This window comes from Acinetobacter sp. YH12208, from assembly GCF_013418055.1.
Taxonomy (GTDB): domain Bacteria; phylum Pseudomonadota; class Gammaproteobacteria; order Pseudomonadales; family Moraxellaceae; genus Acinetobacter; species Acinetobacter pseudolwoffii.
On the sequence record NZ_VPCT01000017.1, the window covers coordinates 1 to 50018 of the forward strand.

Consider the following 50018-nt stretch of genomic DNA (forward strand, 5'->3'; position numbering starts at 1 on the left):
GTGACAACGTTGAGATGTCAGTAGAGCTAATCCACCCAATCGCAATGGACCCAGGTCTACGTTTTGCGATCCGTGAAGGTGGTCGTACAGTGGGTGCTGGTGTAGTTGCTAAAGTAACTGCATAATCATAGAATAAGATAAACGGGTTGGGGTTTCGGCTCCAACTTGTTATTTTGCAGGTCAGTAGTTCAATTGGTAGAGCGTCGGTCTCCAAAACCGAATGTTGGGGGTTCGAGTCCCTCCTGACCTGCCAAGTTTTGAAAAAGACGCTTGATGTCGGCAAAATTGGTCATATAATAAGTCGCGAAACCTACGACGAGTACAAAAATGTCGAATGAAAAATCACGCGACGCATTAGGCGAAGCGGCAATTCCTCAAAGAAATAATCCTGCAGTAGATGTAAGTTCTGGTTCTCCATTAGACATGGTTCTATGGATTATCGCCTTGATTTTATTGGTTGGTGCAATGATGGTAAACCAATATTTACCAGCATACTGGGCCCCTGCGAATGATATTTGGGTGCGTGTTGGGGTGATTTTGGCTTGTATCGTTGCAGCATTCGGTTTATTATACGCCACCCATCAAGGCAAAGGCTTTATTCGTCTGCTGAAAGATGCACGAATCGAGCTCCGTCGAGTGACCTGGCCTACCAAGCAAGAGACTGTGTCCACATCTTGGCAAGTTCTTGTTGTAGTCGTAATTACCTCCATTGTTTTATGGTGTTTCGATTATATTTTAGGCTGGTTAATCAAGTTTATTATCGGGTAAGAGAGCTATGAAACGTTGGTACATTATTCATGCCTATTCAGGTTATGAAAAACAAGTAATGCGTTCGCTTAATGATCGAATCCAGCGTAGCGCTGTTGCCGATAGCTTTGGTGAAGTCCTGGTTCCTACCGAAGAAGTGGTAGAAATGAAGGATGGCAAGAAACGTAAATCAGAGCGCAAGTTCTTTCCTGGCTATGTTCTAGTCGAAATGGAAATGAATGACGACACTTGGCACATTGTTAAAGAATGTCCGAAAGTTTTAGGCTTTATTGGTGGTACGGCGGAAAAACCGGCGCCAATTACGCAAAAAGAAGCCGATGCGATTCTTGCGCGTGTACGCAATACTGGTGAAGCACCTCGTCCTAAGACGATGTTTGAACCAGGCGAAGAATTACTCGTAGTTGACGGTCCATTCACAGACTTTAAAGGTGTGGTGGAAGAAGTTCAGTACGAAAAGTCACGTTTGACGTTGACCATTAATGTATTTAACCGTCCAACTCAAGTTGAACTGGAATTTCGTCAAGTCGAAAAATCAGTTTAATTGGTTTGGGTTGAAAACGCCTGATTTGCGTGCAAATCAGGCATTGTTGTTGTAACGGTATCGTTACTTGAAATCATTGGGGAGCCTTCACCGGCGTTTGCACCCAGAGGTAATTTGAAATGGCTAAGAAGATTGACGGCTATATCAAGCTGCAAGTTCCAGCTGGTAAAGCGAATCCATCTCCACCGATTGGTCCTGCACTAGGTCAACGTGGTGTGAACATCATGGCATTCTGTAAAGAATTCAATGCTGCGACACAAAAAGTTGAAGCTGGTCTACCAATTCCAGTCGTGATCACTGTGTACAACGACAAGTCGTTCACATTCATCATGAAAACTCCACCTGCTGCTGTTCTTCTTAAGAAAGCTGCTGGTATCCAGAAGGGTTCAGCTGTACCTAACAAAACTAAAGTTGGTAAGTTGACTCGTGCTCAAATCGAAGAAATCGCGACTACTAAAGAACCAGATTTGACTGGTGCTGATTTAGACGCACGTGTACGTACCATTGCTGGTTCTGCGCGTTCTATGGGCTTGGAAGTGGAGCTTTAAGACATGGCTAAATTAACTAAACGTCAAAAAGCGATCGTAGCTGCTGTAGAAGCGCACAAAGTTTACACGCTAGAAGAAGCTGTTGCAGTTTTAGAGAGCCTTCCAGCTCCTAAATTCAAAGAATCTTTGGATATCGCGGTAAACCTAGGTGTTGATCCTCGTAAATCTGACCAAGTTGTTCGTGGCGCGACTACACTTCCTGCAGGTACGGGTAAAACTGTACGTGTAGCTGTATTCGCTCAAGGCGCTGCTGCTGAAGCTGCTAAAGCTGAAGGCGCAGACGTTGTTGGTTTCGATGATCTTGCTGAAAGCATCCAAGCGGGTAACCTTGACTTTGACGTTGTAATTGCTGCTCCAGATGCAATGCGCGTTGTAGGTAAACTTGGTACGATCCTTGGTCCACGTGGCTTAATGCCAAACCCTAAAGTGGGTACGGTAACTCCTGATGTAGCAACTGCAGTTAAAAATGCAAAAGCTGGTCAAGCACGTTATCGCGTAGACAAAGCGGGTATTATCCACGCTGCGATCGGTCAAGTAGGTTTCACTGCTGAAGCTGTTCGTTCAAACGTTGAAGCACTCGTTGCTGACTTGAAACGTTTGAAACCTGCGACTTCTAAAGGCGTATACATTCAAAAGATCACTTTGAGCTCAACTATGGGTCCTGGTTTGATCGTTGATGTAGCAAACGTTTCTAAATAAGTCTCGACTTATACAGAATTTTAAAGCCCTGAGTAAGTTTTAAAGCACTGCTTTAAAACTTACGCAAGAAACGCTCCGTCGTATTTTGCAAACTTAGGCAAACTTTGAATTGATAAATGAAAATTTATCAGCGTCAAAGACCGCGGGCGAGGGGAGTTTTATGCTTCGCTCTTAATCGTCCAGCCTGCGTAGACGCGGTGGTGTGATTTGTTCATCCTCCGCGTGTTAGTCCAGTGATGGATTAACGAATTGGGAGTGTACTTCGCGTAAGTACATAAATCACCGTTAGGAGGTTTTACAATGGCTCTTCTTATCGAAGGCAAAAAACAGATCGTAGCTGAAGTAACTGAAGTTGCTTCTACTGCATTTGCTGCTGTTGTTGCTGACTATCAAGGTTTAACTGTTGAGCAATTAACTGCTCTTCGCGTTGAAGCTCGTAAACTAGGTGTTCACACACGTATCGTGCGTAACACTTTGGCTAAACGCGCTCTTCAAGATACTCAATTCAATATCTTGAACGACAACCTTGTTGGCCCAACAATCTTAGCTTTCTCGACTTCTGAAGACGACATGGGTGCTGCTGCACGTTTGTTCGAAGAATTCGCTAAAACTAATAAAGCATTTGAACTTAAAGCTGCTGCATTTGATGGCAAACTTTATCAAGGCGAAGAAGTTAGCGTTATCGCGAATCTTCCGAACCAAGAAAAAGCGCTTACTATGCTTGCAAACGTTCTTCAAGCTCCTATTTCGAAATTGGGCCGCTTACTTACAGCGCTTCAAGAGAAAAACGAGTCAGAAGCTGCTTAAGCTCAAACTTACACACACATCATTCAATACCCATTTGGAGTTAATCTCATGGCTTTAACAAACGAAGAAATCCTAAACGCAGTTGCTGAAAAAACTGTTCTTGAACTTGTTGAACTTATTTCTGCTTTCGAAGAGAAATTCAACGTTTCTGCTGCTGCTGTAGCTGTTGCTGCTGGTCCTGCTGCTGCTGCTGCTGAAGAGCAATCTGAATTCAATGTTGAATTGACTTCTTTTGGCGCAAACAAAGTTGCTGTAATTAAAGCAGTTCGTGAAGCAACTGGCCTTGGCTTGAAAGAAGCTAAAGACATGGTTGAAAGCGCTCCTACAGTTCTTAAAGAAGGCGTTTCTAAAGAAGAAGGCGAAGAACTTAAGAAGAAACTTGAAGAAGCTGGTGCTACAGTTACTCTTAAGTAATAGCTTAAGGGAGCCGGTTTTTTTATAATCAGCTCCAAAAATTGGCTGATGGCTCTTGGGTCATCAGCCTTTTTGCGTTACAATAATCGGCTCGATTTTTGTTTGCATGATATAAAAATCATACAAATTAAAAATAAACATAATGAACAAACGTTTACCAATATTTTTCAGTAAAAAAATATTGATAAGCGTTTTAATACCACTAAAAATTGCAGCATTTGTAAAGAGTGGTGGCCATATCGGCCAGCGTAATTCCTTCTGAGCCCGTTCTGCAGGCGGGCTTGGTTTACACTTTCCGAGGACTCCAGATGGCATACTCATATACCGAAAAGAAACGGATCCGTAAGAATTTTGGTAAATTGCCTAGCGTTATGGATGCTCCGTACCTGCTCGCGATTCAAGTCGACTCGTACAGAACGTTCTTACAAGGTGGCAAATCACCAAAAAACCGCGAAGATATCGGTCTCCAAGCCGCATTTCGTTCAGTTTTTCCTATAGAAAGTTATTCTGGCAATGCTGCTTTAGAATTTGTTGAGTATAGTCTTGGTAAGCCTGAGTTTGATGTACGCGAATGTATTCTTCGTGGCTCAACTTATGCAGCACCAATGCGTGTAAAAATTCGTTTGATCCTGAAAGATCGTGAAACGAAGTCAATTAAAGACGTACGTGAACAAGAAGTCTATATGGGCGAAATGCCATTGATGACGGATAACGGGACCTTTGTAATTAATGGTACCGAGCGTGTAATCGTATCTCAATTACACCGTTCACCAGGCGTATTCTTTGACCACGATAAAGGTAAGACTCACTCAAGTGGTAAAGTCCTTTATTCAGCGCGTATCATTCCTTACCGTGGTTCATGGTTAGATTTTGAATTCGATGCCAAAGACCTAGTCTATGTACGTATTGACCGTCGTCGTAAATTACTTGCGACTGTGGTGCTGCGTGCGCTGGGTTATAGCAACGAAAACATTCTCAACATGTTCTACGAGAAAGTCCCTGTGTATCTTGACATGGGTAGCTATCAAATTGACTTGGTGCCGGAACGTCTGCGCGGCGAAATGGCACAATTTGACATCTTGGATAAAGATGGCAAGGCAATCGTTGAACAAGGTAAACGTATTAACGCGCGTCATGTACGTCAAATGGAAGCTTCAGGTCTTGAAAAACTTGCAGTGCCTGATGAGTATTTGTATGAGCGTATCACGGCTGAAGACATCGCATTAAAAGATGGCGATGTGATTGCTGCAAATACCGTATTGAGCCATGAAGTCATGGTGAAAATTGCAGAAGGCGGCGTGAAGCAGTTTAATGTTCTGTTCACCAATGATATCGACCGTGGTTCATTCGTTGCAGATTCTCTACGTGCAGATACTACGACCACTCGTGAAGAAGCATTGGTCGAAATCTACAAAGTCATGCGTCCGGGCGAGCCACCAACCAAAGAAGCAGCTGAGAACCTGTTCAATAACCTGTTCTTCTCTTCTGAGCGTTATGACTTGTCTCCAGTCGGTCGTATGAAGTTCAACCGTCGTTTGGGTCGTCCTTATGAAGTGGGTACAGACCAGAAGTCGCGTGAAGTTGAAGGTATTCTCTCGAACGAAGATATCACTGATGTATTGAAAACATTAGTTGAAATCCGTAACGGTAAAGGTGAAGTCGACGATATCGATCACTTGGGTAACCGTCGTGTTCGTTCTGTGGGCGAAATGACAGAAAACCAATTCCGTGTCGGTCTGGTTCGTGTAGAACGTGCTGTTAAAGAACGTTTATCTCAAGCTGAAACAGACAACCTGTCTCCGCAAGATCTAATCAATGCGAAGCCTGTTGCTGCTGCAATCAAAGAATTCTTTGGTTCAAGCCAGTTGTCTCAGTTCATGGATCAAAACAACCCGTTGTCTGAAATCACGCACAAGCGTCGTGTATCAGCACTTGGTCCCGGTGGTTTGACGCGTGAACGTGCGGGCTTTGAAGTACGTGACGTACATCAAACGCATTACGGTCGTGTATGTCCAATTGAAACGCCGGAAGGTCCAAACATTGGTTTGATCAACTCGCTTTCTGTATATGCTAAAGCGAACAACTTCGGTTTCCTGGAAACGCCTTACCGTAAAGTAGTTGATGGCCGTGTAACCATGGACATTGAATACCTGTCTGCGATTGAAGAAGTGGGTACTGTGATTGCTCAGGCCGATTCTGCAGTAGATGCTGATGGTAATTTATTAGAAGAAGTTGTATCTGTACGTCACCAAGGTGACTTCGTACGCATGCCACCGGAAAAAGTAACGCATATGGATGTATCTGCTCAGCAGGTTGTATCTGTGGCTGCGTCACTGATTCCGTTCCTTGAACACGATGATGCCAACCGTGCATTGATGGGTTCAAACATGCAACGTCAGGCTGTTCCTACGTTAATCGCTGACAAACCACTCGTAGGTACGGGTATGGAAGCGAACGTAGCACATGACTCTGGTGTATGTGTGATCGCTCAGCGTGGTGGTCGTATCGAGTTTGTTGATGCATCTCGTGTAGTCATTCGTGTGAACGAAGAAGAGATGATCGCAGGTGAGGCAGGTGTAGATATCTATAACCTGATCAAATACACCCGTTCAAACCAAAACACCTGTATCAACCAGAAAGTTCTGGTGAACCTGGGCGATAAAGTGGGTCGTGGTGATGTATTGGCCGATGGTCCATCGACTGATGGCGGTGAGCTAGCGCTTGGTCAAAACATGCGCGTCGCATTCATGACCTGGAACGGTTACAACTACGAAGACTCGATCTTACTTTCAGAGCGTGTACTTCAAGAAGACCGTTTAACCTCGATTCATATCCAGGAATTGTCATGTGTAGCACGTGATACTAAGCTTGGTGCTGAAGAAATCACGGCCGATATCCCGAACGTGGGTGAAGCAGCGCTTTCTAAACTTGATGAATCAGGTATTGTTTACATCGGTGCTGAAGTAACAGCAGGTGATATTCTTGTTGGTAAAGTGACGCCTAAAGGTGAAACGCAGCTAACGCCGGAAGAAAAATTGCTTCGTGCAATCTTCGGTGAAAAAGCAGCTGACGTTAAAGATTCATCTTTACGCGTTCCATCTGGTACCAAAGGTACTGTGATTGACGTTCAAGTGTTTACACGTGATGGTCTTGAAAAAGACGAACGTGCTCAAGCAATTGAAAAAGCTCAGCTTGATGCTTACCGTAAAGACTTGAAAGAAGAGTTCAAGATCTTTGAAGAAGCAGCACGTGAACGTGTAATCCGTCTACTGAATGGCCAAGAGTCGAATGGTGGCGGTACCACTAAACGTGGCGACAAACTGTCTGAAGACGTGTTGTCTGGTTTAGAGCTTGTTGATCTTCTTGAAATTCAACCGGTTGATGAAGCAATCGCTGAACGTCTAACGCAAATTCAAGTGTTCTTGAAAGAGAAGAGCTTCGAAATTGACGAGAAATTTGCTGAGAAAAAACGCAAACTTTCTACAGGCGATGAGCTGACCACTGGCGTATTGAAAGTAGTTAAAGTTTATCTTGCGGTAAAACGTCGCATCCAGCCGGGTGATAAGATGGCCGGTCGTCACGGTAACAAGGGTGTTGTATCAAACATCTTGCCGGTAGAAGACATGCCACACGATGCCAATGGTGTACCTGTTGATATCGTACTGAACCCGCTGGGCGTACCATCGCGTATGAACGTGGGTCAGATTCTTGAAACTCACTTAGGTATGGCTGCCAAAGGTCTTGGCGATCAAATCGACAAGATGATGAAAGAACAGCGTACTGTACTTGAGCTTCGTGATTTCTTGGACAAGATTTATAACAAAGTTGGTGGCGAGCAAGAAGATCTTGACAGCTTGACTGATGAAGAAATCTTGAAACTTTCTGGTAACTTGCGTGCTGGTGTGCCTTTGGCAACACCTGTATTCGATGGTGCTGAAGAAGGTCAGATCAAAGAATTGTTACAACTTGCAGGTCTATCAAGTACTGGTCAGACAGTATTATATGATGGTCGTACTGGTGAGCGTTTCGACCGTCCAGTAACTGTAGGTTATATGTACATGCTGAAACTGAACCACTTAGTTGATGACAAGATGCATGCGCGTTCAACTGGTTCTTATTCTCTAGTCACGCAACAGCCGCTGGGTGGTAAAGCACAATTCGGTGGTCAGCGTTTCGGTGAGATGGAAGTCTGGGCACTAGAAGCTTACGGTGCAGCATATACGCTACAAGAAATGCTGACTGTGAAATCGGATGACGTTGAAGGCCGTACCCGTATCTACAAGAATATTGTAGATGGTAACCATTATATGGACCCGGGTATGCCTGAATCGTTCAACGTATTGACCAAAGAGATCCGTTCTTTAGGTATCAACATTGAACTGAAAAATGGTGACTAATTAGTTCCATTGAATCTCCCTTGCGAAGCAGTGCTTCTCACCTCTTTAAGAAAGAGGGGAAAGTCCCTCTTTATAAAGGGGGATTTAGGGGGATTCTTGGGATTCCCAATTCAGTTAAAAACAATATTTGTGACCCAGTCGAGAAGTGAAAATCTCCTCGACACACGGAGAAAAAAATTGAAAGACTTGCTCGATATCATGCGCAAAAAGACGGATTCAGACGGTCATGCTCCTGTAGAGTTTGACCGCATCCGTATTGGTCTTGCGTCACCAGAAATGATTAAGTCATGGTCTCACGGTGAAGTTAAAAAGCCAGAAACCATTAACTATCGTACGTTCAAACCTGAACGTGATGGTTTATTCTGTGCCAAAATCTTTGGTCCAGTAAAAGATTACGAATGCTTGTGTGGTAAATACAAGCGTATGAAATACAAAGGCGTCATTTGTGAAAAATGTGGCGTTGAAGTGACAACTGCGAAAGTTCGTCGTGAACGTATGGGTCACATCGAGCTAGCTTCTCCAGTTGCACACATCTGGTTCTTGAAATCATTGCCGAGCCGTATCGGTCTATTATTAGACATGACGCTACGTGATATCGAACGCGTATTGTATTTCGAATCTTATGTGGTTACCGATCCTGGTATGACACCATTTGAGAAATACCAGCTTCTGAACGATGAAGAATACTTCAATGCGTTGGAAGAACACGGTGATGAATTCACAGCGAAAATGGGTGCTGAAGCGGTTCAAGACTTGTTGAAAGACATCGATCTTGAAGCTGAAATTGCGCGTCTTCGTGAAGAAATTCCTGTGACAACTTCAGAAACCAAGCTGAAAAAAGCCTCTAAGCGTTTGAAGTTGATGGAAGCATTCAACGATTCGAACAACAAGCCAGAATGGATGGTGTTGACTGTACTTCCAGTTCTGCCACCAGACCTTCGTCCGTTGGTACCACTTGAAGGTGGTCGTTTCGCGACTTCTGACTTGAACGATCTTTACCGTCGTGTGATTAACCGTAACAACCGTTTGAAGCGTCTTCTTGACCTTGCAGCGCCAGACATCATCGTACGTAACGAAAAACGTATGTTGCAAGAGTCTGTCGATGCATTGTTAGACAACGGTCGTCGTGGTCGTGCAATTACCGGTTCAAACAAGCGTCCGCTTAAATCTTTGGCAGATATGATCAAAGGTAAGCAAGGTCGTTTCCGTCAGAACTTATTGGGTAAACGTGTCGATTACTCAGGTCGTTCGGTCATTACCGTTGGTCCAAACCTGCGTTTGCACCAATGTGGTCTTCCGAAGAAAATGGCACTTGAACTGTTCAAGCCATTCATTTTCGCGAAACTACAAGCATCTGGTCAAGCAACCACCATTAAAGCTGCGAAGAAAATGGTTGAGCGCGAGACGCCAGAAGTTTGGGACGTTCTTGCTCACGTGATCCGTCAACATCCAGTGATGTTGAACCGTGCGCCAACACTTCACCGTCTAGGTCTTCAAGCATTTGAACCGATCCTGATTGAAGGTAAGGCGATCCGTCTACACCCGCTCGTGTGTGCTGCGTTTAACGCCGACTTCGATGGTGACCAAATGGCGGTACACGTACCATTAACACTTGAAGCGCAGTTAGAAGCGCGTGCGTTAATGATGTCGACCAACAACATCTTGTCTCCAGCGAACGGTGAGCCAATCATCGTGCCGTCTCAGGACGTTGTCTTGGGCTTGTATTACATCACGCGTGATGCAATCAATGCCAAAGGTGAGGGCATGGTGTTCGCGGATACTCACGAAGTAAACCGTGCACTGGCAACAGGTCAGGTTGATCTACACGCTCGCGTTAAAGCACGTGTACACCAGACTGTCATCGATGAAGATGGCAACCGTGAACATCAAACCATTATTGTAGATACCACACCTGGTCGCTGCCTACTTTGGGAAGTTGTGCCTGAAGGTATGGATTTCCAGCAAATTAACGTTGAGATGACCAAGAAAAACATCTCTAAGTTAATTAACTCTTGCTACCGTAAATTGGGTCTGAAAGATACTGTTATCTTCGCTGACCAATTGATGTACCTAGGCTTCCGTCAGGCGACGCGTTCAGGTGTATCTGTCGGTATGGAAGACATGGTTATTCCACCGCAAAAACAAGTCATTATTGGTAAAGCGGAAGCTGAAGTTCGTGAAATCGAACAACAGTTCGAACAAGGTTTCGTAACTGCCGGCGAACGTTATAACAAAGTGGTCGATATTTGGGCGCGTACCAATGACCAGGTTGCTAAAGCGATGATGGACAACTTGTCTTTCACGACTGTTAAAAACAAACAGGGTGAAGACGAGAAGCAAAAATCATTCAACTCGATCTACATGATGTCTGACTCGGGTGCCCGTGGTTCGGCAGCTCAGATTCGTCAGTTGGCGGGTATGCGTGGTTTGATGGCGAAGCCGGATGGCTCGATCATTGAGACCCCAATTAAAGCGAACTTCCGTGAAGGTTTGACTGTACTCCAGTACTTCATCTCGACACACGGTGCGCGTAAAGGTTTGGCCGATACAGCACTGAAAACTGCGAACTCTGGTTACTTGACGCGTCGTCTGGTAGACGTTGCGCAAGACTTGGTGATTACCGAGCCAGATTGTGGCACCTTCGACGGTCTAGTAATGACACCATTCATTCAAGGTGGCGATGTCATCGAGAACTTGGGTGCACGAGTATTGGGTCGTGTGGTTGCTGAAGATGTGAAACGTGTCGGTACAGACGAAGTTCTGCTTCCACGTAATACTTTAATTGACGAGAAACTGGCGACGTTTATCGAAAGCCAAGGTGTCGACGAAATTAAAGTACGTTCGGTTGTAAACTGTGCGTCTACTTTCGGTGTATGTGCGAAATGTTACGGCCGTGACTTGGCGCGTGGTCATCAGGTGAACCCGGGTGAGTCTGTTGGTGTCATGGCAGCTCAATCAATTGGTGAACCAGGTACACAGTTAACTATGCGTACCTTCCACGTGGGTGGTGCTGCAAGCCGAACGTCTGCTGCAAACAGCGTACAAGTTCGTAACCAGGGTACAGTGCGTTTCCACAACGTGAAAACAGTACAACATGCCAAAGGTCACTTGGTATCGACTTCACGTTCAGGTGAGATCGGTATTGCGGATGATTTAGGTCGTGAGCGCGAGCGCTATAAACTGCCTTACGGTGCATCTATCTTGCTAAAAGATGGCGAAGCTGTAGAAGCAGGCGGTATCGTGGCGACTTGGGATCCGCATACACATCCATTGGTAACAGAAGTTGCAGGTAAAGTGCGTTTCAGCCAGATCGCTGATGGCGTGACCGTGACTTCGAAAACTGATGATGCAACAGGTATGTCAACCATCGAAATCTTGCCAGTGACTTCACGTCCTGCGTCAGGTAAAGATTTGCGTCCTGCTGTAGTGTTAGACACAGTTGAAGGCACTGAACAGTTCTACTTCTTGCCACAAAACACTATTCTTTCTGTCCGTGATGGCGAAACGATTGGTGTCGGTGACGTTATTGGTCGTGTACCACAAGAATCTTCACGTACCCGTGATATTACCGGTGGTCTACCGCGTGTAGCTGACTTGTTCGAAGCACGTAAGCCGAAAGAGCATGCAATCCTTGCAGAAGTATCGGGTATTGTGAGCTTCGGTAAAGAAACCAAAGGTAAGAACCGTCTGGTGATTACACCGGATGATGGCTCTGAGATTTACGAAGAGCTGATTCCGAAATGGCGTACCATTAACGTGTTCGAAGGCGAACATGTGAACCGTGGTGAAACCATTTCTGACGGCCCACAGAACCCGCATGACATTTTACGTCTGAAAGGTGAAGTGGCGCTGACCAACTACATCGTGAACGAAGTTCAGGACGTATACCGTCTGCAAGGTGTAAAAATCAACGACAAGCACATTGAAGTCATCGTACGTCAAATGCTGCGTAAAGTGGATATCACTGATGGTGGCGATACCAGCTTCATCAAAGGCGAACAAGTGGATTACATCCGTGTTGTACAAGAAAACCAAGCAGTTCTTGCACAAAACAAGTTCCCTGCGAAGTTTGAACGTCTGTTGATGGGTATTACCAAAGCGTCGCTTTCGACTGACTCGTTCATCTCTGCTGCATCGTTCCAGGAAACAACTCGTGTGTTAACTGAAGCGGCTGTAACAGGTAAAGAAGATGACTTACGCGGTCTGAAAGAAAACGTGGTTGTAGGTCGTCTGATCCCAGCGGGTACAGGTTTGGCTTACCATCTCGAGCGTCGTCGTCAAGAAGCAGAAGCTGCAGAATTTGAACTGCACAATGACTTCTCTGATGTTGATCAAGCTTTAAGTCAGGCATTTAACGAAGAATTCTAATTCAAGTTAAAGCTAAAAAAGAGACGCCTTCGGGCGTCTTTTTTTGTCTTAAATACATAAAAATTAAAAGCTAATTAAAGGCTAAACAGCGGAATAATCCATTGATACTTACAAAACTCAGCAGGAATACCGAGAGAAGTAACACGCTCCATGTTTTAGTTTTATAAAATGAAGATAAGCTAAATTAAAGTATGAAAAGGAAGGCCAAAGTCATGAAAAAATTAATGGGTGTGATGGCAGTTGCAACTCTCTCCACCTTTATGCTGGCAGGTTGTGAAAGTATGTCTGCCAATGAGCAGCGTATCGGTGCTGCCGCCTTAGGTGGTGCAGTCGGTGGTGGTGTAGGTAATAGTGTCGGGGGTGGTCTTGGTTCTGCAGTCGGTGGTGGTGCAGGCGCAGCCGTAGGAAGTAAGTCCCAAGGTGGCTCAAACCGTAATGCGACCTATAGTGGTGTCGGCGGTGCTGTAGGCTCAGCTGTAGGTAAAAGCATATTCGGTGGGAATGCTGGTGCTGCGATTGGTGGTGCAATCGGTGGTGGCGCAGGTGCTGCGATCGAACAGGATAACCGCCGTCGTTAAGTCTGCACTGACTTTAAATCGATTCAGATCTAAAAGCGCCCATGTGGCGCTTTTACCTTATCCAGTTTTTTGAATTTTTCCTTTGCTTTGTTTGCGCCGGATATAAACCGTTTTTTGTACTTCGGCAATTCGAACGCCAGCCTCATCATAGATATTGAGCTGGTAATGGCGATATACCGGTGCATAGTCAGCAGCCAGGTCAATAATAGTACTGACTTCTTCAGCAGAGATGCGCACATCAGCAAAGACGGTGCCGCGACCCGGTGCTAAAAACTGGATACTCGCGCCCTTATCCCAGACGATATATTTCGGCCCTAAATGATGCATCAGTAAGAGCATATAAAATGGATCGACCATTGAATATAAGCTGCCACCAAAATGGACGCCGACAATATTCTGGTTTTTACGGGTCAGTGGCATTTTGACCCGAATGTGATAATGATTAAAATCAATTTTATCAATTTCGATGCCTGCACCACGATAGGGGGCATAGCGGTTCAGAATAAATTTTGAAACCAAAGGCAGTTTTTGAATTTTCTGGAATAGGCTCATGCTGACATTCTTTTTTCTTGTGTAGTTATGCATACTAGAGCAACAAAAATGCGCTGGCATTGATAAATTATTCCGATTTATAAACTATGCGGTCAATAACAACAACAGGATCAAAACATGGAAATGCAATGGGTCGATACCACGGATCAGCAGCGTCTTTGCGTTAAAACTTACGGACAGCCCACACGGCCGGCATTGGTACTGGTTCATGGCTACCCCGATCATCAAGCGGTTTGGGAGCCAGTCATTGCTTATTTGAGTCAGGATTATTTTGTTGTGAGCTACGATGTGCGCGGCGCAGGTGAGTCCAGTATTCCTCAAAAAATCTCGGATTACCGCTTGGCACGCTTAAGTCAGGATCTGGAAGAGGTAGTGAGCAAGGTATTGCCGAGTCGTGGTTTTCATCTGGCAGCGCATGACTGGGGTTCAATTCAGTCTTGGGAATCTGTCACAGATTTAAGATTCAAAGGCCGAATTCTGTCTTATAGTACGCTGTCTGGCCCTTGTCTGGATCATGCTGCTTTCTGGATGCGCGAGCAGTTCAATCAAGACAAAGCAAAATTTTTAAAGCAAATGAGCAAGTCCTGGTATATCGCGGTATTTCAGTTGCCTTTACTAGCCCCCTTGACCTGGAATTTTTTTAATCCGCAGCGCTGGGCCAAGATTGTCCGGCAATTAGAAAGACGGGACGATCTGCCGCTGAACCCGAAGATCGTCAAAGATGGCAAGTATGGGGTAAACCTGTATCGGGCCAATTTTTTACCGCGTTTGGCCCGACCACGGCAGCGCTTTGCCATCTGTCCGGTACAAGCGATTGTACTGAAATATGACCAGTTTGTCGGGCCTGATCTGGTCGATGAGATGGCAAAATGGGTCGATAATTTCTCTAAAGTGGAACTGGACGCCAATCACTGGGCAATTCTGAGCCAGCCAGAACAAGTGGCTCAATTAATTGATCACTTTATTCAGCGTCAATCTGCTGAAGTCGTTTAATCAGCCTCAGCACTGAACATGACTGCTGAAAGGAAAAGTGGCGGAATTTTTATCCGAATTTTCTGATAAAATAGCCGCTTTCTCTCTATTCCGATTCATTATGTTCGCAATTCTTGCTGCTATTGGAGTCATGTTCGGACTCTCATTGGCACGTGTACCTGTGGTTTTTGCCCTGGTCATTGGTGCTGTTACGGGTGGTTTACTGGCAGGTCTTGGCCTTCAGGGAACCTTGGACGCGTTTAACAATGGCTTGGGCGGCGGTGCCAAAATTGCCTTGGCTTACGGTATTTTAGGTGCATTTGCTTTGGCGTTGGCACGTTCAGGTTTGCCGGATTTGTTGGCGTATAAAATGATCAACACCTTAAAAGGTGAGGCTGATTTTAAAGCACAAAACCGGGTGAAATATCTGATCTTTTTTACAGTAGCCATTGCTGCGGTATTTTCCCAGAACGTGATTCCGGTACATATCGCCTTTATTCCAGTCCTGATTCCACCATTATTGACTGTATTTAACCATTTAAAGCTCGACCGTCGTTTGATTGCCTGTTTGCTGACATTTGGTCTGGTGGGAACCTATATGCTGATTCCAGTCGGTTTTGGTGCAATCTTCCTGAATGACATTCTGGGTCATAACATCAATACCTTTGGTAAGCCATACGGATTTGAAATTAGCTATGACCAGATTCCATCTGCGATGGCAATTCCAGTATTCGGGATGTTTGTAGGCTTATTGGTGGCGATCTTTATTAGCTATCGCAAACCACGTCAATATCAAGATATTCATGTCCAGGAACAGCAAAGTATTTCCGCTGAATTGGGTGTGGCTAAGCAGGTTAAACCGCAGATTGCCAAATTTACCATCTGGATGGCAGGTCTTGCAGTTATTGCCACATTGGCGGTACAGCTTTATTCAGACTCGATGATTCTGGCTGGTCTGGTCGGTGTCGCGATCCTGAGTTGTGCCGGGATCTTTAAATGGAAAGAAGCGGATGATGTGATCATTACTGGTATGCGCATGATGGCGCTAGTTGGCTTTATCATGATTGCGGCACAAGGCTTTGCCGCGGTGATTGAAGCGACTAATCAGGTACCAACCTTGGTTGAAGCGTCAGTGAACTGGATTGGTAATAGTCAGGCACTGGCCGCATTTCTGATGCTGTTGATTGGTTTGCTGATCACATTGGGCATTGGTTCGTCTTTCTCGACTATTCCCATTCTGGCGATTATTTATGTTCCGCTGTGTATCCAGTTTGGTTTCAGCCCGGCTGCGACCATTGCCATTATCGGGACTGCGGCGGCTTTAGGCGATGCCGGCTCTCCAGCGTCAGATTCAACTCTAGGCCCAACATCCGGTCTGAATATGGATGGTCAGCATGACCATATGAAGGATAGTGTGGTTCCAACCTTCATTCATTTTAATATTCCGCTTATCATCTTTGGCTGGATTGCAGCCATGGTTCTGTAAGTCAATTTCAATCTGCTCTGATATCTATTGGAGCAGATTTATCTGGATTTAAAATAAATAATAAGATGTATTTAAAATATATGTTTAAATAAAAATTAATATAAACCTGATTGTTTTGCTCTGAATAAATACATGTTTATCTGATTAATATACTTGATATTTAAAACCAACCAATCTAGTCAATTTAAAATAAATTATTTTTTAAATCAGCATGTTAAATAATAATTAAAAATTAGTTTTATAATCCTTATTGCATATTATTTTCCCTCGTGTTTATTATTAATTAGGATTTATTTTCTTAATAATTATTTCTTCCAGTGGGGTATTTTAAAATGTTAAAACAAGTTGCTCTAATTGCATTAATGGGTCTTTCTGCATCGGCGATGGCAGGTCAATGGCAAGTGAAAGTCGGTGGTTCTGTATTGGCGCCACAAAATGATGATAACGGTATTATTGCAGGCGGTAAGGCAATTGTAAGTAATGAGGTGGGCTTTACTCCTTCAGTAGAATATTTTTTTGATAACTCTCCTATTTCTGTAGAGCTTTTATTGGCGACGCCTTTTAAACATGATGTAAGCATTGAAGGTGTAGGGGAGAACGTAGCAAGTTTCAAACATTTACCACCTACAGTGACCGCTAAATACAACTTTAAAAATTCAACCCGCTTTACTCCTTATGTCGGTATTGGTGCAACCGTAGTGGTTCCTTGGGATGAAGAAATTGCAATTGAGGGTGCTAAATTGGAGGCGGATGTCGCCTATGGTGTAGCCGGCCAGATCGGTTTCAACTTCCAGCCAGCCGATGCCAAAAACTGGGGTGTATATGCAGATGTGCGTTATGCTCAGGTTGAAACAGACTTAGAGCTCAATGGTACGAACATTGGTGAGCTGAAAGTTAATCCTTGGGTATATACAGTCGGCTATAGCTATAAATTCTAAGCTTTCATATTTCTGGATTGATTTTCCAAAGGCCTCATCTTGTATGAGGCTTTTTTTTCAAAATAACAACGATTTATAACCTATTGAAATTGAGCAGATTGGCAATGTTCAAATATATTAAAACGAATAAAGTAAATATTAATTGAATACGACTTAATAATTGAATAATAAGGAAGATCAGCATGAGATTTTTAATGAAGAGTATTGTGATCTTCTGCGGCCTATTGGTCGCACCTGCCTATGCCGCAAGTTTTGATTGTCAGAAAGCTGAAACCGTGACCGAAAAAGCCATTTGTGAACATCGTCTGCTTAATGATGCCGATGTCAAAATGAGTACCAGCTATCATATCTTACGGCGTATGGTTCCCATGGGCACGCGTTCAGTGATTCAGCGCGATCAGGTCAAATGGTTGCAGTTTCGCGACCAGTGTCTGGAGTCGGTCTCTTGCCTGAACCAAGTCTATAATATGCGGCAACAGCAACTGGACTTGCAGTTTCAGCGCATTTATAAGCTTGGGCCTTATTAAGTCTGACAGTCGGTCTGGCAAAGATTAAAACCCTGCCAGATCAAGTGCTCAAAAATATCTTGTGAAAAAATATACCACTGACTATTGAAAATTGAGGAACTCACTCCATTCATATAGGCAACAGTATTGACCTGTATTTAAAATAAAAGGAGTGATTAATGAGCGAGTCTAACGCACAAAAACATAGTTTCCAGGCTGAAGTGGCTCAGTTACTACATCTCGTGACCCATTCGCTTTATTCAAACCCTGAAATTTTTCTGCGCGAACTGATTTCGAATGCCTCGGATGCTTGTGACAAATTGCGTTTTGAAGGGATCAATCATCCCGAATTTTATGAAAATGATCCGGATTTACGTGTTCGTGTCAGCCTTGATGCAGAGAATAAGACCATTACCATTTCAGATAACGGAATTGGTCTAAGCGAACAGGAAGCTATTGATAATTTAGGCACCGTTGCCAAATCGGGCACCAAAGACTTTATGTCTAAACTGACCGGTGACCAGAAGGCCGATGCCCAGCTGATTGGCCAGTTTGGGGTCGGTTTCTATTCCGGTTTTATTGTGGCAGACAAGATCACGGTAGAATCACGTCGTGCCGGTGCAGATGCATCTGAAGGCATACGCTGGATCAGTGGTGGTACTGGTGAATTTGAAGTTGAACAAATTCAAAAAGCAGGTCGTGGTACCGATATTATTCTGCATCTGCGTGACGATGCGCTGGACTATTTGCAAAGCCATAAAGTCAAACAGATCATCAATAAATACTCAGACCACATCAGCCTGCCAATCCAGATGCAAAAAGAAGTCTGGCAGGAAGAAGAAGCAGCTGAAGGGGAAACACCGAAAGGTGGCCAGTATGTCAAGACTGATGAGTGGGAAGCGATTAACTCGGCCAGCGCACTCTGGACACGGAGCAAGTCTGAAATTACTGAAGAACAATATGTCGAGTTCTACAAAAACTTAAGCCATGATTTCACGGCGCCATTGGCCTGGGCGCATAACCGGGTGGAAGGCAGTACTGAATATACCCAGTTATTGTATATTCCAAGCAAAGCCCCACATGACATTTTCACCCGTGAATCAAAAGCCGGTATCAAGCTGTATGTGAAACGCGTCTTTATTATGGATGATGCGGATAACCTGATTCCGAATTACCTGCGTTTTGTACAAGGCGTGGTAGACAGTGCGGATTTACCACTGAACGTCAGCCGTGAGTTGCTGCAAGAAAGCCGCGATGTGAAAACCATTCGTGACGGGAATGCCCGCCGTATCCTGACGATTCTGGATCATCTGGCCAAATCTGAAGATGAAAAAGATCAGGAAAAATTCAAGACTTTCCATCAGGAATTTGCTTCAGTCTTGAAAGAAGGCCTAGGCGAAGATTTTGCCAACCGTGAACGTATTTTGAAACTGCTGCGTTATGCAACCTCGAACAATGATGAAGTCAGCACGTCATTGGCAGACTATAAAGCACGCATGAAAGACGGTCAGAAAGCCATCTATTATGTGACTGCAGACAGCCTGAATGCTGCAAAGAATTCACCGCAGTTAGAACTGTTCAAGAAAAAAGGCATTGAAGTTCTGCTCATGACCGAACGCGTAGATGAATGGGCGATGAACTTTGTGAATGAGTTCGATGGCACGCCGTTGCAAAACGTGTCTAAGGGTGCAGTTGATTTGGGCGATCTTCAGGATGCTGAAGAGAAAAAAGCACTTGAAGAAGCCGCAGCCCAGTTTAAACCGGTGGTCGAGAAGCTGACTGATTCACTCAAAGACAAGACCAAAGAAGTGCGCGTGACTACGCGTCTGGTCGATTCACCGGCCTGTCTGGTGACTGGAGAAGGGGAACTATCTCCACAATTAATCCGTATGCTGAAAGATGCAGGTCAGCCTGTACCGGATATGAAGCCGATTCTGGAAATCAACCCGGAACATCCTTTGGTGAAAAAACTGGATGGCTCAGCGCAGTTTGACGATCTGGCCAATGTGATCTTTGATCAGGCGGTGATTGCAGAAGGTGGATTACCAGAAAATCCTGCTGAGTATGTGAAGCGTATCAATAGCTTGTTGCTTGCTTAACACATGATGCTCTAAGCTAAAAAATCCCTCTACGGAGTAATGCCAGTCAGTTAAGGAATTGACTGGCATTTTCTTTTTCAAATTCATGATTATATCTGATAGATAGAAAAGTCATCCGCAACTGTTTGAGGCATGAGGTGTATTGCACCACAAGATTTAAAAATGATTGTTTCTGCGACAAATTTACTAATCGATGGTGGCTGACGAGTTTTGCGGTGAGGAGTGTTGCTCCGCAAGATGCCTTCCTTGCGAAGCTTCGCTTATCATTTGGGCGAAACCAAAGTAACAAATAATTTACAAGAATTTGATTTATGACATTAATACTCCGCCGTGAATGACTAAAAAATTAAAGAGTCTATTTCTAAACTCTTTAACTGGTCAGCATTACCTCTACGGAGGGATTTTTTAGCTTTGCACCGCGCTTGAGTTTAAAACAATGCCTCTAAACGCACCAAAGCACCAACATAGTGATCACGATCTTCGCGATGATCATTCAGATAGTTGAGGTCGGTCTGGACAAAAAACCATTCACGTAAAAAAGGCTGTCTCCAGGACACATACGGTCCCCAGCGATTCAGACGCAGATCCTTGTCATTTAGATAACCGCCAGTATAAATACCATAGCTAAAACGGTTGTCCTGAAAAAACTGATGTTGCCTAAAGGTATAGTTGTCCCAGGTCAGATCATCATCTTGATCATCTGCATAGGTCAGACTGAGCTGATTGGAAAAAAATGCCTGATTGGGACGGGCATGGATCAGTTCCAGATTGGTACGCAAATAGTTTTCACTTTGAATCCCGTAGCGATAAATCTGTTCGGCATGAAAAAAGTAGTCATTTTCCAGTGTCCAATCTTTACTGGCTTTGACGCGCAGGTAAATATCATCTCCGGAGCGTAAACCCAGATCCAGATCGGTTTCAAAAGGAATCCGGTCTGACCATTCCGACCAGCGTAAGGCGAATGAGCTGTTATCCTGGCGTGCGCGCTTGGTATCGAGACGCTTATCTCCAGATGTTGCCGGATTTTCATTGGTAATCGCGACATTACTGTCTAATTCATTGTCCAGACTGTCATCACCGAAGACCAGACTCAGCTTTTGTTCTAAGGTGGGAAGTTTGATTCTGCCACGGATACGGGGCTTAATCTCATAGCCCTCATATTCATCCCAGCGATTATCCAAAATGACACGCAGTGTGGCGGCAGCCGGCTGATCCGGATCAGTTTCACCAAACCAGTTATCAATTTTATGCGCAGTACGATCTGCCCATTCTCGGATGCTTTTCTGTTTCTGATCGGCCCATGAATGATTTTCCGTTTCTAGCGTTGGCGGGACGATGGCGGTATTCGACTGCTCTGGAAGAATGGTTGGTGTTGCATCAATCAAACGCGGAATTTGATCCAGAAGTCCTGAACGTGCCGGCTCAACACTCTCCGAGTTTTTTTCCTGGTCTGAAGAAGCATCTTTTACTGAATTTGCCCAAGACATGCTACTGCTGATTCCCATGCCAAGAGAGAGCAGGAAGATCTGAGTAATTCGATTTATTTGCATGAGATATTTATTACTCTTGTATTCTTTTATTCAGCTGTAGTTTTCTTAAATATAGCGATAAAAAGCAAGTTAAAGCTACAAAATAACAGCAATTATTCAATGATTTGAGTCTGAATTGCCTGATAAAGCTCCATGACCTGAATGGGTTGCGACATCATTAAAATAATCGTGTGAATTTTTTGCCAGTTTAGCTGTTGATCACGTTGCAGCAAGATAGATGGATAGGCCAGTTCATCCTCTGCGAGAGACAGGCGTTTTTCACCATGAATCACGCGTATTCGCTGATGTTCTTGCAATAAGAGTATCGGTGTAGAGAAATCCGCAAGGGCTTCCTCAAATGAGATAAATTTTTGTTTCTGAATCGAATCTGCCGGAATATAAGGATAATAATCGGGTTGTGTCCAGACTATTTCTGCTTGTTGCAAATAGGCTTTTGACAACAGATGCAATTGCGTGAAACCTGTACTTAATTGAGGCCACGACAGCGATTTAATCGCAGCAGCCTGATACTGATGCTGACTCAACCAATGCTCAATACAATAGTGCGCCTGTAATTGACTTGATGCACCCAAAAGCATCAGATATTTAATAAACTGGCCTTGCAGATTCAGCTGCTCCACCAAATAAACTTGGCGTGCCTGCCAGTGATCTTCTGCGGCATAATACAGCACAATATCCAGATAGGCTGGATGCCCGACATCAGGTTCCAATTCTAAAGCACAAAGCCGCTGGAGATTGGTATCTTCCGGAGTCAAAGGCTGAACCTGCGCAATCACGTCTCCCAGTTGAATCTCGGTGGGAAAATCGATCACTTCTGGGACAATAATTTTTTCCTGCACAATCGCAGTTTCAGTGGGTAATGGATGATCTAGATACTCAGACGTGGCCTGTATCTGAATGTGTGGTTCATCTGAATGATTTAAGCTTAATGAGTTGATTTTTGCTTTTTGTCGGCCACGATGATATCGAGTTGTTGCCGCCGCTTTTAAGCTGGCTTCTGCTTCATTCAGGGATAAGGCCGGTACAGTCAATGGAGGAGCCGCTTGCAGACCGGTTGTCAATTGTTGCTGTGACAGCCAGATAGAACATTGTTGTAACTCATTCCATTCACTGTTTAGTGCAGGATGCTTCGGTGCCGGAATTAGCCAGACCTGCCAGCCACGCTCAGGATGATGTAGAATTGCCCAGCCTATATCTGGCTGGGTATACAGTGCCTTTTCCAGAGCTGGAATTTCAGTGAAATAACCACAAAAACTTAGATGATAGGGGGTACTGGCGGAAAATTGATAGGCAGCAAGTTCAGGCTGGGTCTGGGCTTTAAACGCTAAAATCTGATTTTTAAAAATAGGTTCATCACAAAGATTAAAGATATCACGAATTCTTTTTTTGAAACGGGCCACGTCGTACAGAGGTAGAGCCTGATGCTCCAGTTGCTGGATCAATTCATGTAATTCCTTGACTAAGTGTGCTTTTTTTAAAGCGTTCATTTTATATCTCTAGATATGTTTTAGCGCTTTATCCAAAGTTTGGGCCAGCACCATATTCAGCGCCAACTCGATTAATTTGTATTCAGCAGAATGAGGATCTGTATGGCGTTCTGCCATTTCAATCAGAAAATCAATAGAAATGGACTGAGGTGAAATTTTGCCCTGCACCAATGCCTGAAGTCTGTTCATAACAATGCTTTTGTATTATCAGTATTTTTATATTGCTACAATTATATGCGTAGATCACATGAAATAGTGATTTATTTTAACTGTTTTATATTTATAAACTAGTAAATTTAATGACAAAAAAGCGATCAATATCAATGGAAAATAACAAAATATGAAATGATCGATAATTTTTAAAATACAGATTTTCTTCAGAGAGCAGCTAAATTAAATCGATATAAAAAAACAGGCTGAATCAATCAGCCTGTTTGCATAAAAACTTGTTGGGTATTAAGCAGTTTTTTCAGTTGCCGGCGTTGCAGTTTCTGTATTTACAGTTTCAGCAGGTGCTTTGCTTGCCGGAAAGTCTGGCAGATAAACCACTTGTGCCATTTGCGCTGATGCTTGAACAGAAAAAGCCATAACAGTTGCTGCGAAAGCAAATTTAAGAGCATTCATGGGACGACCTTTAATATCAGGGTGTTCAACAACTTGAACAGAGGGGAGAGTATTTAAACTTGATTCGGGTGAAATCATAGCAAATAAGGCTGAATAGAAAATGATAGATTCGGCAAAAGCAGCACCTAAAAATTAGAAAAATTATTCTACAAAACAATATATTAGTGTATTTGCTCTAGTCTGGGTTTCGGCTGTTTACGGGGCTTTTATGGTTGTTAGTCACAATGGAAATTTGAATATCATGAACTGCCAAAATAAGGTCAACAGATTTTCATCTGCTCAGATGAAAGCTTTGTTCAATCCATGTAAGTTTTTGCTGTCGCTTGTTTACGCGCTGCTGCAATCCTGTGGGAATGAACTAAGATGGATTTTCATTCATGTTTACAATGAGAGTTTCATTATGGCAATTGCAAAAGTGGTGGAAGTTAATTCAAGCAGTACGAAAAGCTTTGAAGATGCGATTCAAACCGGTATTCAAAAAGTCACAGAAACCATCAAAAATGTACAAGGTGCCTGGATCAATGAACAGAAGGTGGTCATCAAAGAAAATAAAATCACGGAATATCGTGTAAATTTAAAAATTAGTTTTCTGGTCGACTAAGTCAATGAGTGTAAATGACAGGCAAAAAACATCCCCATCTGAAATGGGGATGTTTTTATAAATTTTCTGAGTTCGATTGCCTAGGCGTATTGCAACTCTCTGTTGAGTATTATTCAGCCGGATTTTCTGCTACAGTCTCCAGCGCTTTCTCAAAAACCTGCAAGAATACGTCTTTAGGCTGCGCGCCTGCCAAGGCCACACGTTGATCAAAAACAAAGAAAGGTACACCAGTCACTTTGAGCTGATCCTGTGCCACTTCCTGATCGAATTTGACAAAATCAGAAAATTCATTAGAGTCCAGTAAGTCATCGACCTCGACCGGATTCAGGCCAATACGTGCTGCGACATCTTCTAGTGTTTCACGCTCTCCAATGGCCAAGCCTTGCGTCATATAGCTATAGAAGAAAGCTTCCTGTGCATCAGTACCCAAACCTTTGCTTTGTGCCAGATGAATAATACGATGCGCATTGAAAGTATTGCCTGAGTTGGCACCTTCCCAGTTAAATTCAATGCCTTCAGCTTTGGCCATCTCGGCAATATTACGCTGCATTTCTTCGACTTCAGCTACGCTACGACCATATTTTTGTGCCAGACGCTCAGAATTGGACACTTCCTGGCGCACTGGTGCTTCAGGGTCGAGCTGGTAACTGTGCCAATGCACTTCAAGTTCAATGCCTGCTTCTTGTGCAGCTGCTTCTAAACGTTTTTTACCAATATAGCAGAAGGGGCAAACCACATCTGACCAGATATCTACGCGCATGTCATGTCTCTAATTTACTCTTGTGTTTAAGTATGAGGGTGAAGAATCAGAATTTAAAGTCCTTGAGCATCAGAAGGGGATTTCTACAGCATATTGGCAGCATGAAGATTGGACGAGAATATGAATGATAGCCTGATGATTTTGTCCAGAGAGTCTACTTATGGCTATTCAACAAAGATAAAAATCCCATAAAAAAACGCCCCGTAGGGCGTTTTTCGAATGCAGTCAATTATGCAGTTTTTACTGCAGCTTCAACAGCCAGCATGTGACCATTTTCTTCGAAGTTTGAATGCCAAGACAGCGCTTCACGAAGCAGATGAGGTGTATGGCCGCCTTTTGCAGAAGCACGGTCAAAGTAATCATTCAGGGCATCACGATACATTGGGTGTGCACAGTGATCAATCACTGCACGGGCACGCTCACGTGGCGCTAAACCACGAAGATCTGCCAGACCTTGTTCAGTTACTAGAATGTCTACATCGTGTTCTGCATGGTCGATATGTGAAGCAAACGGTACTACAGAAGAGATGTCGCCACCTTTCGCAATAGATTTGGTCACGAAGATCGCCAGGTGTGCATTACGTGCGAAGTCACCTGAACCACCAATACCGTTCATCATTTTGGTACCGCAGACGTGAGTCGAGTTCACATTACCGTAAATATCAAACTCAAGTGCCGTGTTGATACCGATAATACCTAAACGACGTACCAGTTCAGGATGGTTCGAAATTTCCTGTGGACGTAATACCAGTTTGTCTTTGTATTGTTCCAGGTTGTTAAATACTTTCTCGCCATATTTAGCAGACAGGGTAATCGAAGAACCTGAAGCAAACTTCATTTTGCCTGCATCAATCAATTCAAAGGTACAGTCTTGTAGTACTTCTGAGTACATGATCAAGTCTTCGAAGTTCGAATCTTTCAGACCGGTCAATACTGCGTTGGCAATTGAGCCAATCCCCGCCTGTAATGGACCTAAGTTTTTCGGTAGACGCTCTTCAGCCACTTCTTTTTCAAAGAAAGCGATCAAATGATTGGCGATGCTTTGCGTCTCATCATCTGGGGCAGTCACTGTAGATGGTGAGTCGTGCAAGTCATTGTTGAATACGATACCGACAATTTTTGCTGGATCGATGTTGATCGCATGTGTCCCGATACGCTCATCCACTTGAGTCAAAGGAATCGCTTGACGCGTTGGACGGTATGACGGGATATAGATATCGTGTAAGCCTTCAAATGCCGGGCTTAAGTTGGTATTGATTTCTACAATTACTTTTTCAGCAAAGATTGCAAAGCTTGCAGAGTTACCTACAGATGTGGTTGGAATGATGCCGCCATCTTCAGTGATTGCAACCGCTTCAATGATCGCAACATCTGGTTTTTTCAGCTGTTGGTTACGCATTTGTTCAACAGTTTCAGACAAATGCTGGTCGATGAACATCACTTCGCCGTTGTTGATCGCCTTACGTAAAGTGTTGTCGACCTGGAACGGTAAACGACGTGCCAGTACGCCAGCTTCAGTCAGTTGTTTGTCTAGATCGTTTCCTAGTGATGCACCAGTAATTAACGTGATCTTTAATGGATTTGCTTTTGCTTGTTGAACTAAAGCTAAAGGAACCGCCTTCGCTTCACCCGCGCGAGTAAAGCCACTCATACCCACAGTCATGCCATCTTTGATGAATTCAGCCGCTTGTTCTGGACTGATGACTTTGTTGTGTAGGGAGGCTAAACGGATACGATCTAAAGACATTTTAACTCTCATTAATTCTTAAACTATGAGACGGATTGTACCGCTCAAAAAATGTATTGTGCATAGGTGTTAGGCTAAGGTCTAATTTTTTAGCTAAATGTAGGTATAATAAAAAATGATGATTTTTAAGTGATTGAATTAATGAAATATAAAATGAATTGTATAGAAAAACTACAAAATCATTTGCTCACTGACTGATCGTTTCTTAAAAGCGATCAGTCAGTGTTTGGCGGATTTTATCAAGTGTGGTGGCTGGGGGAGGCGTCTCTGGGTTAAGCTGATTCAAGGGGAGTGAGATGATGGCTTCAAGTCCACCTTCAGGGCGATTATGAATGCGTAATTGACCTTGATGAATATCGACAATCCGTTTCACAATGGCCAGTCCCAAGCCACTGCCTTGGACGGTTCGTGCTGAATTTCCCCGTACAAAAGGCTGCATCAGCGCTTCAATCTGATCTTCCGGAATGCCTTCGCCATGATCTGCAACACAAATTAACAGCTGGTTTTCCTCGACATGTGCAGAGATTTCAATCGGTTCTGAACCATAGCGTTTCGAGTTATTGATCAGGTTGCCAATCAGTCTTTTTAGCGACATGCTGCGCGCCTGAATCAACGGTATTTCTTGCGGACTGAAACGGATGTCGAGCGGTTTAAACTGCTTGACCAGTTCCTGAAGCAATACATTGACATTGGTGTCCTGTGGTTCTTCATCGGAACCATCACGCATATAGGAAATGAACTGATCCAGAATCGCGTCCATATCTTCCACATCATAAATCAGACCTTCTTTGAGAAAGTCTTCATCGGGCATCATTTCGGCACTGAGACGAATCCGCGTTAAAGGCGTGCGCAAGTCATGTGAAATGCCGGCCAGCATGATGCGGCGTTCCCGCTCGGTCTGGTCCAAGGTATAAATCATCTGGTTAAAGGCATGATTGACCTGACGGATTTCCAGTGGGCCATGATTGGTGTCCAGATAGGGTGCTGAACCGATGCGGCTATAACTGTTGGCGGCATTCTGCAAGCGGCGTAAAGGACGGTTCAGCTGACGCACCAGGGTCAGGATAATAATACCGACAATAATCGGCGTGCCCAGTAACCAGCCCAGAATCAGCTCATTACTGTAATTGGCATAGGTCTTTAAAGGCTCTTGCACCCAGTGACCATTCATTTCAGGGGTCTGAATCCAGATGCGCGGGCTTGGTTTAAACTGGAAATAGACCGTGGCCTCTTCAATACGTAGTTCTTTGGCCAGCTTGGTTTCGATCTGCCGGGTAAAAAATTCTGCAATCACTTTTTCCCGAACAGTGGGATACTCTGCCGGATTGGTCACATATTCAATACCAACGCGGTTTTTTAACCAGGTATCAATATCGACTTCCTGCTGTTTATGATACAGGCGTAGATCGGGATTATTGAGAATTTCCAGTTCCATGGCCAGATAGCGCGCATGTTGCTGGATTTCAGGTAAAAATAAGGTACGCCAGAAGAACCACAAAGACATGAACAGGCTGAAACAGACCACAAAGACCACCAGAACTGTGGTACGCATGGCGGCAGAACGTGGTTTGATCTTATCCAGAAAGCGTTCCCCACGGGTGCGTTTTTTTTCTGAGTAGGTAACAAAATCGGTAAATTTTTGTGGGTCGATGGGGTCGAGTTTCACACTGCGTCCTTTTGCTCAAAAGGGGAGGCTTCCCCCGTAGTTGGATACACGTTAAGGTCATCCGCAACTGTTTGAGGCAAGACTTAAGATGATCAATGATGTTTCTGCGAGAGAATTGCTTGAATGACGGAGGTTGTCGAGTTTTGCGGATGACAATGGTTTTGCTTACTTTTGTCGAAACAAAAGTAAGGCGAACCGCAGGTTAAACCCTATAAATGAGCTTAAACCATCAGACTCCGTCATGAATCAAGGTATTAATTTACTCCGCACCATCCGGAACAAACACATAACCCACACCCCAAACGGTCTGGATATAACGCGCACGCGCCGGATTTTCTTCAACCAGACGGCGTAAACGTGACACCTGAACATCAATCGAACGTTCCATGGCACCCCATTCACGACCACGTGCCAGATTCATCAGCTTGTCACGGGTGAGCGGTTCGCGTGGATGCTGAACCAGAGCTTTCAATACCGCAAACTCACCTGTGGTTAAAGTCACGACTTGACCTTCACGGGTCAATGTACGGGTTGATAAATCCAGTGACCAGGGGCCAAATGAGACCACTTCCATTTGCTGGCTCGGTGCACCCGGTACTTCACGCACTTGACGACGCAATACCGCACGAATACGCGCCAGCAATTCATTCGGATTAAACGGTTTAGGCAGGTAATCGTCCGCACCGGCTTCAAGCCCTGCAATACGGTCAGAATCGCTGCCGCGCGCGGTCAGCATAATAATGGGCGTATCGATATTGGATTGGCGTAAACGACGACAGATACTTAAACCGTCTTCGACCGGAAGCATAAAGTCGAGCACGATCAGAGAAAACAGTTCCCGCTGTAAAAGTCGATCCATCTGCGTGGCATCGTGTGCAGTTTTCACCACAAAGCCTTTATCTTCGAGAAAACGTTGCAATAGGGTACGCAGACGAACATCATCATCAACAACCAAGATGCGTTCGACTCGGTCTGTTTCGGTATGTACGGCATCGGCTTTTTCAGCAGGTACAACTAAACTCATGAGATGCTCCTTTATTCTTTATTGTCGTCATAAACAAAAAATGAAATATGCTTTGAGTATACGATTCATTGATATTAATTGACTATGCTCTAAAGCACCAAATATTGCAGTTAAAATCAAGACATAGATACCAAATATATACATCTAAATGGACAAAAAATATGATTTGGAGCAACATAAAAAGCAAAGTTCATGCAAACTATATTCAGAAAAGCTGAAAACTGTCGCACTTCATAATATAAAGTTGAGACAAATTAATAAAAACAATGGTGGATTTTATAGGCCCGGTCTTTATAATCATGCCATTTAGTACTTATCCTTGTGGGATCAAACACGATGACTGACTTAGTTCAGCAGTTGGCAAAAGAACTTGCCGTACGTCCAAACCAAGTTGAAGCTGCCATCAAGCTTATTGATGAAGGTGCCAGTGTTCCTTTTATTGCACGTTACCGTAAAGAAGTAACGCAAGGCTTAGACGATACGCAATTACGTCAACTCGATACGCGTCTATCATACTTGCGTGATTTGTATGAGCGCCGTGACAAGGTGATTGAATCACTCAAAGAACAAGATAAATTGTCTGATGATTTGTTGGCGCGTGTGAATGCAGCTGAAACCAAAAATGCATTAGAAGAAATTTACGCACCGTACCGTCCAAAACGTACCAGTAAATCATTTAAGGCCAAGGAAGCCGGTTTAGGCCCAATCGCCGAGAAAATTTTTGCTGAAGCGGTAGATCCAAGCGACGCATTGGCCGGTTTTAGCCATGACGATTATCCAGATACTGAAAGCCAGCTTGATGCGATCCAGCACATCCTGATTGATGACTGGGCACAAAATATCGCGCTGACCACTGAACTGAAAGCCACTTTTGCCAAAACTGCAGTGCTGAGAAGTTTGGTTGCTTCTGAAGAAAAGAAAGAAGTCGGTAAAAAATTCCGTGATTATTTCGATTTCTCTGAAAACCTGAACAAAGTGCCTTCACATCGTTTATTGGCGATGCTGCGTGGCCGTCAAGAAAACGTTCTGGGCCTGAAAGTGGATGGCGAAGATGCTGCACCATTGGCACGCATTGAGACTGAATACAATTTAGAAACGATTCAGCCGCAAGCACGTCAGGACTTCTTGAAGCAAACTGCAAAACTGTTCTGGCTTGGCAAAGTGCGTCCAAGCATTGAACACTCATTGCTGACTGAAAAACGTCTGGCTGCTGAAACAGAAGCCATGAACGTATTTGCTGAAAACTTGCGTCATTTACTGCTTTCTGCTCCTGCAGGCGCGCGCACCACTCTGGGCGTTGACCCGGGTATCCGTACCGGTGTGAAACTGGCTGTGGTGAATGCATCGGGTGATGTGCTGGCACACAGCACGATTTATCCATTTGCACCCAAAGATGATAAAGCAGGTTCATTGGCTGAACTGGCACGTTTATGCCGCGAGTTCAATGTTGACCTGATTGCAGTGGGTAATGGAACGGCAAGCCGTGAAACTGAAGCTTTAGTGGCTGAAATGATGGCGGCGAATAGCGATCTTAAACTGACGCGTGTATCTGTGTCTGAAGCAGGTGCGTCGGTGTATTCAGCATCAGAACTGGCTTCTCAAGAACTGCCAGAGCTGGATGTGTCGATTCGTGGTGCAGTGTCAATTGCACGCCGTTTACAGGATCCATTGGCTGAACTGGTAAAAATCGATCCGAAATCGATAGGTGTGGGTCAGTATCAACATGATGTGAATCAGACTGGTCTGGCGAAAACCCTTGAAGCAGTGGTAGAGGACTGTGTGAACTCGGTGGGTGTCGATGTCAACACGGCATCTGCGGCGATTTTGGGTTATATCGCAGGTCTGAATAAATCGATTGCACAGCAAATTGTGGAATTCCGTAAGGAAAATGGCCGTTTTGATAATCGCCAGTCCTTGAAGAAAGTGCCACGTTTAGGCGAGCGTACTTTTGAGCAGGCAGCAGGCTTCTTGCGTATTCAAGATGGTTCTGAGCCATTAGATGCATCTGCAGTGCATCCAGAATCTTATGCACTTGTATCTAAAATTGTTGAAGCGAAAGCGACGACAGTGAAAGATATCATTGGCAATACTGAAATCATTCGTCAGGTCAATGCTGAAGAATTTGCAGATGAGAAGTTCGGTCTGCCAACTATCAAAGATGTTTTAAGCGAACTGGAAAAACCGGGTCGTGACCCGCGTCCAGAATTCCGTACGGCGAAGTTCCGTGATGACATTACTGAAGTTGCGCAATTGTCTGAAGGCATGCAGCTTGAAGGTGTGGTGACCAATGTCACTAACTTCGGTGCATTTGTCGATGTCGGTGTGCATCAAGACGGTTTGGTACATATTTCTGAACTTGCCAATGAATTTGTCGCGGATCCGCATAAAGTGGTGAAACCGGGTCAAATCGTGCAAGTGCGGGTCTTGAATGTGGATGCTGAACGTAATCGTGTGAACTTATCGATGCGTCCTGAAGGTTCTGAAGCGCCGGCAAAAGCACCACGTCAGCCACGTCGTGAAAACAATGAACAGCGCGGTGAGCGTAAGCCTCAAGGCAAACGTCCACAGCAAGCGCGTCCGCAAGGTGAGCGTCCTCAGGGCAAGAAACCGCAAGCGGCTAAACCCCAAGAGCAAAAAATTGGTGGTTTGGGTGCATTGCTACTTCAAGCAGGCATTAAAGGTTCAAAGTAATCTTTAATTGCTAAAAGAAAACCTCCCATCGGGAGGTTTTTTTATATCTGATTTTTATGAATTGATCATCGGTACAATCCAGCTGGTAATAATCAGCAAAATACCCAGATGCCCCATTTTTCGTGTCACATAAACCAGTTTCGACGGTGGCTGTTCCAGTCGTTTGGCATATTCTTCCATGCTAATGCCTGCTTTGGTTTTACTGCTAAATAAAAACACGCCCAAGTCAATACAGATCAGAATCGTACCAATATCAGCGACCAGCTCCATCAGGACAAAATCTTGGTTATACAGCGAGATGCTCACGCTATAAGTCAGATAGACGGCAAAGGCCAGACACAGGTATTGCAGGACCACTAAAAACTTCTGCATAAATCTCAACAGTTCACAAAATGAAGGCAATTATACAAATAATCGGGCACTCTCGGTCAATTACAAGCCTTTCATGACCTCAGCAAAATTTTGCTTCTCGACCAGTTCCAAAAATTCATCGCCTAAACGCTGACTTTCAGCAATACAGGCTTTCCAGAATTTGATCCGCTCCGCCTGATCTAAGCCCTTCAAGGTGAAATCCTTACGGTCAGGTAAACGGCCTAAAGGCAGACTTTGCAAATAGTCCTGCGATGGTGAAAGCAGCAAGGTGCGGGATTGATTCTCCGGATTGGCAGTACGTTTAAATAACTTGTCAAACCAGCCCGGAGTAATGCTGTCAGTAAAATGCGGATACAGCACAATGCCTTTGCTCTGGAAGGGCAGGTCAATATGATAGTCAATCAGACCGCCATCCCGATAATAACCCTGCGGTGCATCCGGAATGTCGCGCATTGCCGCCATGACCCCCGGAATAGACGCCGATGCCATTAGCCAGGACAACACACTTTGCTTGGTCAGGGCGTGATAATGCGTGGTAAAACCGTCTTCGGCAATTTTAAACTGCTCACCACTGACAGGCTGACTAATCACACGCTGCATAAAATGACGGCTGTGTTTGCGCGCAACAGCAGTGGTGCCAATAATACCTGCAACTGAAGCCAGTAAAGGCAGTGCCTTGTCACTCTGGAAAATGTGCTGGGCTTTAATTGAAATCACAGCGAGATGATAATCCGGATGATTGACCAGATCATTTTCCTTGCCTTGTACCAGATCGAGTAGCATGCCACGGCAAACCTCACTGACCTCCTGGCGGGTCATTTTCTTGTGAAAGAAGAGATTGGTATAGAGTTCTGCCAGACGCTCAGTACCTGTTTTGGCCCCCCAGGCAGTGACACTGGCAAAGCGCCAGCTACCGATGGATGAGCCTACCAGCGTACGCCGTTGTGGCGCACGGGAGAAAAACTCGCCAAAAATGGCTTGATCCAGACCCTGAATGCCGATGCCTTTTGGGCCACCCGCAGCACCGGGGACAATATCGACCTGTTCGGGTTGCAGACCTTCTTTCAGAATCAGCTCACGTGCCAGATGACCGGCACGAATGGTCAGCGCAGGCGCACGTTTTTGTAAAATCTGTAGCATGGTCTAACCCAGAGCAGCCAAATGTGTGCTTATTTTAAGCGATGCGGGTTTAGACCCAATGGCGAGAATGACCCAAAGGTGACTTTGCAGTCACCCTGATCTTTCAGAGATAAAAAAAGCCTGAACTTGCTCAGGCCTTGATTGACTCAACTTGCTTATTTTGCGATGCGCCATACAGCCAGCACGCTGGCCAGCACAATCAGAATTACCGACACAAACCACGGCGAGATAATTGCAATCGACAGCAGAATGGCCATGATGCTGCCAAATATCCAGCTACGTTTTTGCTGATGCTCCATTTGCAGGCGCATGCTTTGCAATTCATTCAGCTGTTTGGCATGCCAGGCTGACTGATTTTTCAGACCGTTCAGGCTGTCAATCATCAAGGTCGGTAGATCCTGTGCACCCAAGAGCAGATCTGGAATTTTCTGTCCCAGTTCTTTCAGGTTTTTCTGCGGATTCATCTGCGCCTTGATCCAGTCGGTCAGGATCGGTTTGGCCAGACTCCAGATATCCAGTTCCGGATACAGGTCAGTGCCCAGACCTTCGACATGCACCAAGGTTTTGAGTAACAGCATCAGTTGCGGTGGAATTTCCAGATGGAAGCGGCGTGCAATGTCCATCACTTCAATCAGAATGCCAGCAAAATCCAGCTCATGCATCGGTTTAGAGACCATTGGCCCGACACTACGGCGCATTTCCCGTGCCAAGGCATCCTGATCGGTGCCTGGTGGAATCCAGCCGGCCTGATGTACCACCTGAATCAGCTGCATAAAGTCGCTGTTCATGACCGCCAGCAGCATGCGTGCTACCGTCATCTGGTCATGTTTGGACAGCTCGCCCATAATCGCGCAGTCCAGTGCGATAAAGCGCGGATTGCCCGGATTGATGGTTTCGACAAAGACATTGCCCGGATGCATGTCGGCATGGAAGAAGTTATCGCGGAACACCTGGGTAAAGAAGATGGTCAGGCCTTTACGCGCCAGATCGGCACGATCCATGCCGAGTCGGTCAAAGGTCGCGATATCTGAAATCGGTACTCCGGTAATGCGCTCAGCCACCAGCACATCTTTGCTGTCCATATACACTTCCGGCACGTACATCATGCTCGAGCCGGTAAAGTGGTGGCGCATGCGGCGGGTATTGTCCGCTTCCAGGGTCAGGTCCAGCTCATTTAAAATGATCTGGCGGTAATCCTGAATAATTTCCGACAGATGTAAGGCACGCGCGGCTTCGAGACGTTTTTCCAGAAATTGACCGAGCCATTCCAGAATTTCAAAGTCCTGCAAAATCTGTTGACGAATATTCGGACGGGTGACTTTGACCACGACTTCCCGGCCATCATGTAAGGCAGCGGTATGTACCTGTGCAATCGAGGCAGCAGCCAATGGCTGGGTATCAAAACGTGCAAACAGGGTATTCACATCGGCTTTGAGCGATTGCTGAATGCGCATCTTGGCCACATCATTGTCAAATGGCTTGACCCGGTCTTGTAACAAGACCAGTTGCTGTAATACTTCAGGTGGAATCAGGTCGCGACGGGTCGATAGAAGCTGTCCGAGCTTAATCGCCAAAGGCCCCATTTCTTCTAAAGCCAGTTTCAGCTTTAGCGGATTTTTACGCTCACGACTGGACCAGGCAGCCGGATGCATCCGGATGAGGGACAGCACATGCCGGGATTTTTCTGGTAATTCTTCCGCAGGAAACAACGTGTCGAGTCGATAGTGCGCGGCGATGCGCCAAAGTTCGAGTAAACGTGAAACATGCGGAATCATAAAGCGGCGTACCTAGTCTTGAGTAGAGTTGTTTGGGGTGTCGATCTGGGTCTGAAGCTGCTGGATTTTCGCTTCAACCCGGTCTAAATTTTGATTCAGGATACGGGTGTCCTGATTCAGGTCATCCATTTGCCAGCGTGGCGCAAACAGACCGCTGTCTTCTTTTAAGGCATCTTCAGCAAAGAACAGCTGGCTTTGCAGGGTGCGTTTCAACTGTTGGGGGAGTCGCTGTAATTTACCAATTTCATGTGCCAGTGCCGGGCCAATCCAGGGACTTAAGTGCGCTGCCAGATCCAGCTCAGCCTGTTGCATGATGCGCTGGATTTCCTGCAATAACTTGTAGTCACCTTGCAATGGAATATTACCGACTTCATCGGACAGCAACAGCTTGAGTAATTCCACCACATTGCTGACCTGTAAGGTTGCAGTCGCTTCGGTGACTGTAGATGAGCCAGCATCAAATGGACGCTGTTCAAAGATTGAAGATGCTTCACTATGACCAGTCGCGGTCGGCTCCAGACGAAGCTTGTCTTTATCAAAAAACACATCGACCGAAAGCTGCGGCGAAGCAATCACCACCCGCAGCATTTTACCAGACAAAGCATTTAGCTGGATGCGGGTAATCGCATCCAGATCAATCACATGGTGAATCACGCGTTCAACAGCACCGAGTGCCAGAATTGACCACATAGGGAGTGAACCTTAAAGTTTAAAACCGCGGTGAACTGCAACAATCCCGCCAGTCAGGTTGTGATAGTCACAATTCTGGAAGCCGGCATTTTCCATCATGCCTTTTAAGGTGCGCTGGTCTGGATGCATACGAATCGATTCAGCCAGATATTTATAGCTTTCAGAATCATTGGCAATGATTTTACCCATGATTGGCAAGGCTGTGAATGAGTACAGATCGTAAAGCTTAGAGAATGGCTCAAACACCGGTTTAGAGAATTCCAGCACCAGTAAACGACCACCTGGCTTGAGTACGCGATACATCGATGCAAGTGCGGCATCTTTATCAGTCACGTTACGCAGACCGAAAGAAATCGTCAAAAGATCAAAACTGTTGTCTGCAAATGGTTCTAAGGTTTCAGCATTGGCCAGTACGAAATCGACATTGGTACAGCCGGCATCGATCAGACGGTCACGACCGACATTCAGCATCGATTCGTTAATATCAGACAGCACCACATGACCGGTCGGGCCCACTTCACGGCTAAACACTTTGGCCAGGTCACCGGTACCGCCGGCAATATCCAGCACCTGCTGGCCACGGCGTACACCGGACATATTGATTGCAAAACGTTTCCACAGACGGTGAATCCCGAAAGACATCAGGTCATTCATGATGTCGTATTTGCTGGCCACCGAATGGAACACTTCAGCCACTTTCTGGGCCTTTTCTTCGCTGTTTACGGTTTGATAACCAAAATGTGTGGTTGAACCCACGTTGCCGGTATTGGCACCGCGTGGCAGGTTATATTTCGGCACCGAGCCTGTGACTGGCGTATCAGTCAGGCGTTGTTCGAGAGATTGTTGCTGACCTTGCGGCGTACCTTGTGGAAGAGGTTCAGTTAAGAATGGGCTCACTTTGTCTGTCTGTTGTGCCGACTCAGGGGTAGGGGTAGGCGTTGTATTTTCATTCGACATTGGAGTCACTCCTAACATATCAATCGGGTTAATCTTGCATTGTCTGCATCATGACAGATTCTAAAGGCTTATTCAGCAATCATGATGCAATTGTTATGAATAATATACAGAAAAATGTGCGCTTGGCAGAAATACTGCACTACTATTTATTGAAATGGCAACGCATCGCCAGAGTGCACTTTATCAATAATCTGGCGTTCGGTTGCGGTAAATTCACGGACAAATTTTTCTGCCGATTTCAGCGGCTTCATGGCCAGGAAACCATCTTGCATAAACGCATACATCACCTGAAAGTTATATTTATTGGCCGCGCCTTTACACATCTTGAAGGCCGCATAGACCACAAAGGAGCGCATGTATTTATCCAGACTCATACCGAGCTGATCCAGCAAGGCCAGTTGTTTTAACCGTGCCTGACCCTGATCCAGTTTGAGATAGGTCAGGCGCATCATCTCATCGGTCAGTGTTTCATGCGGATAATAATCCTGTAATAACTGAATCGCGACCTGCTCATCCAGCTGTACCGCCAGAATCGCCAGTTCTACACCCAATGTCCCGGTTTTGATGGCATTTTCAGGAATCACTTTTTCTGCTTTATGGGCATATTTCATCAGCCGGGCAATCTGTGCTGCCAGTGCATCAAATTCGGCACCACCATAGAGACGGTTCAGGAAATATTCGGCCATCAACTGATTGGGTTTTTCCGCAAAATGCGCGCGATGAGTTCGCTGCATGCGAACTTTCTGCCAGGCCTGTACATCCTGTAAACGGCTCAGAATGTCCGGTTGGGTATGATAGCTCAGCTGATAATAATGCGCTAACAGATCATCGAGAACGGCAAGTTTGGACATGAGATTTCAATTATAGTTTGAGAATGCAAGAATCTTAGAGGCTGCCGGGCAATCCTGCTATGACAAATTGAACAGAGATCGGGCATTTGTCTGTCAATCTGTTGTTTAAATAGCCAATTTAATCGTGTGAAAAACGTTGCCAGAGCTATTTTTGCGCCAAAACTCATCGTTATACTGCAAACAGAATAAAACATCAGGGTTGAAGATACGCATGGAACAACCACAATTTCAGTTAATGGATGAAGATCAGTTATCGGTCGAGCTGATTGATGCTCAATATGATTTAAAAAAAACACGCGGCCAGAAAAATGCCAAAAGCCTGTTGATTCTGGTCAACGGGATTGAGCTGGCCGGTAAGGGTGAAGCGGTCAAGCAACTGCGTGAATGGGTCGATCCGCGCTATTTGCGCGTGAAAGCGGATGCACCGCAAGTGGCCGGGCCTAAACAGACTTTGTGGCAGCCTTATGCGCGCTTTATTCCGGCCGAAGGACAGATCATGGTCTTGTTTGGCAACTGGTACAGCGACCTGCTGAGCAGCGCCATGCAAGCTTCAGATCCGATCACTAATACACAGTTCAATCATTATCTGCAAGAGATGCAGGCCTTTGAACAGGACCTGAAAAATAATCATGTCGATGTGGTCAAGGTCTGGTTTGACCTGTCCTGGAAAGCCCTGCAAAAACGGCTGGATGCCATGGATCCGAGTGAAGCGCACTGGCATCAGCTGCATGGTCTGGACTGGCGCAACAGAAAACAGTACGACACCTTGCAGCGCTTGCGTCAGCATTTTACCGAAGACTGGTTCATTATTGAGGGTGAGGATGAGCAGCAGCGTGACCAGCAATTTGCCCAGCATATTCTGGGTGCTCTCAAGCATTGCCCCAATCATCCGGCCAGAGCCAGTGGACGATGGAAACAGGCCAAGATTCCCGAACTGTTAAAACATCCTGCCGAAACTCGAGCCAAGGCAGAGGATTACAAGCCGGAGCTGAAAAAATTAACGGCTAAGGTGGCCAAGGCGATGCGGTCAGATCCGCGGAATGTGGTGATTCTGTTTGAGGGCATGGATGCGGCTGGAAAGGGCGGCGCGATCAAGCGCATTGTGAAAAAACTGGATCCGCGTGAATATGAAATTCATACCATTGCCGCACCAGAGAAATATGAGCTGAGCCGTCCCTATTTATGGCGCTTCTGGACCAAACTGCAAAGCGATGATGATATCTGTATTTTTGACCGTTCCTGGTATGGGCGGGTACTGGTAGAGCGGATAGAAGGTTTTGCCAGTGCCGCAGAATGGCAACGTGCGTATGCGGAAATTAACCGTTTTGAGCAAAGTCTGGTCAAGCATCAAACCGTGGTGATCAAGCTGTGGCTGGCCATTTCCAAAGATGAACAGGCTGCACGTTTCAAGGCACGCGAAGATACACCGCATAAGCGTTTTAAAATTACTGAGGATGACTGGCGTAACCGGGAACGTTGGGAGGATTATCTGAAAGCGGCAGCCGACATGTTTGAACGTAGCTCGACCGATTATGCACCTTGGCATATCATTGCGACCGATGATAAAAATACCGCACGGGTCGAGGTGTTAAAGGCCATTTTAAAACAGCTTCAGGCAGAATAATCTGCCTGAAGTAGCACGGGCTCAGCTGTTTAAAATATTGAGCTCAAATGTGCTTAACCTTGAGCGATCTGTTTTTGCTGGATATTTTTAGCCGCACGGTAGCATTCCTCGACATGAGCTTCGGCAATTTTTTTCATGACAAAATAGCCCAGACTGGCGGCAATCAATTGACCACCCAGGGGAATGAATTTTGTCACTTGCTTTGTGATCACTTTCGCTGCAACATTGTTCAAAGATTTTTTGACAGCAGTTCGCGCGACCACCAGACCAGAAAATTCTACGCCGCGTTTACGCAGCTCATTCCAGTGCACCTGACGGGTTTTCGGATCGTAGACACTGATCTGATCAGGCGCCAGTCCGAAGCGGGCATTGATCTCGGGAATCAATTGCGACAAGATGCCGATGTCAATGACGACATCCATAAACGGCACTGGAATAATGGCGGCACCCGCAGAATAGTAGGCACGTTTTTTGGTGAGTTCCAGGCACTCGGCACGAATTTGTTCCAAATCTAAGCTTGGATCGATACGTTCAGGAATTTTATCTAATTTCATGGGCACTACCTAAGCTCTATGTTGTTTTTTTCTATGCAAGCATCATTAAGATGCTTTTTTCAAAGAAATTTTTCGACTGAAGTGTGGTTTTAAAGTGTCATACAGCGCTCGAGATGTATAGTAACTAATCTTTATCATTTTGTAGTAAAACTAGTTCAGCAGTTCAGGGGAAACGATGGCAATCCATGTTATTCAGAGTCAACGCATTGATGTGCTTTTGGATAGTATGCTGCGTATTGTCAATCAAACTGCCCGGCATCCGTTTGAAGTGTTACAGCCCCGGCATTTTATTGTGCCGTCTCCGGCCGTAGAAAGCTGGTTGACTCAAAAAATTGCCGAGAAGAAAGGCATCAGTGCCAATAGCCAGTTCCATCACCGAATTCGTGCGTTTCAGTGGACGTCTTATCAGTGGGTGCTGAATGCGCCTAAAGAAGTCGAACAGGTTCGAGAAGCCAATATTCCGCGTATTATCATCAAATGGCGCGTGTTTCAGGCACTGCGCAAATGTATTCTGCCAGAACAGATTCCCTTAGACGTCGATCATCCGCTGTATTCAATTGTAAAGCGGATTTACGACAGTGCCGACCGGCTGGAACAGGGCACAGAAAAACAGCTGAAAAAACAGAGCATGCTGTACTGGGTGGCCGAACAGGTATCGCGCTTGTTCAGCCATTATATGGATTATCGCGGCTATTGTGCACGTAACTGTCCACCGCAAAGCTGCAGCTGCCCGACCAACTGGCTAGAGGCCTGGGGACAGGATGTTGCGCTGGATACCGAGCAGATGATCTATAGTCCCAAAGATGAAAATGGTCACGAAATGCAGGTGGCCGATTTCGTCAAAATTCAGGCGCGTGAGCTGGAAGCCTGGCAACGCTGGTTGTGGCAGCATGTATTTCAGGAGGATTATGCCAAAATTCTGGAGATTGAGCGCCTGTATTGGGAACGGCTGGAGAATCCGGAAACACGAAGCGAAGCCCTGAAGCGCTTGCCGGCACAGATAGTGGTATTTAGCCTGCTGGAACTTCCGCCCAGCCAGCTGGACTTTTTACGCCGTCTGGGTCAGTACATAGACATTTATATCTTTCATTTTAACCCCTCGCAGGAATACTGGGCCGACAGTGTCGATCCGGACTGGAAAGCCAAATTTGATCTGCAACGGGAAGAGCGCTTTATTCAGCGCTTTGAAAAAACTCGCCAACGTAAACCGAATGATGCTGAACTGAAAGAATTTCGAATCAAGCAGCTCAATTTTAATGCCGAAGATCGTGAATCGCGGCATCCGCTGTTGACCCGCTTTGGCAAGCAGGCGCGAGATCATTTCTCTTTACTCTCCAAACTGGCTTCGGGAGAAGAAGGTCTCTGGGCCGATGTCTTTGTCGATAACTATCAGGACAAGCTGCTGGCAAAAATCCAGTCAGATATTTTATATTTACTCGAACCTGAACAGCATCAATATGCTTTAAATCCGGCCGATGATTCGGTGCAGATTCATGTCTGTCATTCCTCGTTGCGTCAGCTGGAAGTACTCAAAGAACAGGTCATTCACTGGCTGGCACAAGGCACGGAACAGCAGCCACGGCAACCGAGCGACATTCTGGTGCTGAGTCCGAATCTGAAAGAACTGGAACCGGCGATTCGCAGTGTCTTTGCCCCGCCACCACGTGAGCGTGAGATCGGCAGCCAACGGTTGCAAAAAGATAACCTGTATTTACCGATCCAAATTGCCGGGGTGTCGCGTCTGGATGTTAGCAATGCCTGGCGCGCGGTACTGGGCCGGATCCAGTGGGTACGTCGCCGTTTCAGTATTGAGGACTTTGCCGACTGGCTCAGCCTGAATGCCACCCAGCAACGTTATGCTCTGGACTATAGTCAGGTAGAACGGATGTTGCAGTTGCTGACGGAGGCTGGCTTCAAGCGCGGTCTGGATCAACAGCATTTACAGCAAAGCCTGAGCGCAGGCGATGATGATTACCGTTTTAGTTTTAAATTCGCGCTAGACCGTCTGGCTTTGGGCCTGGCCATTCCTGAACATACAATGTTTGAGGATACCTTGAGTTATGCCAAGGTTTTGAGCAGTGATTTTCCACTGATTTCGACCCTGATCCAGATTTATCAGGATCTGGTGCAGCGCCGTGACTGGCTGACTTTGCATGAGACCGGACAGCGCACACCGGTGAAAACCTGGCTGGAATATCTGCGCGCCGATCTGAATGAATTTCGTGATGCCGGGGTGGAATCGCTCAAAACTGTGGCCGAGATTATCGACAAGCAGATGCGGATGCTGACCCTGGCCGATTATCATGAGCAGGATGATTCACATGCCAGTCAGGAGCTGGTGGCACTGAGTTTGCCTTTGCCTTATGTGCTGGAAGAAATTCAGAATACGCTAGAAATGCAGCTGGATCAGGCCGAACCAACCGGACAGATCACTTTTAGCCAGATTGGCCAGATCCGGCCACTCCCTTATCAGCTGGTGGTGATGCTGAATCTGGATAGCGGTAAGTTTCCGAGCCGGAATCAGCAGGTGCCGTTTGATCTGATGCGCAGCCTGAAGCCGCAACTCGGCGATCGTTCGCGTCTGGATGATGAGCAGGGTGCTTTTCTGGATGCCTTACTATTGGCGCAGGATAATTTATGGCTGTTTTATAATGGCTTTGATCTGGACGATGGCGAGGCCCGAGATCCATCCACTGCCTTGCAGGAACTGATTCAGCATATCGCATTCATCTGTCAGTCGGAACAGCCGGATGCCGAAGTCGATCCTGTGGTGGAAATCAATGGTCTGTCAGTCGCCCAACATATCCAGCAGCTTTATCATGTACATCCCTTGCAGCCTTTTGATCCAGCCGGATTTGCAGATGCGCAAACACCGCGTTATCGGGATCAGTGGTTTGCGGTGGCAGAATATATCCGAAGTGCCGAAGGCAAGCGCAGCAGCTGGATCAATGCGCATTATCCGGCAGTTGAACAAAAAGAACTACGGGTGCTGAAAGGGGATGAGTGGATTCGGGACATGATTTTCCCGGCACGTTTATTTCTGAAAAGTGTCGGAATTTCCACAATTCGCTATGCAGATTTGCCGAGTTCCCGTGAGCCCTTGTTATTAAACAAGCTGGAACAATATCAGGTGCGGGATTTTCTATTACAACAAGATCAGCAGATTGAGCCGAGCTTGATGCTAGACCGTTTGCCAGTAGGCAAAACCCAGCAAGCCACCTGGCTCAGCAGTCAGCAGGAACAGCAGTTGTTGCAAGAACGTTTGCTACAGCTCGGCAAAGAACTGACGCCGGTGACCCAGCAATCCCTGCAATTTAGTCCTGAACTGATCATTCATATCAGCGTACCACAAGCCTCGCACAGCAGTTACTGGTTAAGTCTGCAATCTTCTTCGGCCTCGGAAAAACGCCGTGCCCAGATCTGGCTGGAATATCTGTTATGGCTGGCTTACTTAAATGATGATGCACGCTCACCAGAACTGGAACGTATTGTGATTTTCAGTAATAAGACCCTGAAATTTTCCGGCTTGAGTTCAACTAAAGCGCGAGAATATTTACAGTTCTGGTTCAAAGCCTGGGAAATTGGTCAACAGCAGCCGCTGGTGTTGCCAGCGGAGTTGTTGATGAAAAAAGAGTGGCAGTGGGCCGAAAATGAACAGGGCAAAATGACCATTGTGGAAATGCCGGAACTGCTAAAAGCCTGGAATAATAGCTATGAAAGTGCCAAGCCTTTGGCTTCGGATGAATCCAGCCTGTTGCATCAGGACTGGCAGTTTATTTTGCAGGATCAGGACCCGGATCTGGCCTTGCAGCGCTGCTGTCATGATTTCGCCCATGCTCTGTATGCGCCGATTCACCAACATCTGGAATGGGTGAAATAGCAATATGACCGTGTTAAAGCAGCAGATGCAAAAAGCCATTTCTACCAATCCGATTCAGGACATGACGTTCCGGGGCTTACACTGGATTGAGGCCTCGGCAGGCACCGGCAAGACCTATACTTTATCCAGTTTGATGGTGCGGATTTTTCTGGATCAGTATTATCCGCATCAGGTGATTGCAACCACCTTCACCCGCAAGGCAACGGCCGAACTGAAAAACCGGGTACGGCTGCGGGTCGAAGAAACTTTGGCCTATATCCAGCGTCATCAGCAGCTCAATTCTGTGGAAATTGCAGCGAAGATTCAGAGCGAAACTGATCCTTTATTTCAGCAGGTGTTGAAAGATTATGGTACACGGATGGACTATGCCCGTCGCCGTTTGCGTCTGGTACTGACCCAGCTGGATGAACTGTTTGTCGGGACGCTGGACAGCTTTAGCCAGAAACTTTTACGTGAATTTGCCTTTGAAAGTGGCAAGATTGAACGTGCTGAACTGACCGAAGATCAGGATTTATATATCCAGCAACTGATTCATGATGTGCTGCGTGACTGGATTCAGCAGCAGCCCCAATATATGGTCAATCATTTGTATGTGCAGAATCTGCTGAAACCGGTCGAGCATTATACCGGGCTGGTTCGGGATGCCCTGAATTTTAGCAAGCAGCAATTCCAGAAGGTCGAGCCGGCTGAATGTGATTTAGGTAAATTAGAAGCCTGTATTACCCAATTATTGAATATTCATGAGCATGATCTCGAAGTCATGCGGCGCTATTGTCAGGAAAGTCCGAAGTATTTTCACAAGAGTTTTTTGACCAAGTTAACCGACGTTTGTGAAAACTTTATGACCTGGAGCGCAGCCCTGCAAACTCAGGGTGGCATGAGTTTCTTTGATGCAGAATTGCAACCGATTTTACTGAATCTGTGCCATTTACGCCGTAAAAAAACTGATTTCCAGCCGACCACTCAGGTTTTTAACAAGAGCTGTCCGGAAGCGGAGCAGCAGCTGATTTTGCAACACAGCCTGATCGTGGCAATTGATGTACTGTGTGAGGTCAAACAGGATCTGGATGAGCAGTTGAAGCAGCTCACGACCTATTTGGAATTTCATATTATTCAAAGTGTGCAGACTCGTTTGCCACAAACCCTGCAACAGCAGGGTGAAACGACTTTTTCCCAGCAAATCCGCACACTGGCGGAAGCACTGCAAGGACAGCAGGGTCAGCGCTTTGCCCAGTTTGTACAGGCACGTTATCCGCTGATTCTGGTGGATGAATTTCAGGACACCAATCAGGATCAGGATGACCTGCTGGCCAAGATCTGGCGGGATGCTAGCCGGGTTCAATCCGGCTGCATGATTATGGTCGGCGATCCGAAACAGGCGATTTATGGTTTCCGTGGTGGCGACATGCTGACCTATAACAAGGCACATGCTGACGTGCGGCAGAAGCAGGGCCGCGAATATACCCTGATGCAGAACCATCGTTCGGTCAAAGCGCTGGTCGAAGTGGTCGATGCTTTATTTCAATGCCAGATGGATTTTGGTGAACAGGTGCAGTACACCCTGATTCAGGCCGGTAGTCGGCCACATCCGGATCTCATCGATAGCGCTGTCTGCAATCCGCAGCCCTTACGCTGGATTCAGTTAGGTGAGTCGGATGTAGAAGCCGATCAGGTGGCCTGGAAAATCCGTGCACTCCTCAATCAGTCTGCTCAACAGCAGTTATATTTTCAGCAGCAGAACAGTATTCAAAGCCTGAAAGCCGATGATATTGCAGTGCTGGGGTTTGGACATTTTGCCCTTGAGCAGGTCAAGCAGCGCCTACAGCGTATGGGTATTCCTTGTTATAAAGAGTCCAAACAAAGTGTTTTTGCCAGTGCTATTGCGCAGGATGTCGCGGCCGTCTTGACTGCAATCATGGATCCTTTTAATGAAGCCAAGGTCAAACGTGCCTTACTGACCCGCCTGCTGGGCTTCAACCTGAAAAAACTGATTGAGTTACAGGCGCAGAGTGAAGGGCTCAGTCGCTATATTGCCGATCTGGATGCAATTCGGGAAATGTGGTTCGAAAAAGGTTTTCTCACGGCATGGAATTATGCCTTAAACCTGTTTCAGGTCTGGACTCATCTGGTGGCCAGTCAAAGTCTGGATAATGAACGGGTGGTTGTGAATTTGCGTCATCTGACTGAAATTCTGAGCCAGCAAAGTGAATATTATCAGGGTGCCCAAAAACTCTATCACTGGTATTTGCGTCAGTTACAGTCCCCTTCAGGCAAAGACAATGAAAAAGAACGCAAGCTGTCTGGTGATCATGGGGTACAGCTGATGACCATCCATGCCTCTAAAGGGCTGGAATTTAAAGTGGTATTTTTATTGGGCGCAGATGCTGCTTTTGATGTAAATAAAGGCAACTTGAACTTTTCATTAAGTGGCACACTGTCTGAAAGTATTTTAGAACAATCCCGGGTGATTGCAGTCAATCATAAGCATTTGCACGAGCAGGCGATTTTACAGAATGCAGCGCGTAATGCAGCGGAAAATCACCGGCTTTGGTATGTGGCGCTGACCCGTGCCAGTCATCGGGTGTATGCCATGTTGCAAGACCACGCTTCACAATCCGATTCGGGCTTGGCGTTCTGGCGTGGCCAGGGCGATGCCATCTTCGAACATGCTTTAACTCTGGTCGAGCAGCCGCTGTCTCAGGAACCGGCACGTCTGGTCGAGCAGTCACACAATCATAAGATCGACATGCTGGCGCAACCTTTGCCAGAGCGACAGTTCTATCCACGCACCAAAACCAGTTTTACCGCATTGTCGCAACACCAGTCACATGCGCCAGTTTTGCAGGATGATCTGGTCAATGCCCAGGAACACCCGGATAGTGCAGCGGATGAAATCAATCTGGATGCTTTAGCAGATCAGCCGGCTGTCACACCGCTGGACTGGATCAAGCTGAATTTCCCCAAAGGTACGGTGGCCGGAACTTTCTTGCACAGTATTTTTGAACATATCAATTTTCAGGACAGCAGTTACTGGAATCTGGAAATTCGCCGTCGTTTTAAAAATACTGCACCGCAAATCTGGCAGGAGCTAAAAGAAAAATTCGAACAGGCCTTTCAACTGCGTACTGTGCTGGAGCAGACCTTTGCGCCGCATTATCAGGCCGCAGCGGTGAATCTGCGTAGCCTTTTTCAAGCCGCAGCGCAGGCAAATTTCAAAGCAGATGAGTTGCAACAGAGTATGCAACGCGTTTTGTCCAGCCTGAACTATAAATTGCTGAGCGGCATTCGCCTGCATGATCAGAGCGAAGCTTATCGTCAACAATGGCGAGAGTTGTTTCAATCGGCACAGCAAGACCGATCAGCCTTGGTGGTTTTTTTAAGCCAGTTTGAGCGTTATTTCACTGAGCTGGATGATGACAGCTTTATCCTGTTTTTTGAACAGGAAATGGCCCAGATTGCACACCTTGCAAGTCCTGAACAGCTCAATGTCGAAAGCATCTTCCAGACTGCTTTAGATGGATTGCTTGATGAAATTAGGGAAGATATTTTACTCAATCTGATGCATGACTGGGTGCATGACATTCTGGTCACTCCGATTCAGGCAGATTTTGTTTTGGCACAACTGGGTGATCAACAGTATCTGTCAGAATTTCCTTTTTATCTGTCCTTGACCGATGCGCCTTTGCAGATCCGGCAAATCCATCAGCTTTTTGTTGAACATGACATTGTCATGAGCGATTTTAATGAAGCCAAATCGGCACGTTATCTGACCGGTTCCATCGATCTGGTGTATTTCGATGGTCAGCGTTACCATATTGCCGATTATAAAAGTAACTTTCTCGGCCCAGATCAACAGCATTATACCGCTGAGGCGATTCAGCAGAATATGAGCCAGTCCAGTTACTGGTTGCAGGCAGCCTTGTATCTGGTGGCCCTGCATCGTTATCTGAACGCAAATATGCAGGCGTATTCAATGCAGCAGCATCTGGGCGGCGCAAGCTATTTATATTTACGCGGTATGCACGGGCAGATGGAACAAGGTGTATATCACTGGCAACCAGACATCGAATTCGTTGAAAAACTGGATCAGATTTTGGGCTATTTTGAGCAGAAAAAAACAGCATAATTTTGCTGCCTGATAAAATATATAGAGATTAAACAGAAAATTATCCTGTGGATAACTTTGAGGATAACTGTGTGGAAAATGAGCAGAATCACGTGTCGCAACAAAACGCCAGTTTGATGGCCTGGATTGACTATTTATGTCAGCCTCCATTTAGCTCGGCTACATTTGATCCGGCAGCAAAATTACTGATTCAGCAATTGCTTGAGGCGATGCAGGCCGGCGATAGCTGCATTGAAGCGCTTCCTCAACAAATGGCATTATTGCATAATCTGGTGCGTGATCATGCTCAGCAAGGCACGGGTATTGCCCCCTTGGTGTTTGAAGATCAGCATTTATATCTGTACCGCTACTGGCAGCTGGAACAGGCAGTGGCAACGCATATAGCACGAATCAAGACCCAGTCTATTGCAGCCCTGGAGTTAACAGCACGTGACCGCAGTCTGCTCTCAGATCCACAGCAGCAAAAAGCCCTGCAAATGGTGGCAGAGCAAGCCTTCAGTATTATTACTGGCGGGCCGGGAACCGGTAAAACTTATACGCTGGCGCATATTATTGCAGTTTTATATGATGCGCTGCCGAATATCCGGATTGCCATGGCCGCGCCGACCGGAAAGGCTGCACAGCGGATGAAAGAAGCGCTGCAAAAAGCCTTACAGACTGAAGTTTTGCAGCAGTTTGAAATAGCTGCACTACAACAGTTACAACCCGTGACCCTGCATCGTTTATTGGGATTGGGCACGCGCGGACAGCCACGTTTTCATGCCAAACAGCCTTTGCCCTATGACGTAATTGTGGTCGATGAAGCCTCGATGCTGGATTTAAGTCTGTCACAGATGTTGCTGGCCGCTGTACCATCTCAGGCACGTCTGATTTTACTTGGCGATGCAGACCAGTTGGCTTCTGTGGATGTCGGCACCGTTCTGGCAGATCTGCAACAGGTTGCGACTTTGCAGGATAATCGGGTCAACTTAATCACCACACGACGTTTTAAAGCAGGGGCCAAGATTGGGGCAATGGCTGATTTTATTCAGCAGCAGCATGAAGCTGCCAATGTCCTGCAAAAATTTGAGCAGCAGATTGTCACTGCCAGTGAATTACAAGCCATCACCTTGGATCGGGTTGAGATTGACCAGCTCCAGTTGCAATATTTAGCGCCTAGTGCTGAACAGACGGCCACTACATTGAATCAATATTATGATCAGTTGATGTATGGTTATCAGGCCTATACACAGGCTGTCAAGAATAAGCAAGGCTTAGATGATTTCGAGCAATATGTACAACAGGTGGTGAGATCATTTGATGATTACCGTATTTTAACTGCGATTCGTTCTGGTGATCTGGGCTTGTTCAAAATCAATCTACAGATTGAACAACGCTTTTTAGCCGCTCAAGGTCAACTGAAGCAGGGTAACTGGTATGTCGGGCGGCCGGTCATGATGACCTATAACGATTATCAACTGGGTTTATCCAATGGTGATATTGGCATCTGTTTTATACGTGAGCAGTCTGGTCAGTGCCAGTTTGAAGTCTATTTTCCGAGTCTGGAAAAATGGGTCTTAGCCACCCGTTTGCCAAAGAGTATAGAAACCGCTTTTGCACTGACCATTCACAAATCTCAAGGTTCAGAATTTGCACATACCGCAGTGGTGCTGGATCAATATGCGCAAAATCTATTAAGTAAAGAGTTGATTTATACTGCAATTACCCGTGCTAAAAAAGTGGTCAGTTTATTGGTAGATTGTGACGCTTTTACACAAGCCTTATGCGTACGAACTACACGTAAAAGTGGTTTAAGTCAAAAAATACTTGAACAATCTCCTAGTTTATTGGCAAAAAATAATCAGATCTTGTAGGTAAAAGCTTACACGGATTCAAGAAATTGCCGCATAGAGCTTTTACTCAGTTTTTGAGAAGATTGGCCATACAAAATAACTCAACACGGAAAGTTGAGCATAATCGTATAATTATAAAAAGAATGTCAGTAGACAGCGAACTTACAGTGAGGTAAGTAAAAAGAGGAAACTTACAGCCGCTAAGCCTTGTAGTTTTGGGAGAGACTACAAGGCTTTTTTATATTTAATTAATTTATATTTCAAAATACTAGGGCGTGTCATCAATTAAGCCAAATGATTGTTGAAGCCAGGTAGATCGCTGATAAGAAGTTTTGAGCCAATTTATCATAGCGTGTGGCAATAGCACGATACTGCTTGAGCTTGGCAAAAAAGT

General features: G+C 45.6%; 38 protein-coding genes, 1 tRNA gene and 1 pseudogene. 22 read left to right on the forward strand and 18 right to left on the reverse strand.

From position 1 onward, the window contains the following. From FTU95_RS12900 to rplL, 8 genes and pseudogenes are all read left to right on the forward strand, one after another. Window positions 1–125: pseudogene (locus FTU95_RS12900) on the forward strand (elongation factor Tu); the annotation flags it as partial. 52 nt (window positions 126–177) lie between these two features. Continuing rightward, a tRNA-Trp gene (locus FTU95_RS12905) sits at window positions 178–253 on the forward strand. A 74-nt stretch (window positions 254–327) separates the two neighbouring features. Further along, window positions 328–768, forward strand: a complete 441-nt coding sequence (gene secE, locus FTU95_RS12910) for a preprotein translocase subunit SecE (protein ID WP_180078703.1) — start codon at window positions 328–330, stop codon at window positions 766–768. A 7-nt stretch (window positions 769–775) separates the two neighbouring features. Then, complete coding sequence (gene nusG, locus FTU95_RS12915; protein ID WP_004278615.1) at window positions 776–1309, forward strand: transcription termination/antitermination protein NusG; 534 nt, start codon at window positions 776–778, stop codon at window positions 1307–1309. Between the two features lie 119 nt (window positions 1310–1428). After that, window positions 1429–1857: a 50S ribosomal protein L11 gene (rplK, locus tag FTU95_RS12920; protein WP_004278614.1), complete on the forward strand. Its 429-nt coding sequence runs from the start codon at window positions 1429–1431 to the stop codon at window positions 1855–1857. 3 nt (window positions 1858–1860) lie between these two features. After that, window positions 1861–2556: a 50S ribosomal protein L1 gene (rplA, locus tag FTU95_RS12925; protein ID WP_005095271.1), complete on the forward strand. Its 696-nt coding sequence runs from the start codon at window positions 1861–1863 to the stop codon at window positions 2554–2556. Between the two features lie 300 nt (window positions 2557–2856). After that, window positions 2857–3363 carry a 50S ribosomal protein L10 gene (rplJ, locus tag FTU95_RS12930; protein ID WP_005095272.1) on the forward strand — a complete coding sequence of 169 codons (507 nt, stop codon included), beginning with the start codon at window positions 2857–2859 and terminating at the stop codon, window positions 3361–3363. Window positions 3364–3411: 48 nt separating this feature from the next. Further along, window positions 3412–3777, forward strand: coding sequence for a 50S ribosomal protein L7/L12 (gene rplL / locus FTU95_RS12935; RefSeq protein ID WP_005095274.1), 366 nt, complete (start codon window positions 3412–3414; stop codon window positions 3775–3777). 63 nt (window positions 3778–3840) lie between these two features. On the opposite strand, the gene FTU95_RS12940 is transcribed toward rplL, so the two are convergent. Continuing rightward, window positions 3841–4098, reverse strand: a complete 258-nt coding sequence (locus tag FTU95_RS12940) for a hypothetical protein (RefSeq protein WP_171294238.1) — start codon at window positions 4096–4098, stop codon at window positions 3841–3843. Between FTU95_RS12940 and rpoB the strand changes: the two genes are divergently transcribed. From rpoB to FTU95_RS12955, 3 genes are all read left to right on the forward strand, one after another. Then, entirely contained in the window at window positions 4086–8174 is a 4089-nt protein-coding gene (gene rpoB / locus FTU95_RS12945; RefSeq protein ID WP_180078705.1) for a DNA-directed RNA polymerase subunit beta, read from the forward strand. The two genes, FTU95_RS12940 and rpoB, sit on opposite strands and share 13 nt — an antisense overlap. A gap of 177 nt (window positions 8175–8351) precedes the next feature. After that, on the forward strand, window positions 8352–12542 hold the full coding sequence (gene rpoC, locus FTU95_RS12950; RefSeq protein ID WP_005095279.1) for a DNA-directed RNA polymerase subunit beta': 4191 nt from the start codon (window positions 8352–8354) through the stop codon (window positions 12540–12542). A gap of 212 nt (window positions 12543–12754) precedes the next feature. Further along, window positions 12755–13120: a hypothetical protein gene (locus FTU95_RS12955; RefSeq protein ID WP_005095281.1), complete on the forward strand. Its 366-nt coding sequence runs from the start codon at window positions 12755–12757 to the stop codon at window positions 13118–13120. Window positions 13121–13177: 57 nt separating this feature from the next. On the opposite strand, the gene FTU95_RS12960 is transcribed toward FTU95_RS12955, so the two are convergent. Continuing rightward, window positions 13178–13672: a DUF4442 domain-containing protein gene (locus FTU95_RS12960; RefSeq protein ID WP_205668332.1), complete on the reverse strand. Its 495-nt coding sequence runs from the start codon at window positions 13670–13672 to the stop codon at window positions 13178–13180. A gap of 117 nt (window positions 13673–13789) precedes the next feature. On the opposite strand from FTU95_RS12960, the gene FTU95_RS12965 reads away from it, so the two are divergent. The 5 genes from FTU95_RS12965 to htpG all read left to right on the forward strand — a co-directional run bounded on the left by FTU95_RS12965 (window position 13790) and on the right by htpG (window position 19673). Continuing rightward, window positions 13790–14665 (forward strand): alpha/beta fold hydrolase, encoded by an 876-nt coding sequence (locus FTU95_RS12965; protein WP_180078707.1) that lies wholly within the window; start codon window positions 13790–13792, stop codon window positions 14663–14665. Window positions 14666–14765: 100 nt separating this feature from the next. Then, window positions 14766–16130, forward strand: coding sequence for a Na+/H+ antiporter family protein (locus FTU95_RS12970; RefSeq protein WP_180078708.1), 1365 nt, complete (start codon window positions 14766–14768; stop codon window positions 16128–16130). A 332-nt stretch (window positions 16131–16462) separates the two neighbouring features. Then, window positions 16463–17068, forward strand: a complete 606-nt coding sequence (locus FTU95_RS12975; protein ID WP_034608816.1) for an OmpW family protein — start codon at window positions 16463–16465, stop codon at window positions 17066–17068. A gap of 182 nt (window positions 17069–17250) precedes the next feature. Next, a complete protein-coding gene (locus FTU95_RS12980) occupies window positions 17251–17595 on the forward strand; it encodes a lysozyme inhibitor LprI family protein (RefSeq protein ID WP_005095291.1) in 345 nt (114 codons plus the stop codon). A gap of 158 nt (window positions 17596–17753) precedes the next feature. Further along, window positions 17754–19673, forward strand: coding sequence for a molecular chaperone HtpG (gene htpG / locus FTU95_RS12985; RefSeq protein WP_180078710.1), 1920 nt, complete (start codon window positions 17754–17756; stop codon window positions 19671–19673). A 428-nt stretch (window positions 19674–20101) separates the two neighbouring features. Here htpG and FTU95_RS12990 read toward each other — a convergent pair whose 3' ends face one another. The 4 genes from FTU95_RS12990 to FTU95_RS13005 all read right to left on the reverse strand — a co-directional run bounded on the left by FTU95_RS12990 (window position 20102) and on the right by FTU95_RS13005 (window position 23334). Next, window positions 20102–21223 carry a hypothetical protein gene (locus FTU95_RS12990; RefSeq protein ID WP_005095296.1) on the reverse strand — a complete coding sequence of 374 codons (1122 nt, stop codon included), beginning with the start codon at window positions 21221–21223 and terminating at the stop codon, window positions 20102–20104. Window positions 21224–21315: 92 nt separating this feature from the next. After that, on the reverse strand, window positions 21316–22710 hold the full coding sequence (locus FTU95_RS12995; protein ID WP_005095298.1) for a hypothetical protein: 1395 nt from the start codon (window positions 22708–22710) through the stop codon (window positions 21316–21318). A 9-nt stretch (window positions 22711–22719) separates the two neighbouring features. Beyond that, window positions 22720–22899 (reverse strand): hypothetical protein, encoded by a 180-nt coding sequence (locus FTU95_RS13000; RefSeq protein WP_005095300.1) that lies wholly within the window; start codon window positions 22897–22899, stop codon window positions 22720–22722. 267 nt (window positions 22900–23166) lie between these two features. Next, complete coding sequence (locus FTU95_RS13005) at window positions 23167–23334, reverse strand: hypothetical protein (protein WP_171063334.1); 168 nt, start codon at window positions 23332–23334, stop codon at window positions 23167–23169. A 400-nt stretch (window positions 23335–23734) separates the two neighbouring features. Here FTU95_RS13005 and FTU95_RS13010 point away from each other — a divergent pair, with 400 nt between their 5' ends. Beyond that, entirely contained in the window at window positions 23735–23935 is a 201-nt protein-coding gene (locus FTU95_RS13010; protein ID WP_005095303.1) for a dodecin family protein, read from the forward strand. Between the two features lie 109 nt (window positions 23936–24044). Here FTU95_RS13010 and FTU95_RS13015 read toward each other — a convergent pair whose 3' ends face one another. From FTU95_RS13015 to ompR, 4 genes are all read right to left on the reverse strand, one after another. Continuing rightward, the gene (locus FTU95_RS13015; RefSeq protein WP_180078712.1) at window positions 24045–24695 is read right to left on the reverse strand and encodes a DsbA family oxidoreductase; all 651 of its coding nucleotides are present in this window, start codon (window positions 24693–24695) and stop codon (window positions 24045–24047) included. A 229-nt stretch (window positions 24696–24924) separates the two neighbouring features. Continuing rightward, on the reverse strand, window positions 24925–26442 hold the full coding sequence (locus FTU95_RS13020; protein WP_005095307.1) for an acetyl-CoA hydrolase/transferase family protein: 1518 nt from the start codon (window positions 26440–26442) through the stop codon (window positions 24925–24927). A gap of 205 nt (window positions 26443–26647) precedes the next feature. Beyond that, window positions 26648–28108 (reverse strand): ATP-binding protein, encoded by a 1461-nt coding sequence (locus FTU95_RS13025; RefSeq protein ID WP_100329320.1) that lies wholly within the window; start codon window positions 28106–28108, stop codon window positions 26648–26650. Between the two features lie 259 nt (window positions 28109–28367). Next, window positions 28368–29132 (reverse strand): two-component system response regulator OmpR, encoded by a 765-nt coding sequence (gene ompR / locus FTU95_RS13030; protein ID WP_004278590.1) that lies wholly within the window; start codon window positions 29130–29132, stop codon window positions 28368–28370. A gap of 336 nt (window positions 29133–29468) precedes the next feature. On the opposite strand from ompR, the gene FTU95_RS13035 reads away from it, so the two are divergent. Continuing rightward, complete coding sequence (locus FTU95_RS13035) at window positions 29469–31823, forward strand: Tex family protein (protein ID WP_180078714.1); 2355 nt, start codon at window positions 29469–29471, stop codon at window positions 31821–31823. Between the two features lie 54 nt (window positions 31824–31877). On the opposite strand, the gene FTU95_RS13040 is transcribed toward FTU95_RS13035, so the two are convergent. The 6 genes from FTU95_RS13040 to FTU95_RS13065 all read right to left on the reverse strand — a co-directional run bounded on the left by FTU95_RS13040 (window position 31878) and on the right by FTU95_RS13065 (window position 37608). Further along, the gene (locus FTU95_RS13040) at window positions 31878–32195 is read right to left on the reverse strand and encodes a hypothetical protein (RefSeq protein ID WP_180078716.1); all 318 of its coding nucleotides are present in this window, start codon (window positions 32193–32195) and stop codon (window positions 31878–31880) included. Between the two features lie 60 nt (window positions 32196–32255). Continuing rightward, window positions 32256–33335: a patatin-like phospholipase family protein gene (locus FTU95_RS13045; RefSeq protein WP_180078718.1), complete on the reverse strand. Its 1080-nt coding sequence runs from the start codon at window positions 33333–33335 to the stop codon at window positions 32256–32258. 155 nt (window positions 33336–33490) lie between these two features. Next, the gene (locus FTU95_RS13050) at window positions 33491–35110 is read right to left on the reverse strand and encodes an AarF/ABC1/UbiB kinase family protein (protein WP_180078720.1); all 1620 of its coding nucleotides are present in this window, start codon (window positions 35108–35110) and stop codon (window positions 33491–33493) included. A 12-nt stretch (window positions 35111–35122) separates the two neighbouring features. After that, a complete protein-coding gene (locus tag FTU95_RS13055) occupies window positions 35123–35800 on the reverse strand; it encodes an SCP2 domain-containing protein (RefSeq protein ID WP_180078722.1) in 678 nt (225 codons plus the stop codon). A gap of 12 nt (window positions 35801–35812) precedes the next feature. Beyond that, a complete protein-coding gene (gene ubiE, locus FTU95_RS13060; RefSeq protein WP_005095322.1) occupies window positions 35813–36757 on the reverse strand; it encodes a bifunctional demethylmenaquinone methyltransferase/2-methoxy-6-polyprenyl-1,4-benzoquinol methylase UbiE in 945 nt (314 codons plus the stop codon). A 146-nt stretch (window positions 36758–36903) separates the two neighbouring features. Then, a complete protein-coding gene (locus FTU95_RS13065) occupies window positions 36904–37608 on the reverse strand; it encodes a hypothetical protein (RefSeq protein WP_180078724.1) in 705 nt (234 codons plus the stop codon). 205 nt (window positions 37609–37813) lie between these two features. On the opposite strand from FTU95_RS13065, the gene FTU95_RS13070 reads away from it, so the two are divergent. After that, entirely contained in the window at window positions 37814–39232 is a 1419-nt protein-coding gene (locus FTU95_RS13070; RefSeq protein ID WP_180078734.1) for a phosphate--AMP phosphotransferase, read from the forward strand. 53 nt (window positions 39233–39285) lie between these two features. Here FTU95_RS13070 and FTU95_RS13075 read toward each other — a convergent pair whose 3' ends face one another. Then, on the reverse strand, window positions 39286–39786 hold the full coding sequence (locus FTU95_RS13075; RefSeq protein WP_180049790.1) for a hypothetical protein: 501 nt from the start codon (window positions 39784–39786) through the stop codon (window positions 39286–39288). A gap of 175 nt (window positions 39787–39961) precedes the next feature. Here FTU95_RS13075 and FTU95_RS13080 point away from each other — a divergent pair, with 175 nt between their 5' ends. The 3 genes from FTU95_RS13080 to recD all read left to right on the forward strand — a co-directional run bounded on the left by FTU95_RS13080 (window position 39962) and on the right by recD (window position 49645). Beyond that, window positions 39962–43666, forward strand: coding sequence for an exodeoxyribonuclease V subunit gamma (locus tag FTU95_RS13080; protein WP_180078726.1), 3705 nt, complete (start codon window positions 39962–39964; stop codon window positions 43664–43666). Between the two features lie 4 nt (window positions 43667–43670). Continuing rightward, a complete protein-coding gene (locus FTU95_RS13085; protein WP_180078728.1) occupies window positions 43671–47792 on the forward strand; it encodes a UvrD-helicase domain-containing protein in 4122 nt (1373 codons plus the stop codon). 71 nt (window positions 47793–47863) lie between these two features. Further along, window positions 47864–49645, forward strand: a complete 1782-nt coding sequence (gene recD / locus FTU95_RS13090; RefSeq protein WP_180078730.1) for an exodeoxyribonuclease V subunit alpha — start codon at window positions 47864–47866, stop codon at window positions 49643–49645. Window positions 49646–49905: 260 nt separating this feature from the next. Here recD and FTU95_RS13095 read toward each other — a convergent pair. Then, window positions 49906–50018: transposase (locus FTU95_RS13095; RefSeq protein WP_180078732.1), on the reverse strand; the 113-nt coding region annotated here is incomplete at its 5' end.

Coding starts and splice junctions, on each gene's coding strand:
- FTU95_RS12965 (WP_180078707.1), top strand. CDS start 13,790: ATGGAAATGCAATGGGTCGATACCACGGATCAGCAGCGTCTTTGCGTT.
- FTU95_RS12990 (WP_005095296.1), bottom strand. CDS start 21,223: ATGCAAATAAATCGAATTACTCAGATCTTCCTGCTCTCTCTTGGCATG.
- FTU95_RS12940 (WP_171294238.1), bottom strand. CDS start 4,098: ATGAGTATGCCATCTGGAGTCCTCGGAAAGTGTAAACCAAGCCCGCCT.
- FTU95_RS13020 (WP_005095307.1), bottom strand. CDS start 26,442: ATGTCTTTAGATCGTATCCGTTTAGCCTCCCTACACAACAAAGTCATC.
- FTU95_RS12995 (WP_005095298.1), bottom strand. CDS start 22,710: ATGAACGCTTTAAAAAAAGCACACTTAGTCAAGGAATTACATGAATTG.
- FTU95_RS13040 (WP_180078716.1), bottom strand. CDS start 32,195: ATGCAGAAGTTTTTAGTGGTCCTGCAATACCTGTGTCTGGCCTTTGCC.
- FTU95_RS13010 (WP_005095303.1), top strand. CDS start 23,735: ATGGCAATTGCAAAAGTGGTGGAAGTTAATTCAAGCAGTACGAAAAGC.
- FTU95_RS13035 (WP_180078714.1), top strand. CDS start 29,469: ATGACTGACTTAGTTCAGCAGTTGGCAAAAGAACTTGCCGTACGTCCA.
- FTU95_RS13080 (WP_180078726.1), top strand. CDS start 39,962: ATGGCAATCCATGTTATTCAGAGTCAACGCATTGATGTGCTTTTGGAT.
- nusG (WP_004278615.1), top strand. CDS start 776: ATGAAACGTTGGTACATTATTCATGCCTATTCAGGTTATGAAAAACAA.
- FTU95_RS12975 (WP_034608816.1), top strand. CDS start 16,463: ATGTTAAAACAAGTTGCTCTAATTGCATTAATGGGTCTTTCTGCATCG.
- ubiE (WP_005095322.1), bottom strand. CDS start 36,757: ATGTCGAATGAAAATACAACGCCTACCCCTACCCCTGAGTCGGCACAA.
- FTU95_RS13065 (WP_180078724.1), bottom strand. CDS start 37,608: ATGTCCAAACTTGCCGTTCTCGATGATCTGTTAGCGCATTATTATCAG.
- secE (WP_180078703.1), top strand. CDS start 328: ATGTCGAATGAAAAATCACGCGACGCATTAGGCGAAGCGGCAATTCCT.
- htpG (WP_180078710.1), top strand. CDS start 17,754: ATGAGCGAGTCTAACGCACAAAAACATAGTTTCCAGGCTGAAGTGGCT.
- FTU95_RS13085 (WP_180078728.1), top strand. CDS start 43,671: ATGACCGTGTTAAAGCAGCAGATGCAAAAAGCCATTTCTACCAATCCG.
- FTU95_RS12980 (WP_005095291.1), top strand. CDS start 17,251: ATGAGATTTTTAATGAAGAGTATTGTGATCTTCTGCGGCCTATTGGTC.
- rpoB (WP_180078705.1), top strand. CDS start 4,086: ATGGCATACTCATATACCGAAAAGAAACGGATCCGTAAGAATTTTGGT.
- FTU95_RS13075 (WP_180049790.1), bottom strand. CDS start 39,786: ATGAAATTAGATAAAATTCCTGAACGTATCGATCCAAGCTTAGATTTG.
- rplL (WP_005095274.1), top strand. CDS start 3,412: ATGGCTTTAACAAACGAAGAAATCCTAAACGCAGTTGCTGAAAAAACT.
- FTU95_RS13055 (WP_180078722.1), bottom strand. CDS start 35,800: ATGTGGTCAATTCTGGCACTCGGTGCTGTTGAACGCGTGATTCACCAT.
- rplK (WP_004278614.1), top strand. CDS start 1,429: ATGGCTAAGAAGATTGACGGCTATATCAAGCTGCAAGTTCCAGCTGGT.
- FTU95_RS12970 (WP_180078708.1), top strand. CDS start 14,766: ATGTTCGCAATTCTTGCTGCTATTGGAGTCATGTTCGGACTCTCATTG.
- FTU95_RS12955 (WP_005095281.1), top strand. CDS start 12,755: ATGAAAAAATTAATGGGTGTGATGGCAGTTGCAACTCTCTCCACCTTT.
- FTU95_RS13045 (WP_180078718.1), bottom strand. CDS start 33,335: ATGCTACAGATTTTACAAAAACGTGCGCCTGCGCTGACCATTCGTGCC.
- rplJ (WP_005095272.1), top strand. CDS start 2,857: ATGGCTCTTCTTATCGAAGGCAAAAAACAGATCGTAGCTGAAGTAACT.
- rplA (WP_005095271.1), top strand. CDS start 1,861: ATGGCTAAATTAACTAAACGTCAAAAAGCGATCGTAGCTGCTGTAGAA.
- FTU95_RS12960 (WP_205668332.1), bottom strand. CDS start 13,672: ATGAGCCTATTCCAGAAAATTCAAAAACTGCCTTTGGTTTCAAAATTT.
- ompR (WP_004278590.1), bottom strand. CDS start 29,132: ATGAGTTTAGTTGTACCTGCTGAAAAAGCCGATGCCGTACATACCGAA.
- FTU95_RS13000 (WP_005095300.1), bottom strand. CDS start 22,899: ATGAACAGACTTCAGGCATTGGTGCAGGGCAAAATTTCACCTCAGTCC.
- FTU95_RS13005 (WP_171063334.1), bottom strand. CDS start 23,334: ATGAATGCTCTTAAATTTGCTTTCGCAGCAACTGTTATGGCTTTTTCT.
- FTU95_RS13050 (WP_180078720.1), bottom strand. CDS start 35,110: ATGATTCCGCATGTTTCACGTTTACTCGAACTTTGGCGCATCGCCGCG.
- FTU95_RS13015 (WP_180078712.1), bottom strand. CDS start 24,695: ATGCGCGTAGATATCTGGTCAGATGTGGTTTGCCCCTTCTGCTATATT.